The following is a 42422-nucleotide window of genomic DNA, read 5'->3' on the forward strand; positions in this document are numbered from 1 at the left end:
CGAACGCTACCGAAGCGCGCCCCGGATCTCCTTCCGGCACGTCTTCTTCAGCCCTGCGCGCCGGCACCACGCCGCCGCGGAGGCCACCGCGGCGCGGGCACTGCTCTCGTCCGTCGGCAGCGACGCGCGGCCGACGGTCGGGGATCCCCTGGCCCTCGATGACGCCTTCACCGACATCGATCCCCAGAGCCTGTCCAGCCTGTTCGGTCCCGACTTCGCCCGGAGCGTTTTCGCCCTGCCGGTGGGAGCGTGGAGCGGGCCCGTACGATCCGCCTACGGCCCGCACCTCGTGCGGATCTCTAGCCGCACGCAGGGTGCGGTACGTCCCTTCGCGGAGGTCAAGGGCGCGGTCACGGAGGCGTGGTACGGGGCGAGGCAGCGCGCGCTGAAAGAGGAATACCTCGGCACGCTCCGCGCGAAGTACGGCATCGTCTGGGACGTGAGCGCGCGACCGGTCCTCATGGACGCGCCCGATCGGCAGACCGGCCCGTGAGCCCGATGACGCACCGTCGCTGGAGCCCGACCCGCCTGTCGGCCCGCGTCGCGCTTCTCGCTGCGCTGAGCTTGCTGACATGCCCGGTCGGTTTCGCGCATGAGATCCGGCCCGCCTATCTCGAAGTGCAGGAACGGGCGCCCGGTCTCTTCGATGTGCTGTTCAAGACGCCGATGCGGGGTAACCTGAGGCTGGCCTTGACGGTCAGGTTCTCGGGCCGGGTCGAACCCGTATCGCCGGTCCTCGCCCGCAATACCGGGGATGCACTTGTGCAGACCTGGCAGGTTCGCGCCGAGGATGGCCTGGCCGGTCAGAGCATCGGGGTCGTCGGCCTCGAGAACACGGTGTCCGACGCCCTGCTGCGCGTCACCTTCGCGGACGGACGCTCTGCCGATCATCGGCTCACACCCGCGGCACCGCAGGCCACGATCGCAGGTTCGCCGAGCCGGATCCGTGTCGCCGGCACGTATCTCTCCCTGGGCATCGAGCACATCCTGCTCGGGTTCGACCATCTGCTGTTCGTGCTCGGCCTGATCCTGATCACGCCGTCGGCCCGTCAGCTGGTCTGGGCGATAACGGCCTTCACGGCCGCGCACAGCATCACCCTGACCGCCGCGGCGCTCGGCTTCGTCCACGTGCCGCCCAAGCCGGTCGAGGCGGTGATTGCCCTCTCGATCGTGTTCGTGGCGGCCGAGATCCTGCGGACCCGCGAGGGTCGGGCCGGGCTCGCCGCCCGGGCTCCCTGGCTCGTCGCCTTCGCGTTCGGGCTGCTGCACGGTTTCGGCTTCGCCGGCGCGCTGAGCGAGATCGGCATGCCCGCCGGGCACGTCCCGGTCGCGCTGCTGTTCTTCAATCTCGGGGTGGAGGCGGGCCAATTGCTCTTCGTCGGCACTGTCCTGGCGCTGGCCGCCCTGTCGCGGCGCCTGCGGGGGCCGCTCCCACGCTGGACGACCCGTGTTGCCCCTTACCTTATCGGAAGCCTTGCGATGGCCTGGGCCATCCAGCGCGTCGCCACGTTCTGAAGCTCGATTCTGGGAGGCTGTCTTGGCTCAGCGTGTGATCCGGAAGCTCGCGCTCCTCGGCCTGACGGTCATGCCCGTCGCCCATCCGGCACGGGCCGTGGACGAGACGGCGGCCGATGTCGGCACGCTGACCCAGGACGCCGCCGACAGGCTCTACCCGGCCAAGCGCGCCTACTCGCCCTACGCCGACCGCACCTTCCCCAGCCGGCCGTTCTTCGGCGACACGCACCTGCACACGTCCTTCTCGTTCGACGCCGGCGCCTTCGGTGCCCGGCTCGGACCGAGGGAGGCCTACCGCTTCGCCAAGGGAGAGCAGGTCACCGCGTCCTCCGGCCAGCCCGCGAAGCTGTCCCGGCCCCTCGATTTCCTGGTCGTTGCCGACCACTCGGACAATCTGGGCTTCTTCCCGGACCTGCTGGCCGGCAAGCCGAACATCCTGGCCGATCCGATCGGCCGGACGTGGCATGACATGATCGTCAACGGCCAGGGTGCGGCGGCGGCCATCCAGATCATCTCGGCCTTCTCCCAGGGGACCTTCCCCACGGCGCTGGTCTACCGGCCGGACGGGGGGGCCTATCGGTCGGCCTGGGGTGAGATCGTGAAGGCGGCGGACGAGGCCAACGATCCTGGCCGGTTCACGGCCCTCATCGGCTACGAGTGGACCTCCAACACCGGGGGCAACAATCTCCACCGCAACGTCATCTTCCGCGACGGCGGGGAAACCGCCGGCCGGGCCGCGCCCTACACGACAATGGCGCCCTTCGGCAGCGACAACCCGCGCGATCTCTGGGCATGGATGGCCGCCTATGAGGACAGGACGGGGGGCCGGCTGCTGGCGATCGCGCACAACGGCAATCTCTCCAACGGCCGCATGTTTCCGATCATCGAGCCCGGCACCGATCGGAGGATCGATCGCGCCTATGCAGAGATCAGGGCCAAGTGGGAGCGCCTCTACGAGGCGACGCAGATCAAAGGCGACGGCGAGACCCACCCCTATCTCTCGCCCAACGACGAGTTCGCCAATTTCGAGCGCTGGGACAAGGGCAATCTCGACCTCAGCGTCGCCAAGACGCCGCCCATGCTCCAGCACGAGTACGCCCGCTCAGGACTGAAGCTCGGTCTCAAGCTGGAGGCCGAGACGGGGATCAACCCCTACAAGTTCGGCCTTATCGGCTCGACCGACGCCCATACCGGGCTGAGCGCGGTCGAGGAAGACAACTATTTCGGCAAGACCTCCGCGATGGAGCCGAATGCGGAACGAAGCAGCCGCATCTTCGTCAAGGGCGCGGCTGGAACGCTCTACGAGTGGGAAACCTCCGCCTCCGGCTACGCGGCCGTGTGGGCGACGGAGAACACGCGCGCGGCCCTCTTCGACGCGATGGAGCGCCGAGAGACCTACGCGACGACGGGCTCGCGCATGCTGGTGCGCTTCTTCGGCGGGTATGCGTTCGAGCAGGCAGACGCCCGGAGCAGGAGCCCCGCGCGCGCCGGCTATGCCAAGGGCGTCCCGATGGGCGGCGATCTCGGCCCCGCGCCAGCCGGCAAGGCCCCGACCTTCCTGGTGGCGGCATTGAAGGATCCGATCGGGGCCAATCTCGACCGCTATCAGATCGTCAAGGGCTGGTTGGACGAGCGGGGAGAGATGCAGGAGAAGGTCCACGATGTCGCGTGGTCGGGCGCGCGCAAACCGACTGAGGACGGCAAGCTGCCGCCCGTCGGCAACACGGTCGATCTCGCCAGCGCAACCTGGAGCAACACCATCGGGAGCCCCGAACTGATCGCCGTCTGGGAAGACCCCGACTTCGACCCGAGACAGCGAGCCTTCTACTACGGTCGCGTCCTCGAGATTCCGACGCCCCGCTGGACAGCATACGACGCCAAATATTACGGGCTGAAACTCGCGCCTGACGTGCCGAAATCGATTCAGGAACGCGCCTATACGTCGCCGATCTGGTATTCACCTGCCGAGTGAGCCAACGCTACCCGGGCCTTCGGGTGGGGTACGGCGTGTCGAAGGTCCGATCCGGGCCCTCGTCTCACGCGCTCGCCCACCGAATGGTCCGTCCCGTCGGTGGGCGAGCGCTCAGGGATCTGCACGCGGTCGCGACAGCCCGGCCCGCGACCGAGCCTACGTCTTCCGCTCGTGATGGATGCGCTTCTTCTTCGGGAGCGCCCGATGACGGCCGATGGTGACGCCGGCTTTCGACACCGTCGGGCCGGCCAATTCCCTGTCTGGTGTGGGGCCGGCGGGCGCTGCGTCCGCGAACGTGGCGCAGGTCAGCAGGGGGAGGGCGGACAGCGCCCCCCGAAGAGCTCGGATCTTGTCCATGTATATTCACTCCTCTGTCCATGCGCGCCGGGCCGGGCCATCACCGACGGCGGCCGGACGCGACGGCGGTTCGGGGCTTGAGGGCGCCCCCGATATCGGGACGGTCTGAACACGGTGTGCAGCGCCACCTCCCGAGCGCACTGGCCTGAAGAGACGTGGGCTGGTCTTCAGCCGCTTGGCCGGCTCAACGGAGCCTGCAGACGCCTGAGTCCGGAATCTATCGAAAATTCAGTTCAGCATCGACCCGAAGCTCGACAATCTCACAATTTAACAATCGCACATTGATCATGATCAAGGTTCAACTGGAGCAGTCAAGCCTGCCTCGAAGGTTTTCCTGGCAGGCGCCGGTCGCGTCAAACGCCTTCGAGCAGCCGGTCGAGCTCGAACGAAGGGCGGCAGCCCAGATCCGCCCCATGGTCGTTCAGGAAAGCCTCGGCGCAGCGGCGTCCCTCGTCCCGCAGCATCGTCAGGAACGCCCATTCCGCATTGAGCTTCGACGAGGAACCGAGGCCCGCGACGACGTCGCTGGCGATGTGATGCATGCGCATGGCGGCCCATCTGGCGCATTCCGAGTTATCCGCGGGCGCGACCTGCCGCAGCAGGGCCATCATCCGCAGTTCCTTGAGCAGGACCGCGTTGAACGAGACCTCGCTCAGCCGATTGAGGATCTCCCGGGCCGAGGTCGGCGCTTGTGCGCGCTCGACCGGATTGACCTGCACGATGATCGTATCCTGCGACTCGCACTCGCAGACGAGGGGCGTGATCGTCGGATTTCCGGAATAGCCCCCATCCCAATAGTAGGCGCCGTCGATCTGAACCGCCTGGAACAGGGTCGGCAGGCACGCGGACGCGAGCAGCACGTCGGCCGTGACCTCGGCGTTTCGGAATACCCGGCCCCGGCCCGTGTGAACATTCGTGGCGGTGACGAAGAGCTTGATCCGGCTGCGCGCGATCCGTCCGAAATCGAGCCGCGTGCCCAGGATCCGCCCCAGCGGATTGAAGCCTTGCGGATTGAGGTCGTACGGGGAGAATACCCGCGCCATCATGTCCGCGGCCAAGTACATGGGCGCGTAATCGAGGGTCCAGCGGCCGAGCATCACGTCGAGCGGGCTGCGTTGGAGCGGACTGAACTGCGCCGCGCGCGAGACGGCGTCCCAGAAGGCCTGGAGCGCCGCGCGCGCGCCGGCGGCCCCGCCCTGCTCGTATCCGTCAATGAGGACGGCCGCGTTCATGGCGCCGGCCGACGTTCCGGAGATGCCGTCGATCCTGAGCCATGGCTCCTGCAGCAGGCGGTCGAGAACGCCCCAGGTGAAGGCACCGTGGGCGCCGCCGCCCTGCAGAGCCAGGTCGATCGGGACCTGGTCCCGCTCGCACTCCCCCGGTGTGATCGCGTCGTTCGCCATAGGATCGAGACCCCATCCCGAGAGCCATTCATTCCAGCGTCATTCGGACGGGCCGGAACGCGACCCTCTGCCGAAGAGGGGGCGGTCGCCTCCGGCTACTCGGCGACCGCCCGTCCAGGATCGGCCCGATACGGGTCGGCCTGCACCAGGCCCGAGGCGCCTCGCACCTTGGTGCCGGGCAGGATCTCGAAGCGCGGATCGAAATCCACCATCGTGGCGGCCAGCCGGGTCAGGATGCTCGCGTCGCCCTGAACCTGCGCCGTCCCGTCGGCGATCTGCGCCTCCAGGGTCTTGGCGCCGACCATCGTCTGCTCGAGATCCGACCGGTTGATGGTCAGGGTCAGATCGGGCTTCTCGGCCTGGAAGCCCGCGATGGTGGTCAACGTCGCGTTCTCCAGCTCGACGATGAACCGCTCGCCGTTGTCCGGCGTGATCAGGTTGATGGTGAAGCGCATCCCCTCCGCCTTCCGACTGTCCATGCGGATGCCGAGGAAGTTCAGGAACAGCTCGGTCGTCATCGCCCGCACCACGTCGGGACTGCTCGAACTTGCCGTCGCCCCTTCCGGGATGCCGGAACGAAGCTCGTAGGCGCCGGCCAGGAAGCTGTTGCGCAGGCCGGGGTTTTCCTGCTGGTAGCCGATCTGCTCGAAGATGTCGGCGAGTAGTTCCTTGGCGGCCTGGTTCTCCGGCTCGGCCTGGACCAGCTTGTTCAGGATCTCCTGGGCCAGCAGGTACTTGCCCGCGTCGTGCAGGCGTCTTCCCCGGGCGAGGATCGCCTCCGCGCCGCCCATCAAGTCGACGTAGAGGGGCGCGCTCTCGGACGGGGCCAGCGGGATCAGCGTCGCCGGGTTACAGTCCCAGAACCCGAGATAGCGCTGGATGACGCCCCTGCTGTTGTGCTCCGGCGACCCGTGATAGCCGCGGCAATGCCACGTCTGCTGCAGGCTCCGCGGCAGCTCGTAGACGGTGTGAATCTCGTTGATCGTCACACCCTGGTTCGCGAGGTGGAGCACGTGGTTGTTCATGTGGGCGTAGAGGTCGCGCTGCGCCCGCAGAACCTCCTGGATCCGCGCGTTGCCCCAGCGGGGCCAATGGTGGGAGGCGAACATCACCTCGGCCTCCAGGCCGAACCGGTGCAGCGCCTCGTTGATGTATTTCGACCAGTTGAGCGGGTCGCGCACCGGGGCGCCCCTCAGGGTGTAGATGTTGTGCAGGGACGCGATGACGTTCTCCGCCATCCAGAGCGCCTTCATGTCAGGGATGTAGGTGTTCATCTCCCGCGGCGCTTCGGTGTTCGGCGTATTCTGAAAGACCATCTGGACGCCGTCGACCTCGAAAATCTCGATTGGCTTCTCCACGGACCGCGTCGGGGCGATCAAACCGGTGGTGCCGGCCGAGACGCGCTGCCCCAGGCCCTGACCGACATAGCCGTGCGGCCCGGCCGGCAGGAGCAGCCCGTACTGGTAGAAGAGCCGCCGGTTCATGGCGTTGCCGGCGTAGACATTCTCCGCCACCGTGTGGGCGAGGAAGTCGGCCGGCGCGATCACCGGCACCGCGCCGGACCGCACATCCTCCTCCTTGAGGAGGCCGCGCACGCCGCCCCAATGGTCTCCGTGGGTGTGGGAGTAGATCACGGCCGAGATCGGCCGCCCCTCGCCCACATGATCCTGGAACAGCGTCCAGGCGGCGCGCGCGGTCTCCTGGCTGACGAGTGGATCGAACACGATCCACCCGGTCCGCCCCCGCACGAGGGTGAGATTCGAGAGGTCGAAACCCCGCACCTGATAGATCCCGGGAATGACCTCATAGAGCCCGTAATTGTTGTTGAGACGCGATATGCGCAGCAGCGACGGGTGAATGCTGTCGAATTCGTCCTGCTCCTCGAGGAAGCGGAACTGCTGCATGTCCCAGGCCACGTGGCTGCCATCGGCCAGGATGGTCATGTCGGCCATGGGGGCGATCAGCCCGCGTCTCTGCTCCTCGAAGTCCGTGTCGTCCGCGAAAGGCAGGCGCATCCGGGCCTGACGCAGCACCTCGCGCGTGAAAGCCGATGGCGGCTTGCCCTTCGGGCGGAAGTGCTTCGGCAAGGGAACTCCCGCCCGGGGCTCCGTGCCGTCTGCGGCACGCGCCTCAACCATGAGGCAGCCGGCCGCGGAGAACGCGGCTCCGACAGCTGGGAGGGTCTTGATGAAGGCGCGTCGCGTCGACATCGGTCAGCTCCATCCCGGAGGCGGTGGATTGCGGTGGAACGAACGGGCTGCGGAAGCCGCTGGGCCGCGACGGCCGCGGCCTGTCCCGCTCACGCGCGCCTCGCTAGCGCCAAGCACAGACCCGGCGTCCGCGCCGCCACCAGCAAACTCTGCGGCGGCGGCGGCGGCGCGGGACGACGACGACGGCCTGTGCCTTCTCGACGGGTGCGCCAGTGTTCGGATCACCGAGGGGCTCCACCCTGAGGAGCGCAGCCTCCAGGGCGCCCGGCGCCGCGATCAGGCCCGCGGCCGCCAGGGCCGCGGACGAGAAGCCGCCGAGCAAGGCGCGACGATGCATCGGTCCCATTGCCATTCTCCGCTTCGCAGTCTGATCAATGCGCTCTCACGTCGTTGGCCGTTGGACATCCCCGTGTCGGCCGCCGATCCTCATCGGGCCGCCGAGCCGATGCCGGGCGGTGCTACCGCCGGCGCGACAGGCGGCTTGCCGAAGAGGCCGATCCAGGCCCATGACAGCCCCGCCGCGATCAGGTCGCAGGATACGAAGAGGCCGATCGCCCACAGGCCCGAATAGGGCCATTGCGCGATGATGGCGGCGCCCAGAAGCATCGAGAGCAGGGCGAACAGGATCACCGTGGCGCGAGACATCTGCGTCTCATGGACGATGGCCCAGATCGCGCGCGCCACGCCCGAGGCGATAAGGGTCAGGCCGAGCACGAGCGTGAGCGCGAGCGACGCTTCGAGGGGACGGAAGACCGCCCAGAGCCCGCCGACGAGATAGAGCAGACCCGCGAGGAACCGAACGGCGCGGGAGCGCCAGACCTCGACCTCGGCGGGTTTGACGAGCGATTCGACGATCTCGGCGATGCCGGCCGCGATCAAGAGGATGCCATACCAGAGCGTACTGGCAATGGTGAGGGTCACCACCATGAACAGGCCCACGATGCCGAGGACCAGGAGCAAGCTGCCGACCGCGATGAACCATCCGCGGGCACGCCCCGTGTCGGCGTGCAGAGTGCCAAAGGTTGCCGTTCCGTTCATACGACACCTCCTGTAGATCACATCGATTTTTTTGGCTGTCTCATCTTAATCTAACAATCAGTAACTAAATTCCCGACCAATCCTGAGGCGCATTGATCCATGTCAAATGGGTTCGGAAGCGATCTCAGCGTAATTGACCTGACTGTCTGGCTTTGGACCGGGCTGGTTGAGAGGGTCATCCAGGATCAGAGGAGACGGACATGCGGCGAGGTCAGAAGACGCGCGCGGAGCGGGTCTTGCCGAAGTTGCGCCAGATCGAGGTGCAGACGGCACAGGGCAAGAGCATCGCCGTCGCCTGTAAGGAGGCGGATGTCTCCGAGCAGAGCCATTACCGCTGGCGCAAGGAGTACGGCGACCTGAAGGTCGATCAGGCCAAGAAGATGAAGGATCTCGAGCGCGAGAATGCTCGGTTGCGGCATCTCGTGGCGGATCTGTCTCTGAGGAAGCAAGTGCTGGCGGACGTCGCGGCGGGAAACTTGTAGCTCCCGAGCGACGCTGGCAGGCGGTCGACGGCATCAGGGAGAAGTACAGCCTTTCGGAGCGCCACGCCTGCCGTATCGTCGGGCGGCCCCCGGGGCCCCCCCCCCCCCCGCCCCCCCCGCCCCCCCCCCCGGGGGGCCCGCCCCCCCCCCCCAACCCCCCCGCTGGCGCCCCCCCCCGGCGTTAGGGGGGGCGGCCCCGGGGCCCCCGGCCCCCGGGGCCCCCGGGGCCCGCCCGACGAGGATGCACTGACCCGCGCAATCATCGCCCTGGCTTCCGAGTACGGGCGCTATGGCTACCGCCGCGTCACCGCGCTGCTGCAGGCGGCCGGCTGGCCCGTGGGCAAGGCCCGGGTCCAGCGCATCTGGCGTCGTGAGGGCCTCAAGGTCCCGCAAAAACACCGGCCGCGCAGTCGCCTGTGGCTCAACGATGGATCATGCGTGCGGCTGCGGCCGCTGCATCGCAATCATGTCTGGAGCTTCGACTTCGTCCAGGCACAGGCGCACGACGGGCGGAGCCTGCGTATCCTGACGCTGATCGACGCGCATAGTCGAGCCGGCCTGGCGCTGAAGGTCGCCCGGCGCATCAACAGCGTGGGCGTCATCGGGGCACTGGCCGACGCGATAGGCCTACACGGCATCCCGGAGCATATCCGCCCTCTGCCTCGTCGTCGACAATGGCCGGAATCTTGTTGTTCGGTGAGACCTTCAGGAACTCGGGGGCGAACTGCTCGTCCTTGCCGATGTTCACCGGCACCACAGTGTAGGGCAGTCCGCATTCCTCCAGCATGATCGGGATCTTGCGACCGTTCGGCGTCGACCATGTGTACAGCGTGATCATCGCACGCTCCTCACCTGACTGCATGGGTAGGAAATCCCGCCCCTATCGCAGGGTCGGCGATTCGCCAGGCTCCAGGTGGGGATCTCCACCATCGGGACCACCGAGGGAGACGTGATCGTTCAAGCGTCCTAAGTGTTCGAAGACGTGCTCGAACGCGTTCATTACGGCCTGCTCGAAGGAGCTATCGCCCTTCCCCTGAGCGTCCTTAAGGGCCCTGAGCAGGGCGCGGTGCTTCTCGGTATCGCTCGACATGTCATCCTCCCGACCGGCGTGAGCGCCGGCGCGCTAAGCCAATCTCTATGGTCAACCCCGGTTCCTGCGCATCACCGGCGACAGACCCACAGCGGACGGAGGCCCCCTCAGGATTGATGCGCTCAATGTCTGGCAACCAACATCGAGACAGCCATGGTGAGGGCTCAGCCCCCCGCGCCACCACGAGAACGTCTCATCAAAGCAGAGACGCGTTGGCATTCGGGCCCTCCTTCGACTACCGGGAACCGGGCGTTGCCGGCTCAATGGAGCCCCTGCCTACCAGCTTACCCGGGGATCGCTGCCGATGCTGAACCCAGTCCAGTCGGCCTTCCGCGCTGCCGTCGAGGGCGGTGTCGCTCTGGTGGCCGCCTGCAGCCGGCTGCGCCTGCCCAACACGCCGAACCCCTTTGTGGTCGGCGTTCACGAACCGATGCGAGAGGAACTGACGCTGCGGGACCTGCCTGTGACCGGGTCGATCCCGCCTGGGCTCGACGGCTTCTACCTCAAGATGGGGGCCAACCCCGTCCGCCCGGCGACGCGAGGCCACGACTGGTTCCTCGGTGATGGCATGGTGCACGGTCTTGCGGTCAAAGGCGGCAAGGCGCTTTGGTATCGCAACCGCTGGATCGGTTCGCGCACGGCCGCCGCGGCGCTTGGCCGGCCAGCGGCATCCGGACCGCGGCGGGGCGGCAACGACACCGTCAACACCAACGTCGTCGAGATCGGCGGCCGGATCTTCGCCGTGGTGGAGGCTGGCAGCTTCCCCGTCGAACTCTCCGAGACGCTGGAGGCGCAACGCTACAATCCGTTCGACGGCACGCTCGCCGGATCCTTCTCCGGACACCCGCACCGCGACCCGCTTACCGGCGAGACCCACGCGATCGCCTATGACGGCCGCGTCTGGGACAGCGTCCGCCATGTCGTCGTCGCGCCGACTGGGCAGGTCGTGCGGGACGTGCCGGTCGCGGTCGAGCACGGCCCCTGCATCCACGACTGCGCATTCACGGCGCGCTTCGCGATCGTGCTGGACCTGCCCGTGACGTTCTCGTTGCAGGCCCTGCTATCCGGTTACCGCTTCCCGTTCCGCTGGAAGCCCGACCACAGGGCCCGCGTGGGCCTACTCCCCCGGCAGGGCGACGGCGCCGACATCCTATGGTGCGACGTCGAGCCCTGTTTCGTGTTCCACGCCGCCAACGCCTACGACGACGCGGACGGGCGGGTGATCCTTGACGTGATCGCCTACGAGACGGTGTTCGCCTCGGCCGGGGGCGGGCTCGACACGCCGGGCCGGCTCGAACGCTGGACGATCGACCCTTCGACGAAGCGGGTCGAGCGGCGGGTGATTGACCCCGCGGCGCAGGAGTTCCCCCGCATCGATGAGCGGCTTTGCGGGCAGCGTCACCGCTACGTCTACACGGTCAGCGTCCCCGCCGACGGCAATACGCAACTCGCCGGTGCGACGCAGCTCTACAAGCACGACCTCAAGACCGGCGCGCGCCACGTGCACGAGTTCGGTGCCAGTCGCGTCCCGGGTGAGTTCGTCTTCGTGCCGGCCCGCGCCGGGGCCGGCGAGGACGAAGGCTGGCTCGTCGGGCTCGTCATCGACACAGCGAGCGACACGACGGACTTTGCCGTCCTCGACGCGCGATCGTTTGAGGCGCCGCCCGTCGCCACGGTTCGCCTCGGGCACCGGATCCCGCCGGGCTTCCACGGCAACTGGTTCCCGGCGCGCGACCCGGCTGGAAAAGCCGACTGTGGTGCCCTCGGGGATTGCACCGACGCGGGATCGTGAGGCGCACCTTGTAGCCATGGCTATCGGCGAACGGGATCCTGTACGAACCCTCTACCAGGACCGGCCGATCGCGGGCGCCTCACGCCGCGACGGTCCAGCCGGTCACTGCCGTCATGGGGTCGCAGGAGCCTCCCTCGGGCTTCAGGACGCGTACGTCGATGCGGGCGAACCCGGCACGCTGCAGATAAAGGCTGACGAGTTGTGCGTGTCCCACTTCGTCGAGGACGTTCCAGATGGCGACCGCCTTGGTCGGGAAGCAGCGGTTCGAGAAACTGATCACCGCCGGGGAGCCGGGGCGCATTACGCGAGCGATCTCGGACAGGACGGCCACGGGTCGCTGCAGGTACTGCACCGAGACGCAGATCAGAGCGGCGTCAACGCTCGCAGTGTCGAGGGGCAGGTGCGGCTCGGCATTGAGGTCCTGCACGAAATGCCGGGTCAGGCGCGGGTTTGCGGCGAGTTCCGCGGCATTGAGGCCGTGACCGATGACGCTGGCGTAGGCGACCTCATCCGGCAGGTGGCTGACCCAACTTGACATCAGGTCGAGGACGACACCGCCTGCAGGGACGATCGTCCTATACAAGCTCGTCACGGCAGCAATCGCAGCGGCATCGATATGGGTCACGAAGCGCGGCTCAGCGTAGAACAGCGGATCGGGATCACGATCGTGCTTCGCGAAAGCTTCCGGTGGCAGGCTCGGCAGGTCCTGAGTCATCGTTGGGCATGCCTCTGGGCCGAACACCGCGCTGAGCTCGACAGCTCGTGCCCGAACCGTGAATTGAGGACGAGTGTAGAAAGAACTCGGCGGACGCCTAGTGTAGGAGCCCAAAGTGCCGCATCTGTACGATGGCACAGACGTCGATCATCACAAAGCCGGGCGGCTTGGCGAATACCGCGTCGCAGCGCATCGGCTCCGTTTGCGGAATGCTCATTCCACCGCACCACAACTCAAATGATGGGAGGTGGCCGTAAGCCGTCTGGCCAGTTTCGGCCGCGGGATGCAAAAAACCGGACATCGCAGCAGTCTTGCTACCGCCCTAAAGGGATGAGCGTTTCGCCGACGCTTAAATAGCCGCCACGGTTTTCCGACAGGGCGGCTGACGTTTTGGCCGGCCCGACAAGCGTGTCCGGAGATCATCAGGAAAGCGGTCGTTTTTCGGACCTAGCTGCGATGGCGGCCCCGACACTGGAGAATGCCGCAGCGACCCTGTGCGCGTTGGACTGGATTTCTTTCTCTACTTTAGCGTCCGGACCTTTTCCTGGGCCGTTGATGTAGCCGCGGGGACCATGGCACGATGACCACTGTGGTCGGGCGTGGCTCAGTAAGGGGACGCGGTGCGTGCGCTGCGTCAGATAAGGACAACGTCCATGGCCACCCCCTTGAATGCTGCGCCGTCCCAAGATCCTCTAGCGGCAAAGCTCAGCGCCGCGGACGACCGCATCCTGTTGAACCACTGGCTCCCGCCGCAGGAGGGCATCGTTCCCCGGGTCCGGGTGGGGACGCGCTGGGTCAGCGTGCTGTGGGCGCTGCCGCTAAGCTTTGCCGGCCTTGTCCTCGCAGTCGCTTTGGCACAGGGGCTGCTGGAGTTCGCCGCCGTCAAGGCGTTCGTGGCGCGTTACCCCGGCATCGCCCAGGCCGCGCCGTCGGTGGACTCCGGCTTCCCGTGGTGGCTGCGGGCGCAGCACTTCCTGAACATGTTCTTCATGATGTTTATCATCCGCGCCGGCATCCAAATCTTGGCCGACCACCCGCGGCTGTACTGGAAGCGGGACTGCACGCCGGGAACGGAGTGGTTCCGCTTCCAGCGTCCGGTTCCAACCGGGCGCATCTGGACTGCCAAGGACGACTCGGTCACGCTCCCGAAGTGGCTGGGCATCCCGGGCCTGCGCCACACCATCGGGCTGGCCCGCTGGTGGCATTTCTCGGTCACCCTGCTGTGGACGCTGAACGGGATCGCCTTCTACACGCTGATATTCTCGACCGGCCAGTGGCTCCGCTTGGTGCCCGTAACGTGGGAGGTGTTCCCGAACGCGCTCTCAACCGCCATCCAGTATGCCTCGCTGAACTTTCCGGTTGACCACAGCTGGACACGCTACAACGCCCTGCAGCAGCTCTCCTATTTCATCACGGTGTTCGTGGCAGCGCCCGTGTCCATCGCCACGGGCCTGCTGCAAAGCCCGGCGATCTCCAACCGGCTCGGCTGGACCGGGCGCGTACTGAACCGGCAAGTGGCGCGGTCCATCCACTTCATCTCGTTCTCCTGGTTCGTGCTGTTCATCCTGGCGCACGGGATCATGGTGTTCGTGACCAGCCTGCGGGAGAACACCAACCACATGTTCGCCGGGGTGGAGAGCAGCTCGTGGGCCGGGCTGCTACCATTCCTTCTTGCCATGGCAGTGGTAGGGGTCGCCTGGGCCGTGGCGTCGCCACTGACGATCCGACACGCCCGCCTCGTGCAGCACACCGGCACGTTCATGATTGGCTGGATCAAGGGATTGGCCGAATGGTGGGACCCGCGCTCCCAGCTTTCGGAGAGAGACATCTCGCCGTACTTCTGGCTGAATGGGACCATGCCGCGCTCCGCGGAGTTCGACCGCCTCGTGGCTGACGGCTTCGAGCATTACAGGCTACGGGTCGGCGGCCTGGTCGAAAACCCGCGCGACTTCTCGCTTGCCGACCTGCAGGCCATGCCGAAGCAGGAGCAGATCACGACCCATTTCTGCATCCAAGGATGGTCCGGCGTCGCCAAGTGGGGCGGCGTCCCGATGCGCCACATTCTAGACTTGGTGAAGCCGGCTGCCGAGGCGCGCTACGCCGTGTTCTACTCGCTGGCCGACGGGGGCGACGGCGGCCGCTACTACGATGTGCATAAGTTGCACAATATGCGCCATGAACTGACCATACTGGCCCACGAGATGAACGGCCGGCCGGTCAGCGTGCTGCACGGGGCGCCGTTGCGCCTGAGATGCGAGAACGAGCTGGGCTTCAAGATGGTCAAATGGATCGCGGCGATCGAGTTCGTGCACGACTTCGCCAACCTTGGCGCCGGGGAAGGCGGGTACAACGAGGACCACGAGTTCTACGGCTACCGTATGCCGATTTGACGCGCAGCCTGGGTGTGGCGCGATACACACACGAAGAGGGCCGGGATGTTTGCCGAGCGGATGCTGCTCAGGGCATGCGAGCGACTGGTTACGATTGACGGGGCGGCCACCGTCAAGGACACGGCCGCGCTTATGGCCAAGCCGCATACAGACCTCGTTGTCGTGTGCGGCCAGGATGGCGGGATGGTGGGCGTGCTCACGAAAACCGATATCGTCGGGCAGATCACCCGGTGCATCGGAAGCGGCTGCACCGCCAGGGTGGACGCAATGATGACGCGGGACGTGGTGTCCTGCCAGCCCGGCGAGCTGTTGCAGAATATCTGGTCGATGATGAAGGCGCGCGGCCTTCAGCGTATCGCGGTCATTAGTCAGGGCGGGAAGCCGGTTGGGATCATCTATGCACGGGATGCCCTACAGGGCCTGCTGGGCGAGGTGGAGAGCGACGAGGCCCTGCTCCGCGACTACGTGATGAACGTGGGGTACCGGTGACCGAGGTGGAATGGCCCATTCCAGCAGGATACGTGGTGACCCGCCGGACACCAGTGTTTACGCATGACACGGTGCCACCCGCCCTTTTGAGTGCGCACGAAACTAAGGGCGGCGCATGGGCCGTAATTCATGTTCTCGAAGGCAAGCTGCGCTACCGCATCGAAACGCCACCATCGGAAAGCATCCTGGAGCCAGGCCAGCCCGGCGTGATCGAGCCACAGGTCCGGCACCATGTCGAGCCAATTGGGCCGGTGCGCTTCTACCTGGAGTTCCACTGCGCCCCGTAGCGCCTCGGTGGCCGATGCGTCGCGGCTCTCGAGCATGATGCGCAACCTCGGCGGCTCGATCGGCATCGCCATGCTCTCGACGATGATCGATCGGCGCGGCCACACGCACTTCTCAGTTCTGGCGGAGGTGATCACCCAAAACGCGACCCGCACGCAGGAGCGGGCTGGCCGCGTTGGCGGCCGTGATGCACGCCTACATCGCCGATCCGGCGGCAAGGTGCAGCCCTGGCCTCCTTGCAAGCCAAGTGCGGTGCGAGGCGTACGTAACGGCCTATGCGGGAAGCTTCCGGCTCGTGGCGTCAGCCACATCCTCAGCTTCGGTATCGTGGCGATCCTGAAGAAGAGGCAGCGGGCAGCCGGACCGATCGCAGCCCATTGAGGACGGCCAGCTCCTTCACACAGGTCATTGCGATGGGTTTGGGGAGAACGGGTTGGGCTCCATAACACTCAGACAGCGAAGGTCCGCTTCGAGGTGGTTCCGTAAGAGCGCCTGATCGTGTCCCACAGCGTGGTGTAGCTTTCTGGGAGCCACCACGATCACTGGCCGGGGGCGGATCGATCAGGCTGCCAGGGTGGGCAGGCTGACGCGGGGATCATCGCCGATCGGGGCGATGCTTTCCAGGGTGATGTAGCCGGACCGCTGGACGGCCCATTCGTTATTCTGCTCCAACAGGAGCGCGCCGACGATACGGCCGTTTTGGCGCACCTTCACGTAGGTCGCGTCGATCCAGAGATACGGCCATTCCCCCCTCGATCGGCCGGTCGAGGAACGCGCCGACCCGTTCATCGATCTCCTGGCACAGACGGCTGACCTGGCTCTTCGACACGCCCGTGCCACCCATCGAGGGGCCCATCGCGGCCTGCCGCTATGGGGCCCTTCCTGGACGAGGGCATCGCCCGAGCGGGTCCGAGATGCCCGGGATGTCGGCCTCCTGGATCACCGCGGTGAGCGCCTTCTCGGCCATCCGGCGCGGCTCCAGGAAGACAGGGAAGTACGAGCCCTTGCGCAGCTTCGGCATGCGCAGCGCGACCGTACCCGCCCGCGTCTGCCAGTCCCGGTCAGGGTAGCCGTTGCGCTGGACCAGCCGCTCGGCGCTCTTCTCGCCGTGGGCCGCGCCGGTCAAGCCGCCCACCTCCAGCTCCATCAGCCGCTCGGCCGCAAAGCCGATCAGCTCGCGCAGGACATCCGTGTCGGCGCACTTCTCCAGCAGCCCGCGCAGGGCCATCATCTCGTCGGTCATCGGGGGGCTCTCGGTTCAGGGTTGGCTGTCGCAACCCGCCCCTACCCGGCAACCGCCGATGACCACCCCGCGAGGAAGCCCGCCCGCTACAGCGCGGGGGAGAGCGCCCGGGCGGGCTTCCTCGCTACCGTCGAGCTGAACCACCAGCAGAGACACGACCGCCAGACCCTCTCTTTTGCCGTGCCATCGATGTCGCCTGAACGGCCGCGAAGGTGCGATGCGGCTGGATCTGGCCGGAACCCGCAGGTCCGCTTCGGAAAAGGTCGGCCGGAAAGGCGGACCAGCCCTTACCGACCCATGCCAGCCGCTTGGACCGTCTTCGACGCTTCTCCAAAGCGGCCGATCGTCAGCCGTCCGGCAACTTCAGCTCGGGGTCGGAAGCTGTCGTCCGATAATCGCGGACCAAACGTCCGGATCGAGAGTTGGAGCGGACGATCCAGTCATTCGACCAGTCTTCAAAATTCAAGAGCGTCCTACAACGCTACTGATGGAAACATCTCCGCTTAATTGAAGGCCTCTCTCAAGAACGTAAATTGCGGAAGTAAAAGATCAAATTTATTTCTCTATGATGGCCAATTTCGTCTCGACGAATTTCTCGGGCAATTTCTCTCTTGAGGTGAATTCTTTATAAGCCTGCATTGCGCCGTCATACGCCGATCCAACACTCTCAACCCACATATGCTTTTTCTTTGTCCAGCAGTCATCCACAACAATTATTCCGCCAGCCGAAATGCGCGGGTATATCTTTTCCAAACCAATCTTAACCGGCTCATAAAGGTCAACGTCTATCAAACAAAAGGCGATCTTTGATGGCAGCTTCGACTCATCAATAGTACAGATATCTGCTTGCACGACGTTTATGTCTGTAATATTTCTTCTGCTAAGACTTTCTTTAAACCAATCTACATTGTTGTTCTTATATTCCCTTTCATAATTATAAATTTTCATGCGTTTATTTAATTCCACAGAAATATTGGCTTCCGTAAATCCGGAGAATGTATCGAAGCAGTTGTAGGATTTTTCTATCCCAGAGTCTTTCATGTACTCATACAAGAACGTCGTTGTCAGTCCATGAGCACATCCTACTTCAACCACATCTCCTTCGATCGAAGATGTGCGCTCAATGCAACTTGCAAGATAACATAGTTGTCGCGGAAAATATTCGAATTGATATCGGGGATACCAAAACTTGCGCAGATAACCGCGGTTCATCATTGCCTCATAAGCCATTCTCTGAAATCTGCTTAACATCCGTATATTCTCCTAAATTAAAGTATGAATACAATTTAGAACACAATTATGACTCAGAATAAGCAATTTCAAGGGTTCCGTGGAGTGATCGAATGGCTAGTCGCTCGGGCGCTTAAAATTCGCGGAAGTCTCGATCAAAATTCACGGCCAAACGGCGGATTCCCCTCAACTCCGGACATTGCGAGATGCAAGCTCAAACATCCGAGAGGGGTCGATTGCGGAAGGCGGCACGCCGCCCTTCGCGGACGTTCCGCATTGCGCCTATCCTGGCCATTCGGCAGACTTCGGCTGCATCGCCGAAGCAGACATGGCCAAGGCGGGCGTTCGAAGATGATCCACGTCTCAACGCGGGGCCGATGATGGGAGCGCCGTCGTCTCGACGCGGCTGAGGAAGTCGCGTGTGAGCCGGGCAATCTCATCCGTCGCCTCGTCCAACGCGAAATGGCCGGCATCGAGGATATGCAGCTCGGCCTTCGGCACGTCGCGCAGGTAGGCCTCGGCGCCTGGCACAATGAAGGATGGGTCATAGCGGCCCCACAGCACGAGCGTCGGAAGCTGATGCTCCTGCATCCAGGCTTGCCAGGCCGGGTAGGACGCAACGTTCGTGCGGTAGTCGTAGAGGAGTGCCGCCTGGATCTCCCGCTCGCCTGGTCGCGCCAGGATAGCGTACTCGTCAGCCCAGGTGTCCGGGTTGTAGCGCTCGGGGTTGGGGCTGGTGCCGAGGTGGCGCTGCTTGGCCCCTTCGAGCGACGTGAATGCGTCGACCTGCTCGGGATGGGCTGCGGGATCAGCCCAGTACCGGGCGATGCCCTGCCACTTGGCACCGAGGCCTTCCGCATAGGCGTTGGCGTTCTGAACGATGAGCGCGCTGACCTGCTCAGGATGAGCCAGCGCCATGCGAAAACCCACGGGCCCGCCGTAATCCTGCAGGAAGAGCGTGTAACGCTCTATGCCGAGGTGGGCGACCAACCTCTCCATCGTCACAGCAAGGTTGTCGAAGGTGTAGGTGTACTGCGCCAGCGACGGCGCATCGCTCTGGCCGAAGCCGGGGTAGTCGGGCGCAATCAAGTGATAGCGGTCGGCGAGCAGCGGTAGCAGCGGGTCCCACTGCCGGGACGACGACGGATAGCCGTGCAGCAGCAGGATCGTGGGCGCATCACGCGGCCCCGCCTCGCGGTAGACGATGCCAACACCGTTTACCTCGACCCGATGGTAAGTCGTCGTGGCCTGGGTGGAGGGAAGTGGCTGCGGCGTTCCTTGTCCAAGCGCCAGGGCCGTTGCGGCGGCTAGGACTGTCTGGGTCGGCATAACTCATCTCCTCCGGGGGGAGAGATAGGGCATTCTCGCTGGACAGGCCGCAACGACCACTTTCCACCGGACCCAGTCGTAGTGCTCTTTTTCATCAAGTGCTTCGAAGCGGACCTTCCGACCTTCTGCAATGGGTCGTGAGCGGTCCCCGCGGCTATGTACGCTTCGATACATCCGCCGTCCGGAAGCGGACGGGCAGAAAACCATCCGACCGAGACGCTCGCGAGGCCGTCGGCAACAGCAGGATTGGCCGAAAGTCGCCGGTCAGCTTCGGACAACGTGAGACGATGGAGCGGACAAGCCGCTTCCGGGCGGGAGGACCGTACCGGCCTGGACTGCGCGCTGCGGGTTTAACGAGCCGCGTTCCGCTCACAGGAGGCCGAGGTTCGTCGGACGCACCTGCGCGAAGACGCGTCCGAGGCTCGCAGGACTGAGACCATAGAGCCGGCTGAACAGATCGGCGAGCATCGCTCGGTAGTCGGTCAGTATCGGGTAGTCGCGGTTCTGGAACAGGCTCGTCTCGCCCACGCGGACCTGCGGCCCAGCGATTCGGCCGCCTTTCAGCCCGCCGCCCAGCACCCAGTAGACACTGCCGTGGCCATGATCCGTGCCGCGATTACCGTTCTCCCGGAAGGTGCGGCCGAACTCCGAGAGCACCACCGCCACCGTGTTGTCCCAGCCCGGGCCGACCTCCTGCGCGAAGCCAGCGAGCCCGCGTCCTAGCTCGCCCAGGCGATCAGCGAGGTAGCCGCTCGCCGCGCCCTGGTTCACGTGCGTGTCCCAGCCGCCGACATCGACGAAGCCGAGGTTGAACCCGTCGCGCATCAGCCGGCCGATGCGGCGGGCCGACAACTCGAACCCCTTCGGCGAGACCGCGCCGCGGTCGGCCTGGGCCTGATGGTCCGAGATCGTGTGGTAGACCTCGTCGCGCACGCGGAAACCTTCCTCGACGGAAGGCCGCAGGACGCTGTCCCGGTACATGGCAGTGATCAGTCGCGCCTGTCGCTCGTCGATGCCGGGCTTGCCGATGCCGTTGATGGCGACATTCGGCACCGTCTCGGTGCCCCGGAACACCAGCGGCATCTGCTCGGTGAAGCTGACCGGACGCGCCCGGGTCAGCTCAGCGGCCAGCCGGCCCATGAAGCCCGAGTTGTAGTCGCGGACGCCGCCGACGCCCTGGCCGAGCTCGATCGTGTCCTGCGTCTCGAAGTGGCTGCGCGTCAGATCGTCGGTGCCCGCGAACGGGACGAAGGCGACCTGTCCTTTGGCGAAGAGCGGTAGGATCGTGTCGCGTAGGACCGGGTGCAGGCCCCAGTCCGCGTCGAGAAAAAGGGCGGCGGCCGGGTCCTGCGGGTTCGGGCGTGCCACCGCCAAACGGGGCCGCGCCTGATAGTAGAAATCGCTGCCGGTCGGGATCACCACGTTGGCCGCGTCGTAGGCACCGCGCAGGAAAATCACGAGCAGGCGGGCATCCGCCTGCGGCGCGGCCCACACCCGGCCCGCGATGGTTGAGAGGCCGAGCGCCGTGCCGGCCCGCAAAAGGTAGCGACGATCCATGGGATCTGTCCTCAGCGCATGAAGTCGGGAGATGACAGGAACAGGGTATTCCAGTCCTGGGGCGACACCGCGCGGGCGAGCGCCGCGCGGGTCGGCTCGCTCAAGCTGGCGGCGAGGGTCGAGAAGTAGAGACCGTTCTGCAGGAGCGGGAAAGCCGGTTCCTCGACCGTGTCCGGCCCCGGGGGCTAAAACAGCCCGGCCGGGCCGGACCCGATCTGCCGCGCGACCTCGAAGCGCGTGATCATCTGGCCGGGCCCCGACCAGGCGGCGGACAGGAGCGGGTAGCCGTCCGGCGTCGAACGGTTGAACAGGGCCTCGCCGAGGCGGTTCAGCCAGCTCTGAACCGGCCCGGTGTTGAGGATCACCCGCTCGTCGTAGGCGAGGCGCAGGGCCGACAGCACGTAGCGAACCGGATCCTTGATCTGCGAGCCGATCGCGGCGGTGAAGTCCGGCGCGCGAACCAGGGCCTCCGTCACCGCCGCGATGTCGCCGTCGCTGCGCGCGAACACGCCGGCGAGATGCTGCACCAGGGCCTCGGGTGGCTCAGTCCCCATGAAGTAGGTCGCGAGGGCGCGCGACACGTGACGGGCCGTGGCGGGCTGACGGCAGAGGAGGTCGAGCGCCTCCTCGACCTCCGCGAAGCCGCGGCCGCGGATCGTGTGACCGAGGAAGAGCTTGTCGCCGTAATCGTGCCGGTTCGGGTTGAAGATGAACAATCCGTCCCTGACGAGGTCGGCCTGTCGCTCTGGCTTCAGCTTCGGGGCCGCGGGCTGCGCGTCGATGCCGACGCCGGTGAGGATGCGGGCAAGCGCCTCGACGTCGGCCTGGGTGTAGCCGGAGCCCACACCCATCGTGTGCAGCTCCATGATCTCGCGGGCATAGTTCTCGTTGATGTGGCCGGCCGTGTTCTCGGCGTTGTCGAGGTAGCGCAGCATCGCCGGGTGGCGCAACGTTGCGGCGAGGAGATCGCGGAAGCGGCCGAGCGCGTGCGGGCGGATAGCCGTGTCGACGTAATCGCCGACCAGTGCTCGCAGGTTCGCCTTGCCTTGATGAACGTTGAAGCGGTTGAACCAGAACCAAGTCAGGCGCTCGCGCAGCTGATCGGGGCTGTAGAGCGCGCGCAGCACCGTCGCGGCGACGGCGTCGCGGGCGGCGGCGGTGAGCGCGGCCTGATAGACCTGCTGGGCCGCATTCTTCGTCTCCGGACCAAGCTCCGCTCTGGCCGCCTTCGCCTGCGCTTCGAAGGCCCGTACGCGCTCGATGAGTGTTCCGCGCGGTGCCAGGGCGGCGAGCTGCGCCGCGGCCGCCGGAGGCAAGCGGGGCTCATCGTGCGGATGGAGCTGGTCCTTGAGCCAACGCTCGCGCCCCTGGCTGTGCAGCGCCTCGACGCTCGACGGACTTGCGCCCCAGGTCAGTGCGTCGAGAAACGCCACGTCCGCCGCCGGCGCCTTGACCTGAGTGGCGGCTGCGATCTGGGCCGGGACGAGCGAGCCGGCCGCCAGGATGGTCCCACGCAGGATCTTCTTGACCACCCCTCTCGGCCTCGCCATCGGCATCGCAATCTCCCGGACTGGGGAAATCTCGGCCGCGATCTCGTCCGATCTGCGGCTGATCTCACCGGGATGGCAGTCCTCCCGCAAACTTGATCGTGTCGGCTCTGCCGCTTCTCACCGTAGCAGGGCCGGAGGAGCGCCTACGACGGGTCGGGCCTGACAAGCGCCGTCCTGAGAGGATGACCGCTCCGGTACGGGGCGGCGTGGTATTCGGCCTTCCACCGGCTTCGGGTCGAGACAGCATCCGAGGGCGTCGATCGGGGCACCGCCCTCGCTTGATGCCGCTTCATCGCCTACCACCCATCGCCATAGTAGTAGTTGTGGTGGTGGTGGTGGTGATGATGGTGATGATAGAATGGGCCCCAATAGGCGTGATGATGGTGATGATGATGGTAGAAACGCCGCCAATAGCCGTGATGATGGTGGTGATGGTGATGGTGGTAGTAGAACTGCGCCTTCTGGACCAAGCCCTCTTTCCGAGCCTCCGCCGCACGGGCATCCGCAGCCTTGAGCAGTTCGACCGCGTTCGGGATCGGTTTGACCAGATCGGCGTAGGACGAGACCTGCATCACGGAATCCAGGTTCGCGGGGGCTGAGACTGCGGCCTGAGCCGGCCCAGCCGCAGCCAGGGCTGTCACGGCACCGACCACGCCTGCGATTGTCTTATCCATCGAAACCTCCTTGCCGGGACCTGACTGGAAGCCGCAAATACGGCCGCCTCAGAATGCTGTCCGAACGCTTCGATGGCGTCCGCCCCTCAACCCAGCGTGTCGCAGCCTAAGCACCCGTTTCTGTCGGAAGGCTGAATGGCGGCGCAGACCTCACGTCGTCTGAAGACAACTCGATAGCTTGGCGGTAATAGCGGAATCACACTTCGGCGATCCTTGGATTTGCCGCATCCCATGTCCCCCGATCGTCGTACCTTCCTCTGGCTGGCGGCCCGCTCACGCGCATGGTCCCCGATTCTAGACTTGATGCGCCCTGTGCCTGCACAATGCCCGTCTTCGGAGTCAAGCGCGTCCGGATCGGTGGCTGAAATGCGCCGACGAGGCTGCATGGGCAGCCCACCGATGTCACTCAGCCATGGCCCGACGCCAGGCCATCGTCGCGGCCCAGATCTGACCGGCCGCCTTTGAACCGGGCTGATTGAGAGGATCGGCCAGGACCAGAGGAGTCGGAGATGGAGCGAGGACAGCAGCCGAGCGCGGAGCAGGTGGTGCTGATGCTGCGCCAGATCGAGGCGCAGACGGCATAGGGCAAGAGCTTGGCCCTGGCCTGCAAGGAGGCGGACGTATCCATGCAATTCCATGACCGCTGGCGTCAGGAGTACGGCGGACTGATGGTCGATCGGACGCGCCGGATGAAGGATCTTGAGCGTGGGAACACTCGGTTGCGTCGGCTCGTGGCGGATCTGTCTCTGGTGAGTCAGGTGCTGAAGGATGTTGCCTCGGGAAACGCACAGCCCCCGAGCGACGCCGGCAGGCGGCGATCGGCATCCAGGAGAAGTATGGCCTCTCGGAACGTCACCCCTCTCGGATCGTCGGCCAGCATCGCGGCACGCAGCGCACCGTGCCAACGGTGCCGGCCAACGAGGATGCATTGACCCGTGTCATCGTGGCCCTGGCGTCTGAGTATGGGCGCTTCGGCTACCGCCGCGTCGCCGCGCTGCTGCAGGCAGTCGGCTCGTCCATGGGCAGAGTCCGGGTTCGGCGCATCTGGCTTCGCGAGGGGCTGACGGTCCCGCAGCAGCATCGGCCGCGCAGCCGGCTGTGGCTCAACGACGGATTGTGCGTGCGTTTGCGACCGCTCCATCGCTACCAGGTCTAGAGGGCCAGGAGGGTATTCAGCACGCGGTGCACTCCATAACGGAGTGCGCTTGGCGGTCCGCCACCGCCAATGCCGAAGGACACGCGCCGAACGCGGCAGCAGTGTGATGCGGGGGCCCGCTTCTCCTGTGGATGGTATGCGATCTCCTCTTGGCGCATTCGGAGCGGAGACTCAGCACAGGCAGCTGGTGAGCTTCACCATTCCCAAGGCGGATCCGCCCAACCTGTTCACCGCCGCCGGCATACCCGTCGATGCCGAGGCCGTGCAGCCCAAGCGCAAGCGCGCCAGCAGGCCCAGGAAGCCCACACCGGCGGAGAATGCGGAAGCGGACCGCGTGATGGGCGGCCGCGGCCTACGGGGCCCGCTGAGCCCCGGGCAGCGCAGCAGGGTGGGGACCGGCCGCGAGATCTGAGCCTCACGCCCGTGCTGCCCTTCGCACTGGCTCGCAACGCCAACGTGGTCGCAGAGGTGATCGAAAGACTTCCGCAAGGCTATGCGCCGGACCTCGACAGGAGGAGCGATCTCGAAGTGATGCTTGGACAGGGCTGCCGGGATGGTTCCCCGGAGCCTTAACCAGCCTCGCAGGTCAATAGCCGCCGTAGAACCGGCGCGGGCCGTCGTAGCCCCCATAATAGCCGCCGGGGCCGCGCTCGTAGCCGCCACCGTATCCGTAGCCTGGGCGACCGCCATATGGGCCGCGGGGGCCGCCATAGCCCCATCCCCGGTAGTTAGGGCGGCAATGCCCCCACGGATTCGGGTGGAAGCCAGGACCGCAACCACCGGCCACGCGCTCGATCAGCATCTCGCCGGCAGGCGGCTCATAACCGAGCGGACCGGCGTTCGCTGCCGTGGCGGTGGAGAGGCCCACTGCGAGCACCGCGGTCATCCCGAGTACCTTGAAGCGCACCATGACACGACCCTTTGAAACCATCGGCATGAGCTTGCCGGACCGGATTTGGCGAGGATGCAACCGGCGTCCTGAACCACTTCTGGTCCGCTCGTTCATCGATCCGATGGCTGATGGGCGGGAGCCGATCCGATGGAGACGTTCTCTCGGTAGGACGCATCAAAACGGCGGGGCTCGCACCCCGCCGCACACAGTTCGTTGGTCCACTCCCAATGGAGATCAATCTTCGTCATCGTCCTCGCGACGTAGGCGCTCTTCACGCCGGATCGGGTCACGTCGCTCCTCACGGAATTCCTCACGACGCTCCTCACGACGGATCTCGTCCCGGCCCCGCTCCCGCGGCGAGCGCGGATCAACCCGCACGCCTCCTGGTCCGATGTCGATGCTCTGCGCCGAGGCCGGCAGGCTTGGGATGGCGAACAGGCCGGCTGCGATTAACGAACCGGCGAACAAGTGCTTCATGGCGTGTTGCTCCCAAACGATCGAGGCCGTTACCGGCGGTTTGTCAGGCTGAAGAGTGCGAGCCCCGCCAGTGCCGCGAGGCCCAAGGCGAGGGAGCGATTGGCTTGGACAAAGTCGGCCGCTTGCTCGCCGGCTTGGCGGAGATCGTTTCCAAGCGGCGACCCGGTCAGGATGCGCTCCGCCCTGGCGCGGTTCTCTTCACGGGTGTTGATGGAGACGTCGAACGCATCGCCATACCGATCGATCTCGATGCTGTTGCGGGCAAACCCTGCGCGCGCCAGCCGCTCTCGCGCCGATCGAGCAGCCTTAAGAGATGAGAACGTCACTGACGCTGAGGTGCTGTCCGACATGGGTTCCTTCGCGGTGCGGGTCGAAACTCGTCGAGGGCGATCGGGTTTCTCATGGGGCTAACCCCTGGTGTCGCCAATTGGGTCCGAGATCATGCAAGTCACGTCCAGCACGAGGCCGTCGGTGCCGCGCTCCAAGCACTGACCGAGGCCAGCCGAGACCTGATGCTGATGGGCGAGACTGTGGCGGCCGACTGAGCCGGCGCGTCATCGTTTGTCGTCATCAGCCTCACGCGCACGCACGGGATCACGAAAATCCTACCGCCCGAACCGCCGTAGCAACTCCCGATGCGGCCTCTGCTCTTCGCGCCATTCCGCGTTGGCGGCCTTCACCATCTCGCGCAGCTGGAAGTAATTCGCCCGGATCTCCCACTTCATGGCGACATGAGCCGCCGAGCGGCGCCCGCGGATCAGGGACACCGTCCGAACCCGCTGCAGCCCTTCGGGCGTCCGCGCGCCCGCGTGCTGCTTCCTCCATGCATCCGGCAGCGACCGTTCGGCATGGCCGGGGAACGGCACGACCAGCATTTGCGGGTGCAGGCGCCCCAGCGTGTGGAGGCCCACGCTGGGGCCATCGCGTCTCGCCATGGTGAGGCTCCGGGATTGGATCGAAGCGCCATCATGCCGCTGCTTCCGCCGCTCAAGGCACACCGAATACCCCATCTGAGCCCCGCGCGCCGCCGGGGCTTTGTCGAGCATGTCCAGACCGTGCTGAAGATCTCCGAGCGTCGGCCCTGTAAGGCGCTCGGTCAGCACCGCTCGACACAGCGCAAGCTGCCGCGGGGCAAAGGTGACGAGGCGGCGCTCGTCGCCGAGTTGATCGAACTCGCCCGCACCTACGGGCGCTACGGCTACCGGAAGGTCGCCGCCCTGCTGGAAGCGGCCGGCTGGCTGTCGACGACAAGCGGGTCGAGCGCCTCTGGCGGCAGGAGGGGCTGAAGGTGCCGGCCAAGCAGCCCAGGCGAGGACGGCTGTGGGATGGGGATGGCTCCTGCCTCCAGCTGCGCCCTAAGTACCCCAACCACGTCTGGTCCTACGACTTCGTCGAGGCACGCACCCATGACGGGCGCAAGTTCCGGATGTGATCAGCATCCAAAAGGGACCCACCCGATCCCTTGTAGGTCAGACACTCAGCGCGCCGATCCGGTCCAAATCGCACTCTGGATCACACTCTTAAGCTCCTTGGGTCCCATCGGTGCATCGGTCGTCACCGTTCGCCCGCGCCATTTGGCGACCGTCATGGGGTTCAGGCCGTATTGAGCGGCTAGGGCGCGGCTACTTTCTTGCGGCGCTTGGAGCCCGGCTCGAACACGCGGCGTCGTGCGGGCGCTCCCGCGACGAACTCCTGCCACGGAAAATCCTCCGACTGACGTCTCAGCGTCGATGATGCACTATCCCACTCCGGGACTGCACACCTGGGATTACGATTTGCCAGGAGGCTCTTCGTCTGTCAGGAACATTTTTTGAAGCTTGGCTGCGAGATCCGAAGCTCGAAAAGGCTTGAGGAGTATCTCGAAGCCGTCCAGATCCCGGTCTTCGCCGATATAGGCGGAGGTAAGGAGAACGCGGATCTGCGGCCATCGCTGTCGCACGATGCTCCCAAGGTCGATACCAGAGACGCGGCCCGGCATATTGACGTCTGTAAAGAGGAACGTCGCCGTAGGATCTGCTTCCAGCATCTCGAGCGCGTCATCGCCGGATCGGGCTTCTCTGATATGAAAGCCCAAGGATTGCAGCGTGGCGGTGGTAACCTGCCGGACGTCTGCCTCGTCCTCGACGACGAGGATCGTCTTGCCTGCGGCGCTAAAGCGGTCTGTGCAATCATGTTCCGCAGTAGCGGTCGTGGAGCTGTCCTCATCCGTGAAGACGGGAAGAGATAGCTTGATCGTCGTTCCTTGTCCCAGTGTGCTGTCGATCGTGATCTCGCCCCCGCTCTGCTGAGCGAAGCCGTAGACCATGCTCAAACCGAGGCCGGTGCCCTTGCCCACTTCCTTTGTGGTGAAGAAGGGTTCGAACACCCGTCCGAGTAGCGCAGGCTCCATCCCGGTCCCCGTGTCCGACACGGTGATCTGGATGCGATCGGCTGTGTCGTCGGGAGAGCCCGAGCCGCTGTTCACGACGGCAACTTTGAGCACGAGCTCACCGCCCTCCGGCATGGCGTCGCGTGCGTTGACCGCGAGATTGATCAGCGCGGCCTCCAATTGCGACGCGTCGACACGGACCGGCGGGAGAGGCTCAGCCATATCGAGCCGAACGCTGATCCGCTCGCCCAAGGTGCGCTGGAGCAGCTTGACCAACTCCGGCATGAAGACGCAGAGGTCCAGCTCGGTGGCTTGCAGGGGCGAGCGACGTGAGAATGCCAGCAATCGACTGGTGAGTTCCGCGCAGCGCTGCGCACCCATGATCGCGCTCTGCAAACGCCGATGCGCCTTCGGGTTATCGCCGAGCGTGCGTTGCACCAGCTCCAGATTGCCGATGACGATACTCAGCATGTTGTTGAAGTCGTGCGCGATCCCGCCGGTCAGGCGTCCCACCGCCTCAAGCTTCGAGGCATGGTGGACGTTGAGTTCGAGTTCCTTGCGCTCGGTCACATCGAACCACATCCCGAAGATCTCAGGGGCTTCGGCGGTCGCGTCGCGGTTGAGCACCACTTGGTCGAGGATATGGCGCTCCACACCATCTGCCGTGCGCCAGCGATACTCCAGCGTGACAGATCCGGTCTGGCTCGCGCGGTTGAGCTCGCTGCGCACGCGCTGGAGATCGTCCGCATTCACACGCGACTGCCACAGGCCGGGCTGAGAGAAGGCTTCCCGCGAGAAGCCCGTGATCCGCTCGATGTTGTCGCTCGTGAAGTGCAGGCTGCGATCGAACTGCCCCGGCACCGCCGTATAGAGGGCGATCGGCAATCCCCGCAGAACAGCGGCCTGATGCTCGTCACGACGTCGAAGCGCCCGCTCTGCCTCGAGCTTCTCGCCCCGAACGCGCAGATTTTCAAGAAGGAGCTCCTTCTCGGCCGCAGCTTTCTGTTTGATTTCTTCTGTCTTACGATAAAGATCAACGAAGATTTCGACCTTCGACTTGAGAATCAAGGGTTGGATTGGCTTGAAGACGTAGTCAACCGCTCCGGCCGAGTACCCCTGGAAGACGTGCGCGTCGTCCTTGTTGAAAGCCGTCAGGAACAGGATCGGCACGCGTGAAGAGCGCGGACGGCTGCGGATCAGCGTCGCGGCTTCGTATCCGTCCATGCGCGGCATCTGAACGTCGAGCAGGATCAGCGCGAAGTCAGCGAGCAGGGTCTGCCGAAGCGCGTCCTCGCCGGACTCGACCAGCACCACTTCAAGCATGGGATCGTCGAGGATCTCTGAGACCGCCAGTAGATTGCGGCGGTCATCGTCGGCGACGAGGATCTTCGTCCGCGAAGGTACGAAACTCGCATTGGGGCGACCAGCGACCGCAACCTCATCGGACGTCGGTTCGATAGGCGAGGCTCTCGTCATATCGAGAGATCCGTTCCGTCCCCTGTTTCCAACACCGAAGCGCTGGCGCCATTGAGCGCCGTGTGACGTCGCTCAAGCTGGACGCGCAGGACGGCGAGGAGTTGGTCGATGTCGATGGGCTTCGACACGTAGTCCGATGCCCCCGCCGCGAGGCACTTCTCGCGGTCGCCCTTCATCGCCTTTGCCGTCACCGCGACCAAGGGAAGGTGGTGAAAGCGCTCGTGCCGACGGATCTCACGGATGGTTTCGTATCCGTCCATTCCCGGCATCATGATGTCCACCAGCATGGCGTCGACATCAGGATTGGCCTGGAGGAGCGCGATGCCGTCGTGGCCGTTCTCCGCGAATAGGACGTCGAGGTCGTGCTGCTCGAGCGCGCTCGTGAGCGAGAAGATGTTCCGCACGTCGTCATCGACCAGGATGACACGACGACCGTGCAACGAACGCGGATCCTGCAGCTCAACTTGGATCGGGCTCTCGGCCGGCGTGCGGCGGATCGCGCGATGCAGGAACAATGCGGCACCGTCGATGAGCCTCTCCGGCGAGCCGGGATCCTTCTGGATCACCGTCGATGCGGTCTGCCTGAGCTGCTGCTCCTCAATGGGAGTCAGCTCTCGGCCGGTGTAGACGATGATCGGGAGCTCGCCGCCGCCGTCGCTGGCACGGATCTGCTCGATCAGCTCGGAGCCGCCGAGATCGGGCAACCCCAGATCCACGATCGCGCAGTCGAATGGATCGGCCGCCAGTGCTTCAAGCGCCTCCTTCGCCGTGCCCACACCCAGAACCGTCACCTCCGCGTCGTCGAGGAGCGCCGAGATGCTCGCGCGTTGATTGGGATCGTCTTCGACGAGGAGTAATCTGCGGACCGGCCGCGCGATGAAGTCCTTCGAGCGGGCGAGCGCTCGCATCAGCCCGTCGCGGTCAACGGGCTTTTCCAGGAAACCGAACGCCCCGGCTCTCAGCCCGCGCTTCTTCTCATCGTTCACCGAGATGACGTGGATCGGGATGTGACGCGTCTGAGAATCGTTCTTCAGCAGGTCGAGCAGTGCCCAACCGTCCATGTCCGGCAGGCCGATGTCGAGGGTAATGGCGTGCGGCTTGTAGCGGTGTGCGAGCGCGAGGGCGGACGCCCCGTCCTGGGCGATCAGACCCTTGAATCCGCGTTCGCGCGCGAGTTCCAGAAGGACGGAGGCGAACATGGCGTCGTCCTCGACGATCAGAACGATGTGGTCCCCGGGCTGGATCGCGTGGCGATCATCCGCCGAGGCCGACAGCGCCATCGCCGCGGAGGGCTGTCGTCCGATGATTGCCGGCGTGCCGGTGCCGTCCATCGATGGGGACGTTGGCCCGGTCGCCGAGACAGCCGGCGGATCGAGAGGCAGGAACAGCGTGAAGGTGCTGCCCTCGCCGAGCCGGCTCTGCAGGACGATTTCACCGCCGAGGAGCCGCGCGATCTCGCGGCTGATCGCCAAGCCGAGGCCGGTACCGCCGTACTTCCGGCTCGTGGTGCCGTCCGCCTGTTGGAAGGCCTCGAAGATGATCCGCTGCTTATCCTCGGCGATGCCGATGCCGGTATCGGTCACGGACAGGGCCATCCATCGACGTCCGGCGCGCAGGGGCGAGCCGTCTGCCGAGGCGAGCGTCAGGGTGACGCTGCCGGTCTCGGTGAACTTGAAAGCGTTGGAGAGGAGATTCCGCAGAACCTGCTGCAGGCGCTTCGAATCCGTTCGGACCGCCTGGGGAAGGTTCGGTGCGACCTCGACCCTGAATGCGACCTGCCGCTCCTCGGCCAGCTGCCGGAACGTTCGGTCGAGGTGCTCTGTCAGGTCAGCCAGCCTCACATCGCCCAGCTCAAGGGAGACCGTCCCAGACTCGATCTTCGAGAGATCGAGGATGTCGTTGATCAGAGCCAGTAGGTCCGAGCCAGCGGCGTGAATGGTCTTGGCGAATTCACGCTGCTTGTCGCTCAGATTCCCGCCCTTGTTCTCGGTGAGCAGCTTCGAGAGGATCAGCAGGCTGTTGAGCGGCGTGCGCAGCTCATGGCTCATGTTGGCCAGAAATTCCGACTTGTAGCGCGAGGTCAACGAGAGCTGCTCTGCCTTCTCCTCCAGGGCGAGCTTGGCATTCGACACCTCGCGATTCTTGCCCTCGACCTCCTTCTTCTGGATCTCCAGAAGCCGCGCCTTCTCCTCGAGCTCCTCGTTTGTCTGCTGCAGACGCTCACGCTGATTCTTGAGAAGGTCCTCCGATTGCTGAAGAGACGCGGCTTGCATCCCGAGGCGATCGTTCGTCTTCTTCAATTCTTCCTGCTGGCTCTGCAGCTCGCTCGTCAGAAGCTGCGACTGCTTCAGAAGGCCTTCGGTCCGCATGTTCGCCGCGATCGTGTTCAGCACGATGCCGATGGACTCGGTCAACTGGTCGAGGAAGGATTGATGGGTCTCGCTGAAGCGGTTGAAGGAGGCCAGCTCGATCACCGCCCGAACCTCCTGCTCGAACAGGACCGGCAGCACGATGATGTTGAGGGGAGGGGCCTCGCCGAGCGCCGAGCCGATCGTGATGTAGTCGCCGGGCACGTTGGTCAGCAGGATGCGCTTCTTCTCGTAGGCGCATTGCCCCACGAGACCCTGCCGCATCCGGTAGCGGTTCGACAGGTTCTTCCGCTCGGTGAAGGCATAGCTCGCCATCAGGTCGAGCACGGGCTCAGTGCCGTCGGCCTCCACCATGTAGAACACGCCCCGCTGCGCGTTCACGAGCGAGGCGATCTCGGACAGGATCAGGTTCGACACCGTCGCGAGGTCGCGCTCGCCCTGCAGCATGCGGGTGAACTTGGCGAGGTTAGTCTTCAGCCAATCCTGCTCGGCGTTTTTGAGGGTCGTGTCCCGCAGGTTACGAATCATCTCGTTAATCGTGTCCTTCAGCGAGGCGACCTCGCCGGAGGCCTCGACCGAGATCGAGCGGGCGAGATCGCCCTTGGTCACCGCAGTGGCGACATCGGCGATGGCGCGCACCTGTGTCGTCAGGTTCGCCGCAAGCTGGTTCACGTTGTCCGTCAGATCGCGCCACAGGCCTGCTGCGCCGGGCACCCGGGCCTGACCGCCGAGCTTGCCTTCGACGCCCACCTCACGGGCGACGTTGGTCACTTGGTCGGCGAAGGTGGCGAGCGTCTCGATCATCTCGTTGACGGTGTCGGCGAGGGCCGCGATCTCGCCCTTAGCATCGACCGACAGCTTTCGCTTCAGATCGCCCTGCGCCACCGCGGTCACGACGTCCGCGATGCCGCGGACCTGGCCCGTCAGGTTCGCTGCCATCATGTTCACGTTGTCGGTGAGATCCTTCCAGGTTCCGCCGACACCCCGCACCTGCGCCTGACCGCCGAGCTTGCCTTCCGAGCCCACCTCGCGGGCCACGCGGGTCACCTCGGAGGCGAATGAGTTGAGCTGATCGACCATCGTGTTGATGGTCGATTTCAGCTCCAGGATCTCGCCGCGCACATCCACGGTGATCTTCTTGGATAGATCGCCGTTGGCCACTGCGGTCGTCACGTCGGCGATGTTGCGGACCTGCCCCGTCAGGTTCGCTGCCATCATGTTCACGTTGTCGGTGAGATCCTTCCAGGTACCTCCGACCCCACGCACCTGTGCCTGGCCCCCGAGCTTGCCCTCGATGCCGACCTCGCGTGCGACGCGTACGACCTCGCTCGCGAAGGAGTTGAGCTGATCCACCATGGTGTTGATGGTGGACTTCAGCTCCAGGATCTCGCCCTCGACCGCGACGGTGATCTTCTTCGAGAGATCGCCATTGGCGACGGCCGTCGTAACCTCAGCGATGTTACGGACTTGGCCGGTGAGGTTCGCCGCCATCATGTTGACGTTGTCCGTCAGACCCTTCCACACGCCGCCGACGCCCTTCACCTGCGCCTGACCGCCGAGCTTGCCCTCGGTCCCCACCTCCTTGGCGACGCGGGTCACCTCGGAGGCGAAGGAGTTGAGCTGGTCGACCATGGTGTTGATGGTGGACTTCAGCTCCAGGATCTCGCCCTTCACGTCGACGGTAATCTTCTTGGAAAGGTCGCCGTTCGCCACTGCGGTCGTCACGTCGGCGATGTTCCGGACCTGGCCCGTCAGATTCGCAGCCATGAGATTGACGTTGTCGGTCAGGTCCGCCCAGGTCCCGGCAACGCCTTCCACGCGAGCCTGGCCCCCGAGCTTGCCTTCCGAGCCCACCTCCCTGGCGACGCGGGTCACCTCGGAGGCGAAGGAATTGAGCTGATCGACCATGGTGTTGATGGTGTTCTTCAACTCCAGGATCTCGCCGCGCACATCGACGGTGATCTTCTTCGACAGGTCGCCGTTCGCCACCGCCGTGGTGACATCGGCGATGTTCCGGACCTGACCGGTGAGATTGGCCGCCATGAGGTTGACGTTGTCGGTCAGGTCCGCCCACGTGCCGGCGACCCCTCGCACCTGGGCCTGGCCGCCGAGCTTGCCCTCCGAGCCCACCTCCCTGGCAACGCGGGTCACCTCGGAGGCGAAGGAGTTGAGCTGATCGACCATGGTGTTGATGGTGTTCTTCAGCTCCAGGATCTCGCCCTTCACGTCGACGGTGATCTTCTTCGACAGGTCGCCATTCGCGACCGCCGTGGTGACGTCCGCGATGTTCCGCACCTGACCGGTGAGATTGGCAGCCATCATGTTCACGTTATCGGTCAGATCTTTCCAGGTGCCGCCGACACCCTCGACCTGAGCCTGTCCTCCCAGCTTCCCTTCTGAGCCCACTTCCTTGGCGACGCGGGTCACCTCGGAGGCGAAGGAATTGAGCTGGTCCACCATCGTGTTGATGGTCGATTTGAGTTCGAGGATCTCGCCCTTCACGTCGACGGTGATCTTCTTCGACAAGTCACCCCGCGCCACCGCGGTCGTGACCTCGGCGATGTTGCGCACTTGGCCGGTGAGGTTGGCGGCCATCATGTTGACGTTGTCGGTCAAGTCCTTCCAGACACCGCCGACGCCCTTCACATGCGCTTGACCGCCGAGCTTGCCCTCGGTCCCCACCTCCTTGGCGACGCGGGTCACCTCGGAGGCGAAGGAGTTGAGCTGATCGACCATGGTGTTGAAGGTCGACTTGAGGTCGAGAATCTCACCCTTCACGTCGACGGTGATCTTCTTCGAAAGATCGCCATTGGCGACTGCGGTGGTGACCTCGGCGATGTTGCGGACCTGACCCGTCAGGTTCGCCGCCATCAGGTTCACGTTGTCGGTGAGGTCCTTCCAAGTGCCTCCGACGCCCTTCACCTGGGCTTGGCCGCCGAGCTTCCCTTCCGAGCCGACCTCACGGGCGACGCGAGTCACCTCGGAGGCGAAGGAATTGAGCTGGTCCACCATGGTATTGACGACCTTGCCGATCCGCAGGAACTCCCCCCGCAATGGGCGGCCCTCGATCTCGATCTGCATGGTCTGTCCCAGGTCGCCCTTGGCGACTGCACCGATGACCCGCGCCACCTCGGTGGTCGGCTGAACGAGATCGCCGATCATGGAGTTGACCGAGTCGACGCACTCGACCCATCCACCGGTTGCCGCGGGCAGCTTTCCGCGCTCGCCGATACGGCCGTCCTTGCCGACCGTGCGGGCCACACGGTCGAGTTCGCGCGCCAGACCCTGGTTCAACTCGACGATGTCGTTGAAGGCCTGCGCGATCTCGCCCTCGATCCCGGTCAGATCGAGGGGTAGTCTGACCGTGAAATCGCCTTTCCGGAAGGCACGCAGGCACTTCAGGAGAATCTTGGGCTCAATCTGCGAGGAGCCTGGCGTCATGGATTTCCCCCTGAGGGATGAGACGGTCAGCATGGCTGACCGGTGCGAGCTGTGCCGCCTTTATCTTTGCAGAGTTAAGGCCCTTTCAACCGTAGGTCGTGCGGAAGCGAGAGCCGATCCCCTGGAGCAGGGGTGCATACGCGCCGCGTCCTGAGAAGGCCAGCGGCGCGGAGGACCGAGTGGCGAAGCTTCCGACCCTGCAGGGGCTGCCATCGGTCTCGTGCGAGATCGCGAAGGCCGAGCGGACATGAGCGAGCAGGAGCAGGTCCTCGCGCTGACGGCACGACGCGGGCCGGTTTTTCCAAGCAAAGTAGCCGCTCGGACTGACGTCGAGGACCTTGCACAGACGCGGGACGGGGAAATCCTTCTTCGCCGCATCGATGAGTTGGAACCTCATCGACGTCCTTCGTTGACGAAAAAAGCCGTGGCCCGCTTCATGATCTCGCGCTCTTGGCGCAGCACCTCGTGCTCGCGCCACAGGCGCTTCAGCTCGACGGCCATGTCCTCCTGCCGCTCCGCTGGCAGCACGTCGACCTTCCGATCACGCCGGCCGTCGATCCAGGTGCACGATGTCGAGAGTCCGATCTCGGGATCGGCGGCGATCTCGCGGCGGGAACGGCCGCTTGTCTGGGGGAGCCGTACCGTCTTCCCCCGGGAACTCAGGCGTGAATTGCTTCTTGGGTTCTGCCATCGGAAACCCCATCCATCACGGAAGAAGCTCGCCACTTCTCCGAAGCAAGTCCGCACCTCTATCGCCCGAGATGATGGTTGGCACCCAGGCCCGTCGGTCGAAGTGAGGTCCCGATCTCGGCGCGCGGCGCTCTACCGGCAAGGCCACCGCTGTCGGAAGGCGAGTGTGGCTCCGGCCAGCATGTCGAGTTGCAACATGGTATCATGCGCCCGCACCCAGGTGAGAAATGTGTCCGACAGCTGCTCGATGCTGTAGTCGACATCGCAGAGACCGCCCCGATCGCCGCCGTTGCCGAATGCCGTTAGCGTGTCGGCGATGCCCATGAGGTAGGCGCTGCACCAACCCGAGGCCTCCCCCTGCTCGGCAAGGCACGCCCGGTAGAGGTCGGCAGTCCTTCTCTCCCGGATGTCGACCGGACCCGCCGGCTGCTTTCCAGGTTCGGCCGACGTGGGGCCCGGCTTGTTCGGCAAGCAGGATTTTGTCGCGCAGTCGGCAGCGTCGGCTTCGGGTATCGCCGCCGCCAGGAAGGGGGCAAGCAACCCTGCAATCACGAGGGGATGGTTCCGGCTTCCGGCGATCATGACCGCGCTCCCGTCCGTCAGCCCTTGGCAACTTTCATTCGATCGAGTGCCTGACGGAGGCCCTTGGCAAGCTTGCCCGCGTCTTCGTTGGCCCAGAAATGCATGAAGAACAGCCGCGGCTCGTCGTCGAGCATGTGGTTGTGCAGGGCCGTCACCTCGATGCCGTTCGTGCGGAGCGCCTTGATCACCGGATTTACCTCGTCGGCTGTCAGCACGAAGTCGCCCGTGATCGCAGCCTTGCCGCCGCCGGTCGGCTGGAAGTTGATGGCGATGGCCGAACCCATGGCCTCGGGCACCGCCATGCCGTGGTCCTTAGGGGTCTGCGAGCGCGGCACGCTGACGGCGTAGACGCCGCCGTTGATCTTGCCCTTGCGGCCGAGCGCCTGATCAATGGCGGCCGTATCAAGGTCGAGCGCCTGGTCAGAGGTTTTCGTCGTCGCCGGCACCGGTCCTTCACCGGCCGCGGCCGGGCTCGTGCTGACTATCGACGACGGCTCGCCGCCCGCCGTTTCACCCCCGAACGGCGTCCGACTGGCACCCAGGGCGCCCATCAGGGTCGTGGACAGCTTGCTTGGCTCGCCATGACCCGAGACGTGCATGTAGAACGTGCTAGGCGAAGCCCGCAGCAGGTGGTTGTGCAGGGCGGTGATCTCCACACCGCCCTCAATCAGGCGCGTCATCACTGGATTGATCTCGTCCTCGGTCAGGACCAGGTCGCCCATCACCATGACGTCGTTGTCGCCAGACTTCGTGAAGGCGAGCCATGAGCCGAGAGCGAGGGCTGGCTTGACCCGGACGCCGTCGAGTGTGACCGCGAGGTCGGTGCGTGGCAGCCCGACCCGGTAGACGCCGCCCGGCATCACCGTACCAGCCTTGCCGAGTCCCTGGGCTATGGCGTCTTGCCAGGGCTCGGCCGCCGACGCAGCGGGTGCGAGCGCGACCATGCTCAACACGGCGAACGGGGCCAGCAAGTGACGCATGGTCGTCTCCTCGGTTGTTTTCGCGTTTCGCGTTCTCAGGGCCTGCCGGCGCCTGCCAGGGCAAGAAGGGCGATTGCCCCAACCAGAGTGCTGGAGCCCATCACACTTGCCCCATAAGACGGAGGGTGACGCCGGCCGCGGCGCAGGCCGCGAGCGCCTGGACCATGCCGACCTTGAACCGGAACGCCGCGAGGACCGCCGCGGCCGCTAGGGCGAGCGCCCAGGGGTTGAGGCTGGCGAGGACCGGTACGTCGAGGTGGATTGGCCCGGCCGTGAACCGTCGCGTCTCGGCGAAGATGGTTTGGAGTGCAAACCACACGGCGAGGTTCAGGATCACGCCGACCACGGAAGCGGTGATGGCCGAGAGCGCGCCGGCGAGCGCCCGATCGCCGCGCAGGCGTTCGACATAAGGGGCGCCGACGAAGATCCAGAGGAAGCAGGGCGCGAATGTTACCCAGGTCGTGAGGAGCCCCCCGAGCGTGCCGGCGACGAGCGGCGGCAGGGTGCCCGGATGGCGGAAGGTCGCCATGAAGCCCACGAACTGGGTGACCATGATGAGCGGACCGGGCGTGGTCTCGGCCATGCCGAGGCCGTCGAGCATCTCGCCCGGCTTCAGCCAGCCGTAATGCTCCACCGCCTGCTGGGCGACGTAGGAGAGTACCGCGTAGGCCCCCCCGAAGGTCACCATCGCCATCTTGGAGAAGAATACCGCGACGTGGATGAAGACGTGATCCGGCCCGAAGGCGATGAGGATGGCGGCGACCGGTACAAGCCAGATCGCGCTCCAAGTCAGCAGCACCCGAAGTGTGTGCTTGATGGCGGCGCGGTCCTGAGGAAGTTCGTCGTCGCCGAGCAGGAAGGGGCCATCGACGACCTTACCCGCACCGTGCCCTCCCGCTGCCCGGAACTGAGGCAGACCGAGACGGCCCCCGAGATAGCCGATCATTCCGGCCGTCAGCACGATCAGCGGGAAGGACAGGTCGAGGAAGTAGATGGCGACGAAGGCCGCCGCCGCGAGGCCGACCATGACCGGGCCCTTGAGCGCGCGCTTGCCGATGCGGAGCACGGCCTGGAGCACGATGGCGAGCACCGCCGCCTTCAGGCCAAAGAACAGGCCCCCAACGAACCCGACGTTGCCGTAGAGCGCGTAGACCCAGCTCAGGACCATGATGGCGACGATGCCCGGCAGGACGAACAGGCCGCCCGCGACGAGTCCGCCGCGTGTGCCGTGCATCAGCCAGCCGACATAGGTCGCGAGTTGCTGCGCCTCGGGGCCGGGGAGCAAGGTGCAGAAGTTCAGGGCGTGGAGGAAGCGGTTCTCGGAGATCCAGCGCTTCTCCTCGACCAAGATGCGGTGCATGACCGCGATCTGCCCGGCCGGGCCGCCGAAGGAGAGAGCGGCGACGCGCAGCCAGACCGGCAGGGCCTGACTGAGCGCCACCGGCGGCGGAAGGGCGCGGGGGTCGGGCTCGTGTGGAACCCTAGGGCTGGCGAGCATGGCGCCGGCCATGATCAAGCCCTTGCCTTGGGCTTGTTGGTCGGCCAGTTATGGGTCTCCTCGGTCGCATCCCGGCACCAGCGATAGAAGGCGTCGTAGAGGAGCATGCCGGCGTCGAGTTGCTCCAGGTCGTCCGCGTAGATGCGCGACAGGCCGAGCGACGCCGCGAGCAGACCCGCCGCTTCCGGTGCGAGATCGGGCCGCGCGGTATCGGCCCCGCGCACCAGGGTCGCCAGATGCAGGAGCGGCGGCATGGCGAGGCCGAGTTCTTCGACCATGACGTCGAAGGTGCAGAGCGTGCCCCGGTGGCTCCAGAAGGCACCCGGGTCGTCAATGTCGAAGGGTGCGCCCCCGAACCGTTCGGCCACGGCGTTCACCTCGGGCGGCGGCACAAAGAGGAAGACCGCGTCCGGGTCGACGAAGCGCCGGATCAGCCAGGGACAGGCGATGCGGTCGACCTTGGGGCGTGCGCGGGTGACCCAGACGGTCCGGCCGCGCGCGTCACGGGGCGGCAGCTTGGCCTCTGGCACCAGTGGCAGGCCTGCAGCTTCCCAGGCATCGAAGCCGCCGTCCAGGGTCTCGGCTGCTACGCCTGCCTGGCGCAGGTAAGCAGCGGCGCCGTGGCCGATGTCGCGCCCGTGGCGGCACACCGCGACTGCGCCGCGACCCGCAAGGTCGGCGGACCAGTGCGCGATGTCGGCGACGGGGCGGCGGATACTACCTGGGATTAGGCGCGAATCATCGCGAAAAGCGTCGTCCGGCCTGACGTCGACAACGACCGGGCAAGCGGGCGTGCCGACGAGTCGAGCGAGTTTGTCGACGGGGATCGCAGTAGGCGTAGGCATGACGCGTCCTTGCATCGAATGCAGAATGGACGCGATTCTTCAGCCGGAGCCTCGTCGGGAGATCGCTTCCCGAGTTTCTATTCACCGCCGTCGAGAGCGTGATGTCAAGCGGGGACCGCGCTATCTCAACCCGCCGTTATGCGCAGGCACGGCCGGATTCCCGCGCAGCAGTTCCAATGATCCTCCCTCGGTTTCACGGACACCTCTGATACGCTCTGGCGGAGCGGGGAAGGTGTCGGACGGCGCAGACGAGACGGGCGTTCACGCCCGAGTTCAAGCGCGAAGCGGTCGCCCTGCTGGAGAGCCGCGGCCGGCCGCAGATGCAGATCGCGGCCGAGCTCGGGATCCAGCCCTCGATGTTGCGGCAATGGCGTGCAACGCTGGATGGAGCCCCACCCCGACCGCGGCCGGCAGGATCGACCGGGGCCTTGCGACCAACTCCGGTCGCATCGCCGTCTGATCAGGCCGCCGAGATCGCCCGCCTGCGGCGTGAGCTCGACCGCACGCGCATGGAGCGCGACGTGCTAAAAAACGCCATCGGCATCTTCGCGGAGATGCCCAAGTGACCTACGCCTTCATCGAGCTGCATGCGCGGACCTGGCCGGTGCGTCTCATGTGCCGCGTGCTCGACGTCTCCCCCAGCGGCTTCTATGGCTGGCGGTCACGGCCTGAGAGCGCCCGCTCGGCCTCCACCCGTCGTCAGCTCCTCGACGATGTCCGCCGCATCCATGCCGCCCACCATCGGCGCTACGGTGCCCCACGCGTACATGCCGCCTTGCGGGCGGAAGGCCGTTCAGTCAGCCGCGGGCGGATGTAGCGTCTCATGCGCCGGCACGGCATCCGCGCACTGGCGGGGCGTCGGTTCCGGCCCTGCACGACCGACAGCCGTCACGATCTCCCGATCGCCCCGAACCTGCTGAAGCAGGACGTCTCGGCTGCGCGGCCCGACACGGTCTGGCTGGCCGACATCCCCTACCTGCCGACCGCAGAGGGCTAGCTCTACCTGGCCGCCGTCCTCGATGATGGAGAGCTTCTTCCTCACCCAAGGTCGAGCTCGTCCATCAGCGACGATGGGCGACCCGGGATGAGGCGCGACGCAACCTGTTCGCTTACATCGAGGGCTACTACAATCGGCAACGCATCCATTCAGCACTCGGTTATCTCACGCCCGAGCAGGCCGAACGGACCGCGAGCTAAACTCCCCGTGTCCGCGAAATCAGGGGAGGATCAGGGACGTCTTCCTGACGTCCGCGGATGACCGGTCAAACGTGAAGAGCTGAACACAGTGGACCTCACTGAGGAACTTCAGGGATCTGCTGTCCGCTGGCGGTATCGAGCTACCGCCAGCGGACACAGGAGCGTGTCTTTACTCCAAACTCAGGGCTACTTTTCGCGGATGCCCGAACACCTCTCGACAAATTTTTATGGCTCTAGAGGCGCCAGAACCGCCTGGAAACATCAAACTTTCAGCCTAGGGTGTGAACCGAACCAAGCTGTTGCCGGGTTTGCCAGTTTGTGATTCCAGGCGACTGTTTTGCAGCCTGGAGGTGGCGATGGCGGACCTGTTCTGGCTCTCCGATGAGCAGTGGGCGGTGATCGAGCCGTTCATGCCCAGAGACCAGCCCGGCCCCGAGCGCAAGGACGACCGGCAGATCATCTCCGGCATCCTGCACGTGCTCACATCGGGATGCCGCTGGCGTGATTGTCCGGCGGAGTATGGGCCGCGCACCACCGTCTACAACCGGTTCAACAGATGGTCGCGGCGCGGCTTCTGGAAGGCCATGTTGGCGGACCTGGCCAAGGCCGGGTGGGCGGGCGATGCGGCCGCCCTCGATAGCACCTATGTGCGGGCCCACCGCTCGGCCCACGGCGGCAAAGGGGGGCGCGGACACAGGCCATCGGCCCGTCGCGCGGCGGCCAGACGACCAAGATCCACGCGCTCACCGATGTCCTCGGCCGCCCCGGCGTCCTCTTGCTGACGCCCGGCAACGCCAGCGACGTGACGACCGCGCCTGCGGTGCTGGCCGAAGCGCCTGGCCGGATCCGGCGGCTGGCTGCCGACAAGGGCTACGATGCCGATTGGCTGCGCACCGATCTGCGGGCGCAGGGCATCACGCCGGTCATCCCGGGCAAGCGCAGTCGCAAACGACGCATCCGCCACGACAAGCGGCGCTATCGGGAGCGCTGGCGCATCGAGGCGACCTTCAACCGCCTCAAGGACTTCCGCCGCGTCGCGACCCGATATGACAAGCTCGCCCGCAACTATGCCTCAGCCGTCGCCCTCGCCGCCGTCATCGCTTTCTGGTGCTGATCGAGTCCAGACCCTA

The 42422-nt window shown here is 65.4% G+C and carries 32 protein-coding genes and 10 pseudogenes (1 of these 42 cut by a window edge); 15 read left to right on the top strand and 27 right to left on the bottom strand.

What is annotated here, in order from left to right:
* The 3 genes from Q8W67_RS07170 to Q8W67_RS07180 form a co-directional block, all read left to right on the top strand.
* Nucleotides 1–493, top strand: partial view of a peptidylprolyl isomerase gene (locus Q8W67_RS07170; protein ID WP_305542912.1) — the 3' portion only. Its footprint begins 359 nt before the window's first position; the window shows 493 of its 852 coding nt (coding positions 360–852); the start codon falls outside the window, past its left edge; it ends in the stop codon at nt 491–493.
* Between the two features lie 5 nt (nt 494–498).
* Entirely contained in the window at nt 499–1515 is a 1017-nt protein-coding gene (locus Q8W67_RS07175) for a HupE/UreJ family protein (RefSeq protein WP_305542995.1), read from the top strand.
* Between the two features lie 70 nt (nt 1516–1585).
* Nucleotides 1586–3487, top strand: coding sequence for a DUF3604 domain-containing protein (locus Q8W67_RS07180; protein ID WP_305543008.1), 1902 nt, complete (start codon nt 1586–1588; stop codon nt 3485–3487).
* 156 nt (nt 3488–3643) lie between these two features.
* Here the strand turns inward: Q8W67_RS07180 and Q8W67_RS07185 are convergent, their stop codons facing one another.
* From Q8W67_RS07185 to Q8W67_RS07205, 5 genes are all read right to left on the bottom strand, one after another.
* Nucleotides 3644–3844 (bottom strand): hypothetical protein, encoded by a 201-nt coding sequence (locus tag Q8W67_RS07185; RefSeq protein ID WP_305542914.1) that lies wholly within the window; start codon nt 3842–3844, stop codon nt 3644–3646.
* A 353-nt stretch (nt 3845–4197) separates the two neighbouring features.
* Nucleotides 4198–5247 (bottom strand): patatin-like phospholipase family protein, encoded by a 1050-nt coding sequence (locus tag Q8W67_RS07190; RefSeq protein WP_305542917.1) that lies wholly within the window; start codon nt 5245–5247, stop codon nt 4198–4200.
* A 95-nt stretch (nt 5248–5342) separates the two neighbouring features.
* Nucleotides 5343–7457, bottom strand: coding sequence for an alkyl/aryl-sulfatase (locus Q8W67_RS07195; RefSeq protein WP_305542920.1), 2115 nt, complete (start codon nt 7455–7457; stop codon nt 5343–5345).
* Between the two features lie 103 nt (nt 7458–7560).
* Nucleotides 7561–7803 (bottom strand): hypothetical protein, encoded by a 243-nt coding sequence (locus Q8W67_RS07200; protein WP_305542921.1) that lies wholly within the window; start codon nt 7801–7803, stop codon nt 7561–7563.
* 80 nt (nt 7804–7883) lie between these two features.
* A complete protein-coding gene (locus tag Q8W67_RS07205) occupies nt 7884–8495 on the bottom strand; it encodes an HdeD family acid-resistance protein (protein WP_305542923.1) in 612 nt (203 codons plus the stop codon).
* A 200-nt stretch (nt 8496–8695) separates the two neighbouring features.
* Between Q8W67_RS07205 and Q8W67_RS26780 the strand changes: the two are divergent.
* A pseudogene (locus Q8W67_RS26780) lies at nt 8696–9631 on the top strand (IS3 family transposase); the annotation flags it as partial.
* On the opposite strand, the pseudogene Q8W67_RS07220 reads toward Q8W67_RS26780, so the two are convergent.
* Both Q8W67_RS07220 and Q8W67_RS07225 read right to left on the bottom strand, forming a co-directional pair.
* Nucleotides 9627–9815: pseudogene (locus tag Q8W67_RS07220) on the bottom strand (glutathione S-transferase N-terminal domain-containing protein); the annotation flags it as partial. The pseudogenes Q8W67_RS26780 and Q8W67_RS07220 sit on opposite strands and share 5 nt — an antisense overlap.
* A gap of 42 nt (nt 9816–9857) precedes the next feature.
* Complete coding sequence (locus tag Q8W67_RS07225; RefSeq protein WP_305542925.1) at nt 9858–10067, bottom strand: hypothetical protein; 210 nt, start codon at nt 10065–10067, stop codon at nt 9858–9860.
* 304 nt (nt 10068–10371) lie between these two features.
* Here Q8W67_RS07225 and Q8W67_RS07230 point away from each other — a divergent pair, with 304 nt between their 5' ends.
* Nucleotides 10372–11859 carry a carotenoid oxygenase family protein gene (locus Q8W67_RS07230; RefSeq protein WP_305542926.1) on the top strand — a complete coding sequence of 496 codons (1488 nt, stop codon included), beginning with the start codon at nt 10372–10374 and terminating at the stop codon, nt 11857–11859.
* 79 nt (nt 11860–11938) lie between these two features.
* On the opposite strand, the gene Q8W67_RS07235 is transcribed toward Q8W67_RS07230, so the two are convergent.
* Nucleotides 11939–12574 (bottom strand): class I SAM-dependent methyltransferase, encoded by a 636-nt coding sequence (locus tag Q8W67_RS07235; RefSeq protein ID WP_305542928.1) that lies wholly within the window; start codon nt 12572–12574, stop codon nt 11939–11941.
* Between the two features lie 653 nt (nt 12575–13227).
* Between Q8W67_RS07235 and Q8W67_RS07240 the strand changes: the two genes are divergently transcribed.
* From Q8W67_RS07240 to Q8W67_RS07255, 4 genes are read left to right on the top strand one after another with little or no spacing between them, the layout of a single operon-like run.
* Nucleotides 13228–14964, top strand: coding sequence for a molybdopterin-dependent oxidoreductase (locus Q8W67_RS07240; RefSeq protein ID WP_305542930.1), 1737 nt, complete (start codon nt 13228–13230; stop codon nt 14962–14964).
* Nucleotides 14965–15009: 45 nt separating this feature from the next.
* A complete protein-coding gene (locus Q8W67_RS07245) occupies nt 15010–15453 on the top strand; it encodes a CBS domain-containing protein (protein WP_305542932.1) in 444 nt (147 codons plus the stop codon).
* A complete protein-coding gene (locus Q8W67_RS07250) occupies nt 15450–15740 on the top strand; it encodes a DUF1971 domain-containing protein (RefSeq protein WP_305542934.1) in 291 nt (96 codons plus the stop codon). Before Q8W67_RS07245 ends, Q8W67_RS07250 begins: the two co-directional genes overlap by 4 nt.
* 34 nt (nt 15741–15774) lie before the next feature.
* Entirely contained in the window at nt 15775–16119 is a 345-nt protein-coding gene (locus Q8W67_RS07255; protein ID WP_305542937.1) for a hypothetical protein, read from the top strand.
* A gap of 180 nt (nt 16120–16299) precedes the next feature.
* Here Q8W67_RS07255 and Q8W67_RS26785 read toward each other — a convergent pair whose 3' ends face one another.
* The 7 genes and pseudogenes from Q8W67_RS26785 to Q8W67_RS07285 all read right to left on the bottom strand — a co-directional run bounded on the left by Q8W67_RS26785 (nt 16300) and on the right by Q8W67_RS07285 (nt 23321).
* Nucleotides 16300–16527, bottom strand: coding sequence for a hypothetical protein (locus Q8W67_RS26785; RefSeq protein ID WP_370693834.1), 228 nt, complete (start codon nt 16525–16527; stop codon nt 16300–16302).
* Between the two features lies 1 nt (nt 16528).
* A pseudogene (locus Q8W67_RS07260) lies at nt 16529–16981 on the bottom strand (transposase); the annotation flags it as partial.
* Nucleotides 16982–17536: 555 nt separating this feature from the next.
* The gene (locus Q8W67_RS07265) at nt 17537–18211 is read right to left on the bottom strand and encodes a TylF/MycF/NovP-related O-methyltransferase (RefSeq protein WP_305542940.1); all 675 of its coding nucleotides are present in this window, start codon (nt 18209–18211) and stop codon (nt 17537–17539) included.
* A gap of 363 nt (nt 18212–18574) precedes the next feature.
* On the bottom strand, nt 18575–19540 hold the full coding sequence (locus Q8W67_RS07270; protein WP_305542942.1) for an alpha/beta fold hydrolase: 966 nt from the start codon (nt 19538–19540) through the stop codon (nt 18575–18577).
* A gap of 369 nt (nt 19541–19909) precedes the next feature.
* Nucleotides 19910–21097, bottom strand: a complete 1188-nt coding sequence (locus tag Q8W67_RS07275) for a DUF1501 domain-containing protein (RefSeq protein ID WP_305542944.1) — start codon at nt 21095–21097, stop codon at nt 19910–19912.
* A gap of 11 nt (nt 21098–21108) precedes the next feature.
* A pseudogene (locus Q8W67_RS07280) lies at nt 21109–22647 on the bottom strand (DUF1800 domain-containing protein).
* A gap of 296 nt (nt 22648–22943) precedes the next feature.
* Nucleotides 22944–23321 carry a hypothetical protein gene (locus Q8W67_RS07285; RefSeq protein ID WP_305542947.1) on the bottom strand — a complete coding sequence of 126 codons (378 nt, stop codon included), beginning with the start codon at nt 23319–23321 and terminating at the stop codon, nt 22944–22946.
* A 509-nt stretch (nt 23322–23830) separates the two neighbouring features.
* Between Q8W67_RS07285 and Q8W67_RS07290 the strand changes: the two are divergent.
* Together Q8W67_RS07290 and Q8W67_RS07295 are read left to right on the top strand one after the other, a co-directional pair.
* A pseudogene (locus Q8W67_RS07290) lies at nt 23831–24474 on the top strand (IS3 family transposase); the annotation flags it as partial.
* A 190-nt stretch (nt 24475–24664) separates the two neighbouring features.
* Nucleotides 24665–24889, top strand: a complete 225-nt coding sequence (locus Q8W67_RS07295; RefSeq protein WP_305542951.1) for a hypothetical protein — start codon at nt 24665–24667, stop codon at nt 24887–24889.
* Between the two features lie 174 nt (nt 24890–25063).
* On the opposite strand, the gene Q8W67_RS07300 is transcribed toward Q8W67_RS07295, so the two are convergent.
* The 3 genes from Q8W67_RS07300 to Q8W67_RS07310 form a co-directional block, all read right to left on the bottom strand.
* A complete protein-coding gene (locus Q8W67_RS07300; RefSeq protein ID WP_305542954.1) occupies nt 25064–25387 on the bottom strand; it encodes a GCG_CRPN prefix-to-repeats domain-containing protein in 324 nt (107 codons plus the stop codon).
* Between the two features lie 216 nt (nt 25388–25603).
* The gene (locus tag Q8W67_RS07305) at nt 25604–25846 is read right to left on the bottom strand and encodes a hypothetical protein (protein ID WP_305542957.1); all 243 of its coding nucleotides are present in this window, start codon (nt 25844–25846) and stop codon (nt 25604–25606) included.
* Between the two features lie 29 nt (nt 25847–25875).
* Complete coding sequence (locus Q8W67_RS07310; protein ID WP_305542960.1) at nt 25876–26196, bottom strand: hypothetical protein; 321 nt, start codon at nt 26194–26196, stop codon at nt 25876–25878.
* A 51-nt stretch (nt 26197–26247) separates the two neighbouring features.
* Between Q8W67_RS07310 and Q8W67_RS07315 the strand changes: the two genes are divergently transcribed.
* Entirely contained in the window at nt 26248–26391 is a 144-nt protein-coding gene (locus tag Q8W67_RS07315) for a hypothetical protein (protein ID WP_305542962.1), read from the top strand.
* 60 nt (nt 26392–26451) lie between these two features.
* On the opposite strand, the gene Q8W67_RS07320 is transcribed toward Q8W67_RS07315, so the two are convergent.
* Nucleotides 26452–26781 carry a hypothetical protein gene (locus Q8W67_RS07320; RefSeq protein WP_305542964.1) on the bottom strand — a complete coding sequence of 110 codons (330 nt, stop codon included), beginning with the start codon at nt 26779–26781 and terminating at the stop codon, nt 26452–26454.
* Between the two features lie 75 nt (nt 26782–26856).
* Here Q8W67_RS07320 and Q8W67_RS07325 point away from each other — a divergent pair.
* Nucleotides 26857–27275 (top strand): annotated as a pseudogene (locus tag Q8W67_RS07325) (IS3 family transposase); the annotation flags it as partial.
* 75 nt (nt 27276–27350) lie between these two features.
* Here Q8W67_RS07325 and Q8W67_RS07330 read toward each other — a convergent pair.
* From Q8W67_RS07330 to Q8W67_RS07365, 8 genes and pseudogenes are all read right to left on the bottom strand, one after another.
* Nucleotides 27351–27545: pseudogene (locus Q8W67_RS07330) on the bottom strand (IS481 family transposase); the annotation flags it as partial.
* Between the two features lie 69 nt (nt 27546–27614).
* The gene (locus Q8W67_RS07335) at nt 27615–29690 is read right to left on the bottom strand and encodes a response regulator (protein WP_305542967.1); all 2076 of its coding nucleotides are present in this window, start codon (nt 29688–29690) and stop codon (nt 27615–27617) included.
* Nucleotides 29687–35500: a HAMP domain-containing protein gene (locus tag Q8W67_RS07340; RefSeq protein WP_305542969.1), complete on the bottom strand. Its 5814-nt coding sequence runs from the start codon at nt 35498–35500 to the stop codon at nt 29687–29689. The genes Q8W67_RS07335 and Q8W67_RS07340 overlap by 4 nt, the downstream gene beginning before the upstream one ends.
* A gap of 198 nt (nt 35501–35698) precedes the next feature.
* A pseudogene (locus Q8W67_RS07345) lies at nt 35699–36191 on the bottom strand (IS3 family transposase); the annotation flags it as partial.
* A gap of 131 nt (nt 36192–36322) precedes the next feature.
* Nucleotides 36323–36772 (bottom strand): Rap1a/Tai family immunity protein, encoded by a 450-nt coding sequence (locus tag Q8W67_RS07350; RefSeq protein ID WP_305542971.1) that lies wholly within the window; start codon nt 36770–36772, stop codon nt 36323–36325.
* Nucleotides 36773–36789: 17 nt separating this feature from the next.
* A complete protein-coding gene (locus Q8W67_RS07355; protein ID WP_305542975.1) occupies nt 36790–37752 on the bottom strand; it encodes a DUF1259 domain-containing protein in 963 nt (320 codons plus the stop codon).
* A 100-nt stretch (nt 37753–37852) separates the two neighbouring features.
* On the bottom strand, nt 37853–39262 hold the full coding sequence (gene chrA, locus Q8W67_RS07360) for a chromate efflux transporter (RefSeq protein WP_370693831.1): 1410 nt from the start codon (nt 39260–39262) through the stop codon (nt 37853–37855).
* A gap of 2 nt (nt 39263–39264) precedes the next feature.
* Complete coding sequence (locus Q8W67_RS07365; RefSeq protein ID WP_305542978.1) at nt 39265–40095, bottom strand: sulfurtransferase/chromate resistance protein; 831 nt, start codon at nt 40093–40095, stop codon at nt 39265–39267.
* Nucleotides 40096–40310: 215 nt separating this feature from the next.
* Between Q8W67_RS07365 and Q8W67_RS07370 the strand changes: the two are divergent.
* Together Q8W67_RS07370 and Q8W67_RS07375 are read left to right on the top strand one after the other, a co-directional pair.
* A pseudogene (locus tag Q8W67_RS07370) lies at nt 40311–41292 on the top strand (IS3 family transposase).
* Between the two features lie 410 nt (nt 41293–41702).
* Nucleotides 41703–42406, top strand: a pseudogene (locus Q8W67_RS07375) (IS5 family transposase).
* The last annotated feature ends 16 nt before the right edge of the window (nt 42407–42422 follow it).

The sequence above is a fragment of the Methylobacterium sp. NEAU K genome, from assembly GCF_030700285.1.
Taxonomy (GTDB): domain Bacteria; phylum Pseudomonadota; class Alphaproteobacteria; order Rhizobiales; family Beijerinckiaceae; genus Methylobacterium.

What these genes read in the sequence shown, in the direction of transcription:
- Q8W67_RS07175 (WP_305542995.1), top strand. Translation starts at nt 499, where the DNA reads ATGACGCACCGTCGCTGGAGCCCGACCCGCCTGTCGGCCCGCGTCGCG.
- Q8W67_RS07180 (WP_305543008.1), top strand. Translation starts at nt 1,586, where the DNA reads ATGCCCGTCGCCCATCCGGCACGGGCCGTGGACGAGACGGCGGCCGAT.
- Q8W67_RS07185 (WP_305542914.1), bottom strand. Translation starts at nt 3,844, where the DNA reads ATGGACAAGATCCGAGCTCTTCGGGGGGCGCTGTCCGCCCTCCCCCTG.
- Q8W67_RS07190 (WP_305542917.1), bottom strand. Translation starts at nt 5,247, where the DNA reads ATGGCGAACGACGCGATCACACCGGGGGAGTGCGAGCGGGACCAGGTC.
- Q8W67_RS07195 (WP_305542920.1), bottom strand. Translation starts at nt 7,457, where the DNA reads ATGTCGACGCGACGCGCCTTCATCAAGACCCTCCCAGCTGTCGGAGCC.
- Q8W67_RS07200 (WP_305542921.1), bottom strand. Translation starts at nt 7,803, where the DNA reads ATGGGACCGATGCATCGTCGCGCCTTGCTCGGCGGCTTCTCGTCCGCG.
- Q8W67_RS07205 (WP_305542923.1), bottom strand. Translation starts at nt 8,495, where the DNA reads ATGAACGGAACGGCAACCTTTGGCACTCTGCACGCCGACACGGGGCGT.
- Q8W67_RS07225 (WP_305542925.1), bottom strand. Translation starts at nt 10,067, where the DNA reads ATGTCGAGCGATACCGAGAAGCACCGCGCCCTGCTCAGGGCCCTTAAG.
- Q8W67_RS07230 (WP_305542926.1), top strand. Translation starts at nt 10,372, where the DNA reads ATGCTGAACCCAGTCCAGTCGGCCTTCCGCGCTGCCGTCGAGGGCGGT.
- Q8W67_RS07235 (WP_305542928.1), bottom strand. Translation starts at nt 12,574, where the DNA reads ATGACTCAGGACCTGCCGAGCCTGCCACCGGAAGCTTTCGCGAAGCAC.
- Q8W67_RS07240 (WP_305542930.1), top strand. Translation starts at nt 13,228, where the DNA reads ATGGCCACCCCCTTGAATGCTGCGCCGTCCCAAGATCCTCTAGCGGCA.
- Q8W67_RS07245 (WP_305542932.1), top strand. Translation starts at nt 15,010, where the DNA reads ATGTTTGCCGAGCGGATGCTGCTCAGGGCATGCGAGCGACTGGTTACG.
- Q8W67_RS07255 (WP_305542937.1), top strand. Translation starts at nt 15,775, where the DNA reads ATGATGCGCAACCTCGGCGGCTCGATCGGCATCGCCATGCTCTCGACG.
- Q8W67_RS26785 (WP_370693834.1), bottom strand. Translation starts at nt 16,527, where the DNA reads ATGAACGGGTCGGCGCGTTCCTCGACCGGCCGATCGAGGGGGGAATGG.
- Q8W67_RS07265 (WP_305542940.1), bottom strand. Translation starts at nt 18,211, where the DNA reads ATGGCTTATGAGGCAATGATGAACCGCGGTTATCTGCGCAAGTTTTGG.
- Q8W67_RS07270 (WP_305542942.1), bottom strand. Translation starts at nt 19,540, where the DNA reads ATGCCGACCCAGACAGTCCTAGCCGCCGCAACGGCCCTGGCGCTTGGA.
- Q8W67_RS07275 (WP_305542944.1), bottom strand. Translation starts at nt 21,097, where the DNA reads ATGGATCGTCGCTACCTTTTGCGGGCCGGCACGGCGCTCGGCCTCTCA.
- Q8W67_RS07285 (WP_305542947.1), bottom strand. Translation starts at nt 23,321, where the DNA reads ATGGATAAGACAATCGCAGGCGTGGTCGGTGCCGTGACAGCCCTGGCT.
- Q8W67_RS07300 (WP_305542954.1), bottom strand. Translation starts at nt 25,387, where the DNA reads ATGGTGCGCTTCAAGGTACTCGGGATGACCGCGGTGCTCGCAGTGGGC.
- Q8W67_RS07305 (WP_305542957.1), bottom strand. Translation starts at nt 25,846, where the DNA reads ATGAAGCACTTGTTCGCCGGTTCGTTAATCGCAGCCGGCCTGTTCGCC.
- Q8W67_RS07310 (WP_305542960.1), bottom strand. Translation starts at nt 26,196, where the DNA reads ATGTCGGACAGCACCTCAGCGTCAGTGACGTTCTCATCTCTTAAGGCT.
- Q8W67_RS07315 (WP_305542962.1), top strand. Translation starts at nt 26,248, where the DNA reads ATGGGGCTAACCCCTGGTGTCGCCAATTGGGTCCGAGATCATGCAAGT.
- Q8W67_RS07320 (WP_305542964.1), bottom strand. Translation starts at nt 26,781, where the DNA reads ATGGCGAGACGCGATGGCCCCAGCGTGGGCCTCCACACGCTGGGGCGC.
- Q8W67_RS07335 (WP_305542967.1), bottom strand. Translation starts at nt 29,690, where the DNA reads ATGACGAGAGCCTCGCCTATCGAACCGACGTCCGATGAGGTTGCGGTC.
- Q8W67_RS07340 (WP_305542969.1), bottom strand. Translation starts at nt 35,500, where the DNA reads ATGACGCCAGGCTCCTCGCAGATTGAGCCCAAGATTCTCCTGAAGTGC.
- Q8W67_RS07350 (WP_305542971.1), bottom strand. Translation starts at nt 36,772, where the DNA reads ATGATCGCCGGAAGCCGGAACCATCCCCTCGTGATTGCAGGGTTGCTT.
- Q8W67_RS07355 (WP_305542975.1), bottom strand. Translation starts at nt 37,752, where the DNA reads ATGCGTCACTTGCTGGCCCCGTTCGCCGTGTTGAGCATGGTCGCGCTC.
- chrA (WP_370693831.1), bottom strand. Translation starts at nt 39,262, where the DNA reads ATGGCCGGCGCCATGCTCGCCAGCCCTAGGGTTCCACACGAGCCCGAC.
- Q8W67_RS07365 (WP_305542978.1), bottom strand. Translation starts at nt 40,095, where the DNA reads ATGCCTACGCCTACTGCGATCCCCGTCGACAAACTCGCTCGACTCGTC.